This window comes from [Lactobacillus] timonensis, assembly GCF_900240275.1.
In the GTDB taxonomy this organism is placed as follows: Bacteria; Bacillota; Bacilli; order Lactobacillales; family Lactobacillaceae; genus Limosilactobacillus; species Limosilactobacillus timonensis.
Genome location: NZ_LT964761.1, coordinates 584,048 through 641,718, shown reverse-complemented (window position 1 = coordinate 641,718; position 57,671 = coordinate 584,048). Strand labels below are relative to the sequence as shown.

The 57,671-nt window shown below is 45.6% G+C and carries 58 protein-coding genes and 1 pseudogene (2 of these 59 running past the window's edge); 45 read left to right on the top strand and 14 right to left on the bottom strand.

The features are described from left to right. Nucleotides 1-2,107, top strand: the 3' portion of a protein-coding gene (locus C1710_RS03100) for a phosphoketolase family protein (RefSeq protein WP_102279911.1). It extends 305 nt beyond the left edge of the window; the window shows 2,107 of its 2,412 coding nt (coding positions 306-2,412); its start codon lies beyond the left edge, outside the window; it ends in the stop codon at nucleotides 2,105-2,107. Nucleotides 2,108-2,249: 142 nt separating this feature from the next. Here the strand turns inward: C1710_RS03100 and C1710_RS03095 are convergent, their stop codons facing one another. From C1710_RS03095 to C1710_RS03080, 4 genes are all read right to left on the bottom strand, one after another. Continuing rightward, on the bottom strand, nucleotides 2,250-3,614 hold the full coding sequence (locus tag C1710_RS03095; RefSeq protein WP_456243168.1) for an ISL3 family transposase: 1,365 nt from the start codon (nucleotides 3,612-3,614) through the stop codon (nucleotides 2,250-2,252). 306 nt (nucleotides 3,615-3,920) lie between these two features. Next, a complete protein-coding gene (locus C1710_RS03090; RefSeq protein WP_102279907.1) occupies nucleotides 3,921-4,217 on the bottom strand; it encodes a type II toxin-antitoxin system PemK/MazF family toxin in 297 nt (98 codons plus the stop codon). A gap of 47 nt (nucleotides 4,218-4,264) precedes the next feature. Next, nucleotides 4,265-4,531: an AbrB/MazE/SpoVT family DNA-binding domain-containing protein gene (locus C1710_RS03085; RefSeq protein ID WP_102279906.1), complete on the bottom strand. Its 267-nt coding sequence runs from the start codon at nucleotides 4,529-4,531 to the stop codon at nucleotides 4,265-4,267. A gap of 401 nt (nucleotides 4,532-4,932) precedes the next feature. Then, the gene (locus tag C1710_RS03080; protein ID WP_146002361.1) at nucleotides 4,933-6,984 is read right to left on the bottom strand and encodes a BglG family transcription antiterminator; all 2,052 of its coding nucleotides are present in this window, start codon (nucleotides 6,982-6,984) and stop codon (nucleotides 4,933-4,935) included. Nucleotides 6,985-7,129: 145 nt separating this feature from the next. Here C1710_RS03080 and C1710_RS03075 point away from each other — a divergent pair, with 145 nt between their 5' ends. The 18 genes from C1710_RS03075 to C1710_RS02990 all read left to right on the top strand — a co-directional run bounded on the left by C1710_RS03075 (nucleotide 7,130) and on the right by C1710_RS02990 (nucleotide 22,562). Further along, on the top strand, nucleotides 7,130-7,570 hold the full coding sequence (locus tag C1710_RS03075; protein ID WP_102279903.1) for a PTS sugar transporter subunit IIA: 441 nt from the start codon (nucleotides 7,130-7,132) through the stop codon (nucleotides 7,568-7,570). 12 nt (nucleotides 7,571-7,582) lie between these two features. After that, a complete protein-coding gene (locus tag C1710_RS03070) occupies nucleotides 7,583-7,879 on the top strand; it encodes a PTS sugar transporter subunit IIB (RefSeq protein WP_102279901.1) in 297 nt (98 codons plus the stop codon). Between the two features lie 96 nt (nucleotides 7,880-7,975). Continuing rightward, nucleotides 7,976-9,337 carry a PTS ascorbate transporter subunit IIC gene (locus C1710_RS03065; RefSeq protein ID WP_102279900.1) on the top strand — a complete coding sequence of 454 codons (1,362 nt, stop codon included), beginning with the start codon at nucleotides 7,976-7,978 and terminating at the stop codon, nucleotides 9,335-9,337. Nucleotides 9,338-9,551: 214 nt separating this feature from the next. After that, nucleotides 9,552-11,513 (top strand): transketolase, encoded by a 1,962-nt coding sequence (gene tkt, locus C1710_RS03060; RefSeq protein WP_102279898.1) that lies wholly within the window; start codon nucleotides 9,552-9,554, stop codon nucleotides 11,511-11,513. A 124-nt stretch (nucleotides 11,514-11,637) separates the two neighbouring features. Then, nucleotides 11,638-11,916, top strand: coding sequence for a type II toxin-antitoxin system RelB/DinJ family antitoxin (locus tag C1710_RS03055; protein ID WP_180961288.1), 279 nt, complete (start codon nucleotides 11,638-11,640; stop codon nucleotides 11,914-11,916). Next, nucleotides 11,906-12,226, top strand: coding sequence for a MazF family toxin-antitoxin system (locus C1710_RS03050; protein ID WP_102279894.1), 321 nt, complete (start codon nucleotides 11,906-11,908; stop codon nucleotides 12,224-12,226). Before C1710_RS03055 ends, C1710_RS03050 begins: the two co-directional genes overlap by 11 nt. 258 nt (nucleotides 12,227-12,484) lie before the next feature. After that, the gene (locus C1710_RS03045) at nucleotides 12,485-13,981 is read left to right on the top strand and encodes a BglG family transcription antiterminator (protein WP_102279892.1); all 1,497 of its coding nucleotides are present in this window, start codon (nucleotides 12,485-12,487) and stop codon (nucleotides 13,979-13,981) included. Further along, nucleotides 13,978-14,409, top strand: coding sequence for a PTS sugar transporter subunit IIA (locus tag C1710_RS03040; RefSeq protein ID WP_102279890.1), 432 nt, complete (start codon nucleotides 13,978-13,980; stop codon nucleotides 14,407-14,409). The genes C1710_RS03045 and C1710_RS03040 overlap by 4 nt, the downstream gene beginning before the upstream one ends. After that, nucleotides 14,409-14,870: a PTS sugar transporter subunit IIA gene (locus tag C1710_RS03035; RefSeq protein ID WP_102279888.1), complete on the top strand. Its 462-nt coding sequence runs from the start codon at nucleotides 14,409-14,411 to the stop codon at nucleotides 14,868-14,870. Before C1710_RS03040 ends, C1710_RS03035 begins: the two co-directional genes overlap by 1 nt. Before the next feature lie 17 nt (nucleotides 14,871-14,887). Next, nucleotides 14,888-15,199, top strand: a complete 312-nt coding sequence (locus tag C1710_RS03030; protein ID WP_102281729.1) for a PTS fructose transporter subunit IIB — start codon at nucleotides 14,888-14,890, stop codon at nucleotides 15,197-15,199. 18 nt (nucleotides 15,200-15,217) lie between these two features. Continuing rightward, nucleotides 15,218-16,342: a PTS fructose transporter subunit IIC gene (locus tag C1710_RS03025; RefSeq protein ID WP_102279886.1), complete on the top strand. Its 1,125-nt coding sequence runs from the start codon at nucleotides 15,218-15,220 to the stop codon at nucleotides 16,340-16,342. Between the two features lie 10 nt (nucleotides 16,343-16,352). Continuing rightward, nucleotides 16,353-17,066 (top strand): D-allulose 6-phosphate 3-epimerase, encoded by a 714-nt coding sequence (gene alsE, locus C1710_RS03020; protein ID WP_102279884.1) that lies wholly within the window; start codon nucleotides 16,353-16,355, stop codon nucleotides 17,064-17,066. Between the two features lie 244 nt (nucleotides 17,067-17,310). Beyond that, nucleotides 17,311-18,798, top strand: coding sequence for a BglG family transcription antiterminator (locus C1710_RS03015; protein WP_180961287.1), 1,488 nt, complete (start codon nucleotides 17,311-17,313; stop codon nucleotides 18,796-18,798). 163 nt (nucleotides 18,799-18,961) lie between these two features. After that, nucleotides 18,962-19,390, top strand: a complete 429-nt coding sequence (locus C1710_RS03010; protein WP_102279880.1) for a PTS sugar transporter subunit IIA — start codon at nucleotides 18,962-18,964, stop codon at nucleotides 19,388-19,390. A gap of 8 nt (nucleotides 19,391-19,398) precedes the next feature. Continuing rightward, nucleotides 19,399-19,872 (top strand): PTS sugar transporter subunit IIA, encoded by a 474-nt coding sequence (locus tag C1710_RS03005; protein WP_102279878.1) that lies wholly within the window; start codon nucleotides 19,399-19,401, stop codon nucleotides 19,870-19,872. Continuing rightward, nucleotides 19,865-20,935 (top strand): fructose-specific PTS transporter subunit EIIC, encoded by a 1,071-nt coding sequence (locus C1710_RS03000; RefSeq protein ID WP_102279875.1) that lies wholly within the window; start codon nucleotides 19,865-19,867, stop codon nucleotides 20,933-20,935. Before C1710_RS03005 ends, C1710_RS03000 begins: the two co-directional genes overlap by 8 nt. 12 nt (nucleotides 20,936-20,947) lie before the next feature. Beyond that, nucleotides 20,948-21,256, top strand: a complete 309-nt coding sequence (locus C1710_RS02995) for a PTS fructose-like transporter subunit IIB (RefSeq protein ID WP_102279873.1) — start codon at nucleotides 20,948-20,950, stop codon at nucleotides 21,254-21,256. A gap of 25 nt (nucleotides 21,257-21,281) precedes the next feature. After that, entirely contained in the window at nucleotides 21,282-22,562 is a 1,281-nt protein-coding gene (locus C1710_RS02990; protein ID WP_102279871.1) for a class II D-tagatose-bisphosphate aldolase non-catalytic subunit, read from the top strand. 75 nt (nucleotides 22,563-22,637) lie between these two features. Here the strand turns inward: C1710_RS02990 and C1710_RS02985 are convergent, their stop codons facing one another. Continuing rightward, entirely contained in the window at nucleotides 22,638-24,704 is a 2,067-nt protein-coding gene (locus C1710_RS02985) for a BglG family transcription antiterminator (RefSeq protein WP_102279869.1), read from the bottom strand. A 125-nt stretch (nucleotides 24,705-24,829) separates the two neighbouring features. Between C1710_RS02985 and C1710_RS02980 the strand changes: the two genes are divergently transcribed. Then, complete coding sequence (locus C1710_RS02980; protein WP_102279867.1) at nucleotides 24,830-25,261, top strand: PTS sugar transporter subunit IIA; 432 nt, start codon at nucleotides 24,830-24,832, stop codon at nucleotides 25,259-25,261. 60 nt (nucleotides 25,262-25,321) lie between these two features. On the opposite strand, the gene C1710_RS02975 is transcribed toward C1710_RS02980, so the two are convergent. Further along, nucleotides 25,322-26,680 (bottom strand): IS4 family transposase, encoded by a 1,359-nt coding sequence (locus C1710_RS02975; protein ID WP_042513950.1) that lies wholly within the window; start codon nucleotides 26,678-26,680, stop codon nucleotides 25,322-25,324. Nucleotides 26,681-26,851: 171 nt separating this feature from the next. Here C1710_RS02975 and C1710_RS02970 point away from each other — a divergent pair, with 171 nt between their 5' ends. Genes C1710_RS02970 through C1710_RS02960 form a run of 3 tightly spaced genes read left to right on the top strand, consistent with a single transcriptional unit; the run spans nucleotide 26,852 to nucleotide 29,053 of the window. Next, nucleotides 26,852-27,130 (top strand): PTS sugar transporter subunit IIB, encoded by a 279-nt coding sequence (locus tag C1710_RS02970; protein ID WP_102279865.1) that lies wholly within the window; start codon nucleotides 26,852-26,854, stop codon nucleotides 27,128-27,130. Nucleotides 27,131-27,144: 14 nt separating this feature from the next. Then, on the top strand, nucleotides 27,145-28,404 hold the full coding sequence (locus C1710_RS02965; RefSeq protein WP_102279863.1) for a PTS ascorbate transporter subunit IIC: 1,260 nt from the start codon (nucleotides 27,145-27,147) through the stop codon (nucleotides 28,402-28,404). Between the two features lie 16 nt (nucleotides 28,405-28,420). Next, nucleotides 28,421-29,053, top strand: a complete 633-nt coding sequence (locus tag C1710_RS02960) for a beta/alpha barrel domain-containing protein (RefSeq protein ID WP_102279861.1) — start codon at nucleotides 28,421-28,423, stop codon at nucleotides 29,051-29,053. A gap of 124 nt (nucleotides 29,054-29,177) precedes the next feature. Here C1710_RS02960 and deoC read toward each other — a convergent pair whose 3' ends face one another. Beyond that, nucleotides 29,178-29,828 carry a deoxyribose-phosphate aldolase gene (deoC, locus tag C1710_RS02955; RefSeq protein WP_102279859.1) on the bottom strand — a complete coding sequence of 217 codons (651 nt, stop codon included), beginning with the start codon at nucleotides 29,826-29,828 and terminating at the stop codon, nucleotides 29,178-29,180. Between the two features lie 293 nt (nucleotides 29,829-30,121). On the opposite strand from deoC, the gene C1710_RS02950 reads away from it, so the two are divergent. From C1710_RS02950 to ptsP, 17 genes and pseudogenes are all read left to right on the top strand, one after another. Then, a complete protein-coding gene (locus C1710_RS02950; RefSeq protein ID WP_102279857.1) occupies nucleotides 30,122-32,188 on the top strand; it encodes a BglG family transcription antiterminator in 2,067 nt (688 codons plus the stop codon). Nucleotide 32,189: 1 nt separating this feature from the next. Beyond that, entirely contained in the window at nucleotides 32,190-32,480 is a 291-nt protein-coding gene (locus tag C1710_RS02945) for a PTS sugar transporter subunit IIB (RefSeq protein WP_102279855.1), read from the top strand. A 17-nt stretch (nucleotides 32,481-32,497) separates the two neighbouring features. Further along, nucleotides 32,498-33,865 (top strand): PTS ascorbate transporter subunit IIC, encoded by a 1,368-nt coding sequence (locus tag C1710_RS02940; RefSeq protein WP_102279853.1) that lies wholly within the window; start codon nucleotides 32,498-32,500, stop codon nucleotides 33,863-33,865. A gap of 34 nt (nucleotides 33,866-33,899) precedes the next feature. After that, a complete protein-coding gene (gene tkt / locus C1710_RS02935; RefSeq protein ID WP_102279850.1) occupies nucleotides 33,900-35,891 on the top strand; it encodes a transketolase in 1,992 nt (663 codons plus the stop codon). Nucleotides 35,892-35,964: 73 nt separating this feature from the next. Continuing rightward, nucleotides 35,965-36,939 carry a type I phosphomannose isomerase catalytic subunit gene (locus tag C1710_RS02930; RefSeq protein ID WP_102279848.1) on the top strand — a complete coding sequence of 325 codons (975 nt, stop codon included), beginning with the start codon at nucleotides 35,965-35,967 and terminating at the stop codon, nucleotides 36,937-36,939. A 69-nt stretch (nucleotides 36,940-37,008) separates the two neighbouring features. Then, complete coding sequence (locus tag C1710_RS02925) at nucleotides 37,009-37,668, top strand: histidine phosphatase family protein (RefSeq protein WP_102279845.1); 660 nt, start codon at nucleotides 37,009-37,011, stop codon at nucleotides 37,666-37,668. Between the two features lie 192 nt (nucleotides 37,669-37,860). Beyond that, a complete protein-coding gene (locus tag C1710_RS02920) occupies nucleotides 37,861-38,286 on the top strand; it encodes a PTS sugar transporter subunit IIA domain-containing protein (protein WP_102279843.1) in 426 nt (141 codons plus the stop codon). A gap of 18 nt (nucleotides 38,287-38,304) precedes the next feature. Then, nucleotides 38,305-38,805, top strand: coding sequence for a PTS system mannose/fructose/N-acetylgalactosamine-transporter subunit IIB (locus C1710_RS02915; protein ID WP_102279841.1), 501 nt, complete (start codon nucleotides 38,305-38,307; stop codon nucleotides 38,803-38,805). A gap of 13 nt (nucleotides 38,806-38,818) precedes the next feature. After that, nucleotides 38,819-39,640, top strand: coding sequence for a PTS mannose/fructose/sorbose/N-acetylgalactosamine transporter subunit IIC (locus C1710_RS02910; protein ID WP_102279839.1), 822 nt, complete (start codon nucleotides 38,819-38,821; stop codon nucleotides 39,638-39,640). After that, nucleotides 39,637-40,470, top strand: coding sequence for a PTS system mannose/fructose/sorbose family transporter subunit IID (locus tag C1710_RS02905; RefSeq protein WP_102279836.1), 834 nt, complete (start codon nucleotides 39,637-39,639; stop codon nucleotides 40,468-40,470). Before C1710_RS02910 ends, C1710_RS02905 begins: the two co-directional genes overlap by 4 nt. A gap of 135 nt (nucleotides 40,471-40,605) precedes the next feature. Further along, complete coding sequence (locus tag C1710_RS02900) at nucleotides 40,606-41,853, top strand: oxidoreductase (protein ID WP_102279834.1); 1,248 nt, start codon at nucleotides 40,606-40,608, stop codon at nucleotides 41,851-41,853. Nucleotides 41,854-42,161: 308 nt separating this feature from the next. Continuing rightward, nucleotides 42,162-42,617 carry a PTS sugar transporter subunit IIA gene (locus C1710_RS02895; protein WP_235857958.1) on the top strand — a complete coding sequence of 152 codons (456 nt, stop codon included), beginning with the start codon at nucleotides 42,162-42,164 and terminating at the stop codon, nucleotides 42,615-42,617. A 13-nt stretch (nucleotides 42,618-42,630) separates the two neighbouring features. After that, nucleotides 42,631-44,028: a PTS galactitol transporter subunit IIC gene (locus tag C1710_RS02890; RefSeq protein ID WP_102279831.1), complete on the top strand. Its 1,398-nt coding sequence runs from the start codon at nucleotides 42,631-42,633 to the stop codon at nucleotides 44,026-44,028. A gap of 35 nt (nucleotides 44,029-44,063) precedes the next feature. Then, complete coding sequence (locus C1710_RS02885; protein WP_102279828.1) at nucleotides 44,064-44,357, top strand: PTS sugar transporter subunit IIB; 294 nt, start codon at nucleotides 44,064-44,066, stop codon at nucleotides 44,355-44,357. Nucleotides 44,358-44,550: 193 nt separating this feature from the next. Then, nucleotides 44,551-45,030, top strand: a pseudogene (locus C1710_RS02880) (TIM barrel protein); the annotation flags it as partial. Between the two features lie 13 nt (nucleotides 45,031-45,043). Beyond that, entirely contained in the window at nucleotides 45,044-45,775 is a 732-nt protein-coding gene (locus tag C1710_RS02875) for an L-ribulose-5-phosphate 4-epimerase (RefSeq protein WP_102279218.1), read from the top strand. A 96-nt stretch (nucleotides 45,776-45,871) separates the two neighbouring features. Continuing rightward, a complete protein-coding gene (ptsP, locus tag C1710_RS02870; RefSeq protein WP_102279826.1) occupies nucleotides 45,872-47,593 on the top strand; it encodes a phosphoenolpyruvate--protein phosphotransferase in 1,722 nt (573 codons plus the stop codon). Between the two features lie 64 nt (nucleotides 47,594-47,657). On the opposite strand, the gene C1710_RS02865 is transcribed toward ptsP, so the two are convergent. Continuing rightward, nucleotides 47,658-48,107 carry a universal stress protein gene (locus tag C1710_RS02865; RefSeq protein WP_102279824.1) on the bottom strand — a complete coding sequence of 150 codons (450 nt, stop codon included), beginning with the start codon at nucleotides 48,105-48,107 and terminating at the stop codon, nucleotides 47,658-47,660. A gap of 100 nt (nucleotides 48,108-48,207) precedes the next feature. Between C1710_RS02865 and C1710_RS02860 the strand changes: the two genes are divergently transcribed. From C1710_RS02860 to C1710_RS02850, 3 genes are read left to right on the top strand one after another with little or no spacing between them, the layout of a single operon-like run. Next, entirely contained in the window at nucleotides 48,208-49,329 is a 1,122-nt protein-coding gene (locus tag C1710_RS02860; RefSeq protein WP_102279822.1) for a L,D-transpeptidase family protein, read from the top strand. Between the two features lie 11 nt (nucleotides 49,330-49,340). Beyond that, the gene (locus C1710_RS02855; protein ID WP_102279820.1) at nucleotides 49,341-49,754 is read left to right on the top strand and encodes a hypothetical protein; all 414 of its coding nucleotides are present in this window, start codon (nucleotides 49,341-49,343) and stop codon (nucleotides 49,752-49,754) included. After that, nucleotides 49,735-50,283, top strand: a complete 549-nt coding sequence (locus tag C1710_RS02850; RefSeq protein ID WP_102279818.1) for a hypothetical protein — start codon at nucleotides 49,735-49,737, stop codon at nucleotides 50,281-50,283. The genes C1710_RS02855 and C1710_RS02850 overlap by 20 nt, the downstream gene beginning before the upstream one ends. A 262-nt stretch (nucleotides 50,284-50,545) precedes the next feature. Here the strand turns inward: C1710_RS02850 and C1710_RS08430 are convergent, their stop codons facing one another. From C1710_RS08430 to C1710_RS02835, 4 genes are all read right to left on the bottom strand, one after another. Continuing rightward, nucleotides 50,546-50,677 carry a hypothetical protein gene (locus C1710_RS08430; protein ID WP_268874809.1) on the bottom strand — a complete coding sequence of 44 codons (132 nt, stop codon included), beginning with the start codon at nucleotides 50,675-50,677 and terminating at the stop codon, nucleotides 50,546-50,548. Nucleotides 50,678-50,707: 30 nt separating this feature from the next. Beyond that, entirely contained in the window at nucleotides 50,708-51,376 is a 669-nt protein-coding gene (locus C1710_RS02845; RefSeq protein ID WP_180961286.1) for an Rpn family recombination-promoting nuclease/putative transposase, read from the bottom strand. Nucleotides 51,377-51,622: 246 nt separating this feature from the next. Then, nucleotides 51,623-52,477, bottom strand: a complete 855-nt coding sequence (locus C1710_RS02840; protein WP_102279814.1) for an SAM-dependent methyltransferase — start codon at nucleotides 52,475-52,477, stop codon at nucleotides 51,623-51,625. A 2-nt stretch (nucleotides 52,478-52,479) separates the two neighbouring features. Beyond that, nucleotides 52,480-52,896, bottom strand: coding sequence for a helix-turn-helix domain-containing protein (locus C1710_RS02835; protein ID WP_102279812.1), 417 nt, complete (start codon nucleotides 52,894-52,896; stop codon nucleotides 52,480-52,482). Nucleotides 52,897-52,983: 87 nt separating this feature from the next. Here C1710_RS02835 and C1710_RS02830 point away from each other — a divergent pair, with 87 nt between their 5' ends. Beyond that, nucleotides 52,984-53,940, top strand: a complete 957-nt coding sequence (locus C1710_RS02830; protein ID WP_102279810.1) for an alpha/beta hydrolase — start codon at nucleotides 52,984-52,986, stop codon at nucleotides 53,938-53,940. A gap of 53 nt (nucleotides 53,941-53,993) precedes the next feature. Here C1710_RS02830 and C1710_RS02825 read toward each other — a convergent pair whose 3' ends face one another. Beyond that, nucleotides 53,994-55,955 (bottom strand): cation:proton antiporter, encoded by a 1,962-nt coding sequence (locus C1710_RS02825; protein WP_102279807.1) that lies wholly within the window; start codon nucleotides 55,953-55,955, stop codon nucleotides 53,994-53,996. A gap of 117 nt (nucleotides 55,956-56,072) precedes the next feature. Then, on the bottom strand, nucleotides 56,073-57,032 hold the full coding sequence (locus tag C1710_RS02820) for a nucleoside hydrolase (RefSeq protein ID WP_102279805.1): 960 nt from the start codon (nucleotides 57,030-57,032) through the stop codon (nucleotides 56,073-56,075). Nucleotides 57,033-57,231: 199 nt separating this feature from the next. On the opposite strand from C1710_RS02820, the gene C1710_RS02815 reads away from it, so the two are divergent. Beyond that, nucleotides 57,232-57,671: the start of an NAD(P)/FAD-dependent oxidoreductase gene (locus C1710_RS02815; protein ID WP_102279802.1), read on the top strand. It continues 556 nt past the right edge of the window; only the first 440 of its 996 coding nucleotides appear in the window; it begins with the start codon at nucleotides 57,232-57,234; its stop codon lies off the right edge, out of view.

Genomic DNA, 57,671 nt, shown 5'->3' with positions numbered 1-57,671 from the left:
TGACATCTACCCTGAATTCACTCAGGATGAAGCAGGTATGGCTAAGCTGTTCAAGCACTTCTCCTTCCCAGGTGGAACTGCTTCACACGCTGCCCCAGAAACTCCAGGTTCCATCCACGAAGGTGGGGAACTGGGTTACTCACTGTCACACGGTGTTGGTGCAATTCTGGACAACCCTGACGTGATTGCCGCGGTTGAAATCGGTGACGGTGAAGCCGAAACTGGCCCACTGGCAACTTCATGGTTCTCAGACAAGTTCATCAACCCAATCACTGACGGTGCTGTTCTGCCAATTCTGCAGATCAACGGTTTCAAGATTTCTAACCCAACCATCGTTTCCCGGATGAGCGATGAAGACCTGACAAAGTACTTCGAAGGGATGGGCTGGAAGCCACACTTCGTTTCAGCTTACAAGCAAGCTGACCGCGAGGGTGAATTCAACGGCTACAAGGACCACATGCAGGTTCACGAAGAAATGGCCAAGACGCTGGACGCCGTTGTTGAAGAAATCAAGAGCATCCAAAAGAACGCTCGTGAAAACAACGATGACAGCATGCCACAATGGCCAATGATTATCCTGCGTGCACCAAAGGGCTGGACTGGTCCAAAGGCTGACTTGAACGGCAACCCAATTGAAAACTCATTCCGTGCTCACCAGATTCCGATTCCGGTAGACCAAGAACACATGGAACACAAGGACATGCTGGTTGACTGGATGAAGTCATACAAGCCAGAAGAACTGTTTGACGAAAACGGTGCCCCAAAGGCAATCGTTGAAGAAAACGTTCCGGAACCAGACCAACGGATGGCAACCAACCCAATCACTAACGGTGGGATTGATCCTAAGCCGCTGCGCCTGCCAGACTACCGTGACTTCGCCGTAGAAATGGACGGCCATGGTACTGTTGTTAAGCAGGACATGATTGAATGGGCTAAGTGGCTGCAAAAGGTTTCTGAACTGAACCCAACTACTTTCCGTGGTTTCGGTCCAGACGAATCCAAGTCAAATCGTCTGTACGACCTGCTTGATGGTTCCAAGCGTCAATGGATGGAAAACATCCACGAACCAAACGACGAAGATCTGGCACCACACGGTCGTGTTATCGACTCACAACTGTCAGAACACCAAGCTGAAGGCTGGCTTGAAGGTTACGTTCTGACTGGCCGTCATGGTTTCTTCGCAACCTACGAATCATTCGGTCGTGTTGTTGACTCCATGCTGACTCAGCACATGAAGTGGCTGCGGAAGGCTAAGGAACAATACTGGCGTAAGGACTACCCATCACTGAACTTCGTGGACACTTCCACTGTCTTCCAACAAGACCACAACGGGTACACTCACCAGGATCCAGGTCTGCTGACTCACCTGTTCGAAAAGAACCGTCCAGACCTTGTTCACGAATACCTGCCAGCTGACACTAACGAACTATTGGCTGTTGGTGACAAGGCATTCCGTGACACTGAATGCATCAACGTGCTGGTAACTTCCAAGCACCCACGTGCACAGTGGTTCAAGATCGATGAAGCTACTGAAATCGTTAAGAACGGTCTCAAGTACATCGACTGGGCTTCTACTGACCAGGGTCAAGAACCAGATGTTGTCTTCGCCTCAGCTGGTACTGAACCAACTGAAGAATCTCTGGCAGCTATTGACCTGCTGCACAAGAACTTCCCTGACCTGAAGATTCGTTACATCAACGTTGTTGACATCATGAAGCTTCAGAGCCAAAAGATCAACAAGAATGGTCTGTCTGACGCCGAATTCGACTCCTACTTCACGACTGACAAGCCGGTTATCTTCGCATGGCACGGCTTCGACTCCATGATCAAGGACATCTTCTTCGACCGTCACAACAAGAACGTTCACATCCACTGCTACGAAGAAAATGGTGACATCACCACTCCATTCGACATGCGTGTTCTGAACGAACTTGACCGCTTCCACTTGGCTAAGGACGCTATCCAAAGCGTACCTGGCTACGAACAAAGCACGATGGCCTTTGCTCAGAAGATGGACGACATGGTTGCTCGTCACAACCAATTCATCCGTGACGAAGGTAAAGACCTTCCAGAAGTTACTAACTGGAAGTGGAGCGGTTTGAACTAATCAGGCTGACAACTAAATCAGAAAAGCGAGATCGGAATTATCCGGTCCCGCTTTTTTGTGTGTCATGGAGGGTGAGCTGGTTTACGACCCGGTGGCTTTTTTGGGCTCTTTGTCAAATCCTGTTGACAGGTAAGAATCAGGCTTAAGCGGCTTGATTCTTTTTTTGTGCCATTTGACGGAAATGAATGCGATAGACTAAGTGGTCGTAATTTCTGAAACCAAAAGCAGTGCGTTGAATTTGTTTAATCATCCGATTGATCCCCTCAATGGTCCCGTTACTGTAGTCAAATCGTGAGGCGTTAAGGACGTACATGAGATTATGCCTGAGGGTGTGTAAGACAGCGGTTATCTGCGGACTAAGCTCAGCGCGCGGATAGAGGCTTTCGGTCAGTTGATCGAGATTGCGTTGTTTTAGGTTTTGCATAACATTTTGTAGAAACTGGTAGTCGGCTCGTAAGCGATCATCAATAGCCAACCCTAAATCCACGCGCTCACCACTGGTAACCTTCTGACGAAGGTGACGATCATAATATTCATGCTCGTNTTGTTTTAGGTTTTGCATAACATTTTGTAGAAACTGGTAGTCGGCTCGTAAGCGATCATCAATAGCCAACCCTAAATCCACGCGCTCACCACTGGTAACCTTCTGACGAAGGTGACGATCATAATATTCATGCTCGTAAGAAAGATTCGTCGCAGATTTGAGATAAAGTTGCCAGCTAAACTTTAACAGTCGGTACTGGCGACTGGTTTTCGGGAATTGTTTCATGGCTTGGGCCCGATACTGATTGAAAGCACGAGTCATCATGGCAATAATATGAAAACGATCGATGATAATTTCGGCGTGGGGAAAAAAGCGACGGGCAATGTCTTGGTAGTAACTGTTTAAGTCCACTGAAATGGTCTTTACCCGGGATCTTTCCGCAGGAGTGAAGCTTAGAAAATAGTTCTCAATCGTCCGCTTAAAGCGATCCGGCAGGATCGTTTGAATGCGATGGTGATCGTTGTCAATACAGATAAAGTGCAGTTGACGATGAACACCGCGAAATTCGTCCATCGCGAGGTTAGTAGGCAACTGGCGTTGGTATAAGGGAGCGATGGAGCGACTTGCGTCTAAATAACGCAGGACCGTGCTTGGAGAGATCGTATTGTCACGGGCAATACTTTCTAGCGAGCGATCGTCTTGAAAACTCATGGTGACCTTATTAGCGATATGGCAGTATTTACGGACCACATTCGATTGAGCCATAAAAATTCGTCGACAATCTTTACAACGCAGGCGCTGCTTATGGATTCGTAGAAACACCGGATGACTGGCGTCATCGGTGGTAAAAACAGTTTGTACCGTAGAATACCCAAACTTTACCAGGCGGCGGTGATGACAGTTGGGGCAAGAGATTAGCTGATTGCGCAGTTTAAATTCGTAAATCCGACATTTACGAATATCGGGATAAAGCTTTTTGCGAGTACCCTTAGCCAAATTAATAAAGGCATAGAAATAATCCATCCAAATCAGATTGGAGTCTTTCATTCCTAGTGCAAAACAGATAGAATCATTGTTAGGAGTCATCCTGAATCATCCTTTCGATAGAAGCTATTTGGTCGTAGATTTTTCCTGAAGGGAGTCAGTGATGGCTCCCTTTTTGTAAGAAAAAATCCCGTTAACAGATTACCACTTTGGCAATCTATCAACAGGATTTAGTGTAGAGCCCTTTTTGTGTTAACTATTTGTTTGGAGTGTGTTCCAAATAAGCTTTTGTTCTGAGCTTTTTTAATATGTACGACCAATGATCTTCAAAACCTTTGCCATGAACTAGCTGTCTGTATGACAAGCATAGTCATAGCCACGGTAGCTCAAGTCGACAGAACGTTCTTGCTCCAGCTTTACCATGCCATGAATAGGTAAGCCTGCTGGCACCTGAACGTGAAGTGGAAATGGACGCATTGTACTTGTAATCGATGCAATTTTGACCATGCCACCACATAGTTCATTAAAATCATCATTTGAAACAACTAAAACAGGACGTTTGCCTTGTTGCTCATGTCCTTGAGTCGGATTCAAGTTGACCCATAGAATGTCTCCCTGTTTGGGAGCCTGAAACCTATTCACGGCTTTTACCTCATTTCAATATAAAATTACCATTGCTAACTGGGCAATTAGAAGTCTTCTTTTCCTTGAGGTGATTGCCAGTCGTCCTCTTTGTTTGTCGGTTCATCAGAAAAATAAGCTTTGGTATCAAACCCGTCAAACATTTTACGTAAGGGACTTTCCTTTTTGACAGGTTTTAATACAATTTGATCCTTTTCCACTGAATAAGTTAGTTTATCTTGATTGCTTAATTGAAATGTTTCCAATATTTTTTTGGGAATTCTAACAGACAAACTGTTTCCCCACTTCGATAAAGTTAGCATTCCCTTTTCCATATTAGAATCCCCCTTAAAACATATTTGCGTTCATACCTACACTAATTATAGACAATCCGTTTTCGTTTGTCGGTACATTGCTAAAAGTCGATACATAAACTGGAGCATTCTTTCGATATAGTTAATTTGTGAAACCTAACATTATTTATATCAAGATTCACGATATGACTTGCTTTAATCTCAATTGCTGCTAAATAGGACTCTTGATGGCTAGAGCTCTTATCATTCTCGTTCATGAATTGCAATTCTGCCGTATTTAATAACTTTGTCATTGTTTTTCTTTGGACTTCTTATGATAAATTCATTGTTAACAAGCCTCTTACTCTAAAATACGTAAAAAGACAAGTTAGTTATTGCGAAATGATAACTTTTTGTTCCAATCGCCGTAGCGCTTTTATACCCTATTCCAACAACTTTCCCTCCCTTAACAACGCGGTCAGTTCACCAACCTGCTCGACCTTCTTTAACTTGCCCATCCACTGTTCATTTTGAATGCATTGTAACAGGCGGCTGAGGGTCGTCAGGTGTTGACGTTGGTCAACCGGGGCCAGGCCGACAACAAAGCTGATCTCCTTGTCTGAGTGGTCGACACAGAAGGGGTGGCGGAAGAAGGTATAGCTAAAGCCAAGCTCATTGACCCCGGCTTCCGGTGTCGCGTGGGCAAGGAAGACGCCCTTGCCGATGGCCATGTAGTCGCCGTGGGTTTTGGTTAGTTCGATGATCTTGCTGACGTACTGGCCGGTGATGGCGTTAGTTGCCACCAGCTTGTTCATGCTGAAACGGAGTGCTTCTTGCCAGGTAACCGGCTGATTGACCAATGAGACGGTAGTTTGACCATTAGTTGTCAGGTGGGGTTGGCGCTGAGTTTGGTTATTGAGGTAGGCCTTCAGGTCGTTTTCCAGTCCCTGCGGGTCAACAATCCGGGTGTGGGTGGCGATGATGTCCATCAGTGTTGGTAGTTGGATTGCCTGGTGCTGGCTTTCAATCAAGTGGGCGTCCTGGAGGCGGGCACCGATTTGTTGCCAATCGGCCTCGCCGGGGATGACCGGAACCGTCATGACCGGGACCCTTTCCGGCATTTGTGGCAGGCTAATGGTACTGAGAACCAGCTTGATCGACTGGTAGCGGAGGTTTTCAAACTGGAAGGTGTTGTAGGGACCAACAAAGCTTACTCCCGGGTAACGGCTGCGTAGCTGTGAGATGAGCAGTTCTGAAGTTCCAATACCGCTGGAGCAGATTACCATGACACTTTGCTTTTCCTTTTCAGGCAGGTCGGTATTGCGGAGGGCTCCACTAAAGTAGACCGTAATCAGCGCAATTTCGTCATCAGACAGGGCCTCGCCGGTGAACTGGTTGAAAGGTTGGACGGCCTGCTTAACCAGCTCAAATGTTTCCCGGTAGGAGTGCTTAATTTGGTTGACCAGCGGGTTGCGGTAGTTGATGTGGTACTTGACCCGGTAGTAGGTCGATACGAGGTGGACAGTCAGCTTTTTATTGAGGGTGTGGTCGGAAGTCGGCAATTCGACGGCGGCCACCTCGTTGAAGCGTCGGATCATCTGACTGGCGATGGGCCGCAAGAGGGGGATCATCGGGTTGTCAGCGCCAACGTGTTGGAAGGCCTGGGTATTGACGATTTCCGCTAGAAACATGGCTTCAGCGGCCGAGCTAATGTGTAGGTCGTTGAGAAAACTAGCGGCCCAGGTAAAGGTTAGAGAGTAATCGGCGCTCGCTAACTTACGCGGCGGCAACTGGTGAGTCTGTTGACGCTCAATCAGCCAGCGGGTAAAGCGTGCGAGGAGGTTCAGTGAGTCGTCAGTAAAGGCATTGCCGGTAATCCGCTCGAGCAATTTGAGCTGGTCGCGAAAGTGCGCTGAATCGGTAAAGGTTAATTGCTGACCAATGAGTTTGGTTAATTGACGGAAGTTTTCAAAGACCCAGCGACGTTTGATGGCTTCGTCGCCACTGACTTGCTTACCCTTGCTAGAGTTGTGGATGGCCAACCCGGCAGGCAGCTGGCCGGTTAAGTAGTCGAGGTCCTTAATGATGGTGTTTTTGCTGACGGCGAAAAGCTTCATTAGTGCAGTTAAGGAAGATGCCGGACGCGAAAGCAGGCAGAAAAAGGCGAGCAGGCGCCGGTCATCTGGCTCTAAGGAAGCAAAGTGAAAGTTGCCAGCAAAGAGTTCCTGGTAAGTGGTAGCCGTCCTCCTTGCTGGTTGCGCAACCAGCAGGGCTTTTTTAGTTGCAACGGGCAACCGGTAGCCGATGCCGCGGATATTTTCGATCTCGTCCAAACTACTGGCAGTCAGTTCCTCGTTGACCCGGTTAATCGTATAAAAAACGCTCCGCCGCGAAACCCCCAGGTGTTCAATCAGGGTAGTTAACGGCACCGTTGCGTCACTTTTGACTAGTTCATTAACCAGCTGTTCACCATGCCGAATGTTAGTTAAATTCATCAGTATCACCGCCAATATCGTTTTGCTTCCTCACATAGTAGTTCATTTTTTGCACCTTAGCAAGTATCGCCATTGCACTTGTGAGAAAGGGAACATTACTATATCATCAAGACAATCATAAATGATCAAGAAATGAGGTGATTACTTGGCATTGGATTTACTTGATCAACAGACAGTTCAAGTAGTAGACGGTAGTGATTTGACATGGCAAGATGCGATTCGCCAGGCTGCCAAACCGTTAGTCGATAACGGCACGGCCGGTGAAGACTACGTTGACGCAATGATCGACGTGGTTGAAGACAAGGGTCCCTACATTAACATTGGCCCTAACATTGCCCTGGCCCATTCGCGTCCGCGGCCGAGTGTTAAGAAGGTTGGTTTGGCACTGATGAAGACGAACCAGCCGGTGAACTTAGTGAGTGATGAGCACCCGGTGAAGTTGTGGTTTGTTTTGGCCGCAACGGACAGTAACAGCCACTTGAAAGTGATTCAAGAGCTTTCAACAGTCTTGATGGATGCTGACCGGACAAAACAATTGCTGGCCGCCACTTCTGTTGATGATGTGTTAGACATTTTAAAGGACTAGGAGGACTTTATTATGAAGTTTGAAGCTTTATGTCAGTCAGGTTTGGGTAGCAGTTTCATGGTTCAGATGAATATCCAGAACCTGCTCAAGCAGGAAAACGTTAAGGAAGACATCCAAGTTGACCACTCAGACGTTGGTAGTGCAACTGCTGACCAGGCCGACTACTTCTTCCTCGACCCAACGCTGGAAACTTCAGCTGGCAGTCTGCCAAAAGACAAGGTTGTTGTTTTGAAGAGTTTGGTTGACCCGAACGAACTGAAGGAAAAGGTTAACGCCATCCTTGATAAGGAAGGCATTGCCCACGACTAAACCTTAAGAAGGGATTATGCTTAATCTCTTTGTTAGCAATTATTTATTCGTAAATGATCCACTTCTTAAGCAATTATTTGGAGGTTAACGATAGCTATGAATGGACTATTAAATCTATTTGAAAGTATCGCAACCACGCCGGCCCTGCTGGTTGGTCTGATTGCGCTGATTGGTCTTCTTCTGCAAAAGAAGAGTGCCACTGAAACTATCCAGGGGACCATCAAGACCTTTGCTGGGTTCTTGATCCTGACTGGTGGTTCTACTATTTTGAGTAACGCCCTGACACCATTTGCCAAGATGTTCAAGTTTGCCCTTGGTGTTCAAGGGGTTGTTCCAAGTAACGAAGCCGTAGTTGCCATTGCCCTGGTTAAGTACGGTTCAGTTACTGCCCTGATCATGCTGGTCGGGATGATTGTCAACGTTTTGTTGGCTCGTTTCACGAAGTTTAAGTACATCTTCCTGACTGGTCAGGCAATGCTGTACGTTTCCTGTCTGACGGCCGTTGTGCTGATCAGTGCCGGGATGGGCAGCAGCTGGCAGACGATTCTGCTTGGCGGTCTGTTCGAAGGGACACTGCTGACGGTTACTCCGGCTTTCTGTCAGCCATTTATGCGTGAAATCACGCACGGTGACACAGTTGCCATGGGTCACACTGGTAACATTGGTTACGCCATTGCCGGTTTAGTTGGTAAGTGGTTTGGTGACAAGAAGCACAGTACTGAAGACATCGAACTGCCAAAGTCACTTGGTTTCCTGCGTGACTCCACTGTTTCAATTACTATCGTGATGGCCATTGTTTACATCATCCTGGCCATCATCGCTGGCCCCCACTTCGTTGAAAGCAAGCTGAGTGATGGTACGAACTACATTATCTTCGCCATCGTTCAAGCTGGTACTTTCGCTGCCGGATTCGCCGTTGTGCTGCAGGGTGTCCGGATGATCCTTGCTGAAATTGTTCCAGCCTTCCAAGGGATCGCCCAAAAGATCGTGCCAAACTCCAAGCCTGCCCTGGACGTGCCGATCATCTTCCCATTTGCACCAAACGCCGTTCTGCTTGGTTTCATCGTCAGCTTTGCTGTTGGTACGATCAGTATGTTTGCCATGGTTGCAATGCACACCGTTGTTATCATTCCTGGGGTTGTTGGTCACTTCTTCTGTGGTGCCGCAGCTGCGATCTATGGTAACTCAAAGGGTGGTCGTCGTGGTGCGATCATCGGTGCGATTGTTAACAGTCTGATTATCAGCTGGCTGCCACTTTACATTCTGCCAGTACTGGGGAACCTGAAGATGGCTGCTTCAACCTTCGCTGATACTGACTACCTGGTTCCAGGGATTATCCTTGGTAACCTTGGCCACCTTGGTGGTACTGTCTTGGCCTTCAGCATTATTGCCTTCACGGTTATCGTTGTGCTGGTAAGTATGTTCATGAAGTCACCAAAGACTGATGCTGAAAAGTAATAATTAATGTACATGAGGAATAACTACTAGTACCATTCAAATTGTTGGCACAGTAGTTATTTTTTAGTAAAGCTAACCTAACTTCAAGGTGCAAGGATCATTTTTTGATCCTTACAAAAGACATTAATTGGGATTCATTAGCTGCATAGTCCTGTTAATATGGTAGTTGTAAAAGTAGGTTAGTTGTTCATTTTGATAATGGAGGTATTAATTGATGGATAAAAAGGAAATGCAAGCTGTTGACGCGCTGCGCTTCTTGAGCACCGACATGATTGAAAAGGCCAACAGTGGCCACCCGGGTGTGGCAATTGATGCTGCCCCGATGGCTTACGGGCTGTGGGAAAAGGTCATGAACTTCAACCCCGAAGACGCTGACTGGTTGAACCGCGACCGTTTCGTCCTCTCCGCAGGGCACGGTTCCTCACTACTGTACAGTCTGCTGTACTTCAACAACTTTGGTCTGACCCTCGATGACGTGAAGAACTTCCGTCAACTGGGCTCTAAGACGCCAGGTCACCCAGAATATGGCCACACGGCCGGAGTTGACGCAACTACTGGTCCGCTTTCACAGGGGCTGGCAATGTCTGTCGGAATGGCAATGGCCGAAAAGCACCTGGCTGCAATGTACAACAAGCCGGGCTTCCCAGTTGTTGACCACTACACCTACACCATTATTGGTGACGGTGACCTGATGGAAGGCCTTAGTGAAGAATCAATCAACCTGGCTGGTGACAAGGGTCTTTCCAAGCTGATCGTCCTTTACGATTCCAACGACGTTTCACTTGATGGTCCGCTGAGCCTCAGTACCGACGAAAACGTTAAGGAACGTGTTGAAGCTGCTGGTTGGGACTACTTCAAGGTTGACGATGGCAACACCGACGTTGATGCCATTGTTGACGCAATCCACCAGGCACAAAAGACTGACAAGCCATCAATGATCGAAATCAAGACGACGATTGGTTATGGTTCGCCACAGGCCGGCACCAACGCCGTTCACGGTTCCGCACTGGGTGACGAAAACGTTGCCAAGATGCGTGACTTCTTCAACTGGGAACTAGCACCGTTCGAATTCACTGATGAAATTCACCAGTTCTTCGACGATGCTGTTGCTGACAAGCTGCCAGCTTACGATGCATGGCGCAAGATGTTCAAGGAATACGCTGACAAGTACCCTGCAGAAGCTGACCAGCTGACTCGCAAGACGCTGAAGGTTGATGACCTGACGACGTCATACAAGCCTGGTGATGCCATTGCAACGCGTGTTGCTAGTCACGATATTCTCCAGCAAGTAGCTAAGGATAACCCAGAATTCTGGGGTGGGGCCGCTGACCTGGCTTCCTCTAACAAGACCTACTTGGCTGATGATGGTAACTTTACTAAGGACAACCCGGCAGGGCGGAACGTCTTCTTTGGTGTTCGTGAATTCGGGATGGCAACTGCCGTTAACGGGATGAACCTTCACGGCGGCAACCGTGCCTTTGGTTCGACCTTCTTCGTCTTCACTGACTACCTGCGGGCTGCTGTCCGTTTGGCCGCACTGATGAAGCTGCCGTCTGTCTTCATCGGCACTCACGACTCAATTGCCGTTGGTGAAGATGGTCCGACCCACGAACCAATCGAACAGCTGACTAGTTTCCGGGCAATGCCAAACCTGAACGTTATCCGTCCAGCTGACGCTAACGAAACTCTGTCAGCTTGGAAGCTGATCGGTAAGACGACTGACCGGCCAACGATGCTGGTTCTATCACGTCAGAAGTTGCCGGTTCTCTCCGAAACGGTTGACGCCCCGGTTGAAAAGGGTGCCTACATTGTTTCTGACTCCACTAAGGACGTTCCAGACGGAATCATCCTGGCTGCCGGTTCTGAAGTTTCACTGGCGCTGGAAGCTAAGAAGCAACTGGCTGCCAACGGCGAAGATGTCCGGGTCGTTTCTGTCCCATCCATGAACCTCTTTGACGAACAATCAGCTGAATACAAGGAAAGTGTCCTTCCTTCTGCTGTCACGAAGCGGTTGGCCGTTGAAATGGGTGCCACGATGAGCTGGTACAAGTACGTTGGCTTGAATGGTGACGTTATGGGGATTGACCACTTTGGTGAAAGTGGCAAGGGCCCTGAAGTTATCAAGCACCTCGGCTTTACTACTGAAAACGTGGTTAAGGCTTACCAAGCACTGTAATACCAACTAAATAAAGTCAACAAAGCAATGCCCTCGCGGCTGTCACTAATGGTGATGGCGGCGGGGGTTTTTTAGTAGTCCTTATGTTAACAATGGAGTATTATATAATCATGAGGTGATGATAATGGACTCTGTTAAGAGAAAAAGTAAGAAGTTACAGGTTAATATTGACCGTCATTTGGCGGACGATGCTGAAGAAGTTATTAATGAACTAGGGTTGACGCCCACGACAGTTATTAATGCTCTGTACCATGAAATTGCAGCTACTGGCCGCATTCCGTTAAGCTTTACCCTAACTCCAGAACAGCAAACAGAGTTGCATATTCGTCAGTTATCTGCTCGTAAGCCAGTCAAAGAGATTCGCAGCTCAAAGGATTTTGAGGAGTTTTTCGATGAGGACTAGTGATATAGCGATTGCTTTTGTTTCCTGGCCTGGTGACGGAAAACGACGGCCAATTTTCATCATTTCAGACCGTAACGGGATGATCATGTTTTATAAGATTACCAGTAAATACCAAAATAAGTCGCCACGTATTCGGAAACGATATTTTCCGATAGAGCATTGGCGGGATGCTGGGTTAAATAAGCAATCATATATTGACACCATCACGGTTGGCCGTTTGAGCAAACATCAATTTCAGCTAAGAGTGATTGGTCGATTGACTGCGGAAGATGCCAATCAGTTTGAGAGATTTCTTGAAATTCAAAAATAGTATCTTTCAAAATTTGCCCAGCAAGATGAAACAATACCTAGTTACGAACTGAGTTACAGTAGAGCGTAGTTAATGACCAGACATCGAATAAAGTTAGAGCACTAGAAGTTGCCATGACTTTTAGTGCTTTTTGTTATGTCTTCATGTCCTTAGTCAAGAGACCCCTTTTTTGAAAAGTCCCTAATCAACAGACACAGTTATGTAATCGGTTTCTTGACATTTCGATAGAATAAAAAGCGTAGAGGAAGGGGGACAGTGATGAAAGAACAATTTAAGCAATCATTAATTGCGTACCTGTTAAACCACCATGGTTACGTTGCTGGCTCCAAATTGTCGACAATTCTACATGTCTCTACCAAAACAATTGTCAGAAATGTTAAGAAAATTAATGCTGAGTCTCCTGAGACGCCATTAATTGACTCCAGACGGGGCCGCAGTTACCACTTGAATTATCAGAACTATCTGAAGGTTAAGCATGCTTCAGGAGTGCCACACAGTGCTAGCAACCTATCGACGGTTGAGCGGCGTAATGAGGTGATCAAAAAGCTGTTGATTACTTCACCGGAGAAACAACAAGTGAGAGCCGTTTTTAGTAAGTTCTACGTTAGCGACTCGGTTGTCTCTTCTGACTTGAAAATTATTCGCACGATGTTGGCAAAGTACCACCTGACAGTTTACCGAAAAAATGAGTACGTGTGGATTGATGGGAAGGAACTGGACATTCGCAAAGCGATTAATTCGCTGTTAGTTAGTGATGATGTCATTAGTATTAGTCACTTTCTTCAGGAAAACCAGTACATTCGCAAACGTGACGCGTCATTCGTTACCCGCCAGTTGGGATTCATTGAAGAACAAATGGATAGTGATATTCCATATCCCTACAATGTCAACCTGTTTTCACACCTTTACGTCCTGATTGAACGCTATCAGAATGTTGGCTCACTGGTGGAAAGTGATTATCCACTCACAACCGCAGAGAACGAGACCATGCAGGCGCATCCGAAATTGCTAAAGATTAGTGCTCAGGTGGTAGCTAACCTGAGCCGTTACTTGAATACAAACTTGCCGAAGATGGAAATTTATTACTTATACCAGTACTTAACGTCATCGCGAGTTAATGACTCACCAATTACCGTCAATGATGTCTCTGACCGCGTGCGAGCGGTGACAGACTTCCTGATTGATAAGGTGACTCAGGATCCGCAGTACCGGTACCTCAATAGTAATGAATTATTTACTAACCTGGCCAACCATATTAAGCCGTTGCTGAACCGGCTAGCTAATAACATCAAGGTGAAGAACAACTTGTTGGGGCAGATTAGCCTGGAATACCCCCACTTGTTCAAAGTGGTTAAACAGGCAACTGCCGACTTTTCCCGCCGTTATGACTTAAACAAGATTGACGATGAAGAAGTGGGATTTATTACGGTGTACTTTGCTCAGGCTGCTGAGAACAAACGGCCGCCGATTAACGTAGTAGCCGTTTGCACTACCGGCTTTGGGACGGCGCAGTTGTTGAAGGCCAAGCTGGAGAAACGTTTTTCAGAACTGAACATCATTGACGTGGTTTCCAGCCGGGAATTGGCCGACAAAATTGACCAGTACCCGAGTGTTGATCTGATCATCTCGACCATTGAACTGCCCAGAACGATTAAAGCGCCGACGCTGATTGTCAGTGCCATTCTCACCCTGGAAGACCAGGAGCGTTTGGACAAGAAGGTTGATGAAATTCGCAAAAGGATGTTGAACTCATGAAAAGGTTAGTAAAATGGATGACCTCTTTTACGGGTGATGACCAGATGGCGGTGCTGCAATTTGTCGGCAATATGTTACAGCAGCGTGGGTTAATTGGGGATGCGGCAGAAATTCAACAAGAATTTCTGCAACGAGAAGAAAAGGGCAACACGATTTTATCTGATAACCTTGCAATCCCGCATACGCAAAGTCCACTAGTTAACGAAGCAGCACTACTGTACTTACGCCTACCGTTGCCGGTAGTGTGGGATGCTACACAGGAAGTTAGCAGGTTTGTTTTCATCTTGTTGCCAGAAAAAGCTGCCAAAAGTGACTTGCTGGCAATGAAGGACTTCTTTATCCAACTTGCTAATGACCATGTTATGACATTTTTAGCCAGTGGGACCCGCCAAGAGGTAAGCAAAATTATAAATGGAGAGCTAGATTAATGGAGAATTTATCTTTAGACCAAGTTATTGATAAAAGGACAATTATTACTGATCTTCGAGCAGACAATAAGGACCAGGTTATTCGGGCGCTTGCGAAGCGTTTTTACGATGCTGGCTACATTACATCTGTTGATGACTATGTTCAGTCCGTTTATGAACGGGAAAAAGAAGGAGCTACGGGAATTGGTAACCACGTAGCTATTCCTCATGGAAAAAGCGCCACGGTAAAGAAGAACGGGGTGGCAATTGCCATCTTAAATCATGAAGTGGCGTGGGAGTCACTGGATGACACCGGGGCCAAGGTCGTCGTGCTGTTTGACGTTGGCGATGACAGCGAGGGCGCTAAAACCCACCTAAAGATGCTGGCGATGTTTGCCAAGAAATTGGGTAAAGAATCAGTTATTGAAAGCCTGTTGAAGGCGGAAAGCGCTGATGACGTCGTTGCTGCAATGGAAGAATAAATTTGGAGGTCTGCATTATGAAAATTGTTGGTGTATCTGCATGTACTGTCGGCATCGCTCACACTTACTTAGCGCAGCAAAAGCTGGAAGACGCTGCTAAGAAGGCGGGCGATCAGGTAAAGATCGAAACGCAGGGGACGATCGGTGTTGAAAACGAACTGACCCAGCAAGAAATTGACGAAGCGGACATTATCATTTTGGCCGTTGACGTTAAGATTTCTGGCGAAGAACGTTTTGCCGGTAAGAAAAAGGTCAAAGTGTCAACCGAAGTGGCGATCAAGTCGCCAAATAAGTTAATTGCTAAGCTTCACGAATTAGCTGGTAAGTAATATTGGGAGGAAATTGTCATGAACGATAGTTTTTGGAAAAAGGCCAACTTTAAGGGCCACTTATTAACTGCTATTTCATACTTGATTCCAATTGTCTGTGGTGCTGGTTTCATTATCGCCATTGGGATGGCCTTTGGGGGTAAGTCACAAGACGCATTGGTAATGGGCAAGTTTACCTTTACTCAAGCCCTGGCAACGCTCGGTGGCAAGGCGTTAGGGATGCTGCCAATGATCATCGCAACCGGGATTGCCTTCTCAATTGCTGGTAAGCCGGGGATTGCCCCAGGTTTCGTTACCGGGCTGGCTGCTATTTCTATCAGTGCTGGGTTTATTGGCGGGATCATCGGTGGTTACATCGCTGGTTGGCTGTCTGTTGCGGTATTGAAGTACGTTAAGGTTCCTCACTGGGCAAAGGGTTTGATGCCGACGCTGATTGTGCCGTTCTTAGCTTCAATCGTCAGTGGCTTGATCATGGTCTATATCATCGGTGCACCGGTGGCTGTCTTCACAAACTGGCTGACTTCCTTCCTGAAGAGTATGAACGGTGCTTCTAACCTGGTATTTGGTGCCGTTCTGGGTGCACTCAGTATTGTCGACTTTGGGGGCCCGATCAACAAAACCGCCTTTGCCTTTGCACTGACGCTCCAAGCACAAGGAATCAACGGTCCAGTTACCGCTTTGCAACTGACTAACACTGCTACGCCGATTGGCTTCGGATTCGCTTTCCTGGTTGCAAAGATGCTTCACAAGCGGATTTACACTGAAGAAGAAATTGAAACGTTGAAGTCTGCTGTTCCAATGGGTGTTGTAAACATTGTTGAAGGTTCCATTCCGATTGTTATGAATGACATTATCCGGGGGATTGTTGCTGCCGGTCTCGGTGGTCTTTGTGAAGGTGCCATTTTGATGTCATTGAGCAACGGTCAAGGTGCTACCGTCCCATTTGGTGGGTTCCTGATGCTGCCAACGATGGGTAAGTACTGGTGGGTTGGTTTGCTCGCCATTGCTGCGAATGTTTTTGTCACAGGTGTTGTTTACGCCATCATTAAGAAGAATATTCCAGAAGGCGAAACTGGCAACAAGGCTGACGATGCTGAAGAAGAAGCAGATATTGACCTTGACGATATTTCCGTAAGTGATTAGGAGGTAGAAGATGTCTCGGCAAATTCAATTATCACCATCGTTGATGACGATGAACCTTGATAAATTCAAGGAAGAAATTATATTTTTAAACGATAAAGTTAATTCATACCACATTGATATTATGGACGGACACTTTGTTCCTAATATTACTCTGTCACCATGGTTTATCGAACAAGTTCGCAAGATTTCAGACGTACCGATGTCAGCTCACTTGATGGTTACTAACCCAACTTTCTGGGTAGAACAATTAATCAACGTTAAGTGTGACTGGATCTGTATGCCCGCTGAAGTTGTTAACGGGGTGGCCTTTCGGTTGATTGACCAGATTCACGATGCTGGTCTGAAAGCGGGGATGGTACTTAACCCAGAAACCAGTGTTGATGCATTAGCACCGTACCTCGATATTCTGGATAAGGTGACGATCATGACGGTTGATCCAGGTTTTGCTGGCCAACGTTTCCTCACTGAAATGCTCGATAAGATTACTCAGCTTCGCCAGTTGCGCGAAGAAAAGGGCTACCATTACGAAATCGAGATGGACGGGTCGACCAACAAGAAACACTGGAAACTGTTGTCAGATGCTAATCCAGATATCTACATTATTGGTCACAGCGGTCTGTTCGGCCTGACCGATGATATCGCAAGTTCGTGGAATCAAATGGTTGCCGAGTACGAAGAAGAAACAGGCTTCCAGTTTGACAACGGTGTTTATAAGCACAATTAATATGTTTTCTTTAGGATAATAATCAAGTAAGCTCCTCGGGTTCGTTACCTAGAGGAGCTTTTGTTATATGAAGATTAAACTGTAAAGTAGACCAATTTGATATGGTCAAATAGGTTCAAAGAAAGAGAGAGAAACTTCTGAAGGTTCTCCCCCTTTCATTTTAATTTGACTACTGCTATGGTCACACGAGAGTAAGCGCTTTCCAGATTACTTCCTAACATTAAATTAGGGGAGGTTGGCTACTGTGACAAAAAGAACGAATAAAGAACAACAATTGATTAATTACTTGCTTAATAAGCGGAACTATATTCCTTCAAAAGAAATTGCGGATGCCATTCATAGCTCGCCGAAGACAGTTTATCGTCTCATCAAGAAAATAAACGCTGGGAGTTCAGGTGGCAAACTAATTAGTTCTCGTCGTGGAATTGGGTATCGTCTAAGATATACCAATTATCTATCACAAAATATGAATCTAACAGAAGAATCATTGGGAGAATTAACGTCTGTGGAACGGCGTTACCACATTTTAAGACAGCTGTTGGTCACCTCACCAGAAAAACATAAGATTCAAGATATTTTTGGCAGTTTCTATATTAGTGAATCAGTTGTTTCATCTGATATTAGGATTATTAGGCAAATGATTCAAAAATACCACCTTGTGTTGCACCGCCGCAGTGACTATTTGTGGGTCACAGGTAATGAAAAGGATATCCGAACGGTAATAAATGAATTGTTAATTGGTGATGATGATATTAGTATTGGTCACTTTTTGAAGAGTAACGATAACATTCATCAGACTGATGCCTCTTTCATTACTCGACAAATTAACCTTATCGAAAGTCAGCTAAATTCAACTATTCCTTATCCCTATGATGTTAATCTCTTTTCGCACCTCTATATCTTGGTTGAGCGTTATCACCGGGTTGGCTCGCTGGTGTCTAATAGTGATGACACAGAGGACGGATTGAAAAGAGCTGAAAAAGAAAGTCCGCAGATTATTAGGGCTTTACGTCAGGTAATTAACAATATTAGTAATTATTTACATACTGAAATACCACGTTCGGAGATTTTTAATCTCTATCAATACCTGAATTCATCTCGTTTAGAAGGGAAAAATACCGATCATCGTCACGAAATAGGAACTGTTAATGCAAAAGAAATGGCAGTCACCCGTGTATTGATCAATGAAGTGGCTGCTACTCACCGATTACAAATTAATCGTGAGGCGCTGTATAGCAGTTTGGTAAAACGTATGAAGCCGTTACTGAATCGGTTAGCAAACGGGATCAGAATCAAAAATTCCTTGTTGGAACAAATCAAGTTGGAGTGTCCGGCTCTTTTTGAAAGTGTTAGCCAAGTTAGTCAAGAATTTAAGTTACCAACCATAGATGAAGATGAGAGTGGTTTTATTACTGTTTACTTTGCACAAGCCATAGAACAGATGCAGCGGACAATAAACACTGTAATTGTCTGTACTACAGGGCTAGGAACTGCGCAGTTGTTGAAAACTAAGATTAGTAATCGTTTCCCAGAGTTAAATATTATCCAAACAACGGCGGTGACTGACCTCTCTGAGACGATTACTCAAGAGAAAGCTATTCAGCTAATTATTTCAACTTTAAAACTGCCAAAGGTAAACGACATTCCTGTATTGATATGTAGCGCATTATTTTCAGAGGAAGATCAAGACAGGTTGAGCAAACTTATTAGCAAAATTAAAAGTGAATATTAATTAAGTGGCCATTGCAATCGTCAGTCATCTGTAAGCGTTATCAGAAAAGAAAAAATACAATATAGTTGTAAGCAAGAAGAAAACATTAATGACTATCAAATTAGTTGCTGCAGCTGAAGTCTTCTTACTTGCTATTGAGTATTTTTAAAAAGAGGTATTTCGGGTGAAAATCCAAGTTGATTGGGAACGATATAAAACTAATGAGCAGCAAGAGTTGCTCTACCAGTTTGGTAAAAGCCAGCAATTGTCAGGAATCATTACTGATACAGGACGCTTCATCCATGAGATTGTTCAGCGCGAACAATTGGCTTCCACAATTGTTGCCAGCAACTTAGCAATCCCACACGTTCGTTCTTCTAATGTTCTTCATTTCAGAATTGAAGTAGTGAAGTTAACGACACCGCTGAAAGACTGGGAAGGGTATCAGGGAATCGACCGCCTCATTTTTACACTTGTACCGCTAAAAATGTCAATTTGTGATCAACAAGAATGTAAGCAATTCTTTTTAAATCTAGGCAGACAAGAAGTACTCAATTTGTTCAGTCATGGCAGTCAGAAAGATCTAAAAGATTATTTGAGAGAGAAGAGGTGATTCCAATAATGGATCAAGTGGATGTCAAAAATATTGTCAGCATTTTGCCAGTTTTTGGGATCGATGCGAGTGACAAGGACGAAGCTTTAACACAGATGATTAAGGCACTTAAACATCGAGACTATATTACTGATGAAACTGGTTTTAAGGATGATATTTACCATCGTGAGAAAGAAATGGCTACATACATCGGCCACGGAATTGGATTGCCCCATTCTCAAAGCAAGTATGTCATTCATCCTACGGTTGTCGTTGGTCGGCTTAATCAACCAATTGTTTGGAGCGGTGATGACCAAGTAACGTTGGTTTTTATGATTGCTGTTCCTCGTGAGGCACGTGGCAATCTGCATCTGAAGATTTTAGCTAATCTGTCTAGAATGCTGATCCACGACGACTTTCGGGAACAACTTGCAACGGCTTCGCCTGAGCAAGTTATCGCGATGATGGATCGTCATATGGTGAGGAGTAATGTAAATGGCTAAAAAACAGCATAAGTTCTGGGCCGCGATTCAGAAACATTTAATGACTGCGACCGGATACATGATTCCATTCGTTGTTGCCGGTGGGGTAATTTATGCCGTTTCGGTCATGATGACCGGACAGGCAGCTGCACCGAAACCGTCTGATGGATGGATTTATCAAATTAGTTTAATTGGTAGCGCCGGTCTAGCACTGTTTATTCCAGCGCTAGGGGGCTACCTTGCATATAGTATGGCAGGACGGGCCGCTATTGGTCCTGGTTTTATTACCGCTTACCTAGCTGTTCAAGTTCATACAGGATTTATTGGTGGAATTTTAGGTGGTTTACTGGCCGGTTGGACAGTAATGTATCTCAAGAAAATCCCAATTTCTGAACACTATAAGGTTTTAGGTAGTATTTTCCTTTATCCATTAGTGGGGACTTTGATTCCTGCATGTATTGTTCTGTTTGTTATTGGGGACCCGGTTGCTTCGTTCATGGCTTGGTTAACTAACACGCTCAAGTCCATGGGCGGTATGGCAAGAGCTCCACTGGGGGCAATTATGGGTGCCATGATCGGTGTGGATATGGGTGGTCCAATCAACAAGGTTGCATGTACCTTTGCCCAAACTCAGGTGAATACCCTGCCATTCCTTATGGGAATCATGGGCCCATCCGTTGCTACTCCGCCAATTGGTCTTGGTCTTGCCACATTACTGTTTAGAAAGAAGTTCGCTCCTGAAGAACGCAACAGTGGTTTGGCAGCTATTCTGATGGGATGCTGTGGGATTACGGAAGGGGCAATTCCGTTTGCTACAGCTGACCCATTGCGAGTAATTCTAGCTAACACGATTGGTTCATTAGTTGCTGGTGCATTCTCAGCTTACATGGGTGTTGTTAGTCACGCTCCATGGGGTGGACTTATTACCCTGCCAGTTGTTGGAGGACGAATCTGGTATGTTGTGGCGGTTATTCTTGGTTCGCTAGTTACGGCTGTAATTGTTGGTCTGACCAAGAAGGACTACGTTCCAGAAAAGAAATCGGCTGACGATGAGGATATTGATTTGGATATTACGACATTCTAAAAGGTGATTTTTATGAATATTGTAGGAATAACATCATGCCCTAGTGGTGTTGCTCATACCTATATGGCTGCTGAAGCGCTAGAACAAGCGGCTAAGGCACAAGGTATCAACATCAAAGTTGAGACACAGGGTTCCGGTGGAACGGAAAATACACTAAGCACCGATGATATCAAGAAAGCTGACTTTGTAGTTCTGTCAAATGATACTGAACTTTCTGGCACCAATCGGTTTAAGGGTAAAAAAGTAGTTCAACTAAGTACAACGCAAATGATTGCAAAATCTGGTGCACTAATGAAGAAATTGCAATCAATGGCGAAGTAAACACATTAAAGAGGGAAAAAGAACAATGACAGAGACAAATGATTTATCAATTAAGCAAACTGTTACTAATATGCTGAAACTTCAGGATGAGGGACGCCGCTCAACTTTGATTGGTATTGGACCAATGTCACCAAACCTGCTGGAAGCAACGTTTGAACTTGGCCGTGACTATGACTTTCCGTTGATGTTTATTGCTAGCCGTAACCAAGTTGAGAAGGATGATCTGGGCGGTGGCTACGTCAATGGTTGGAATCAAGAGACCTTTACTCGTGACATCAAAGCGGTAGCCGATAAAACTGGTTTTAAAGGTTTGTACTATGTTTGCCGGGACCATGGTGGTCCATGGCAGCGAGATGAAGAGCGTAATGCTCACCTGCCAGTAGATGAGGCAATGGTAAAGGCTAAGGAATCATACTTGTCTGATATTGAAAATGGGTTTGACCTGTTAATGATTGACCCGACCAAGAACCCGTATGAAATGGGTAAAGTCATTGACATGGATAAGAACTTGAAGTGGACCTTTGAGTTGATCCAATATTGTGAAAATGAACGGAAGAAGCGTGGCCTTCCTGAAATTGGTTACGAAGTTGGTACTGAAGAAACTAATGGCGGGTTAACCACGACTGATCGTTATGAGACTTTCGTACAGAAGTTGAAGGCAAAGCTGGATGAGAATGGGCTGCCAATGCCAACCTTCATTGTTGGCCAAACGGGGACATTAACCCGTCTTGGCGAACAGGTTGGTCACTGGAACCTGAAGAACACTCTGGAATTAACCGCGATGGCGAAAAAGTATGGTGTTGGTTTGAAGGAACACAATGCTGATTATTTGAGTGATTATCAATTGCTGCTTCACAATCCAGCTAATATCACGGCTTCTAATGTTGCTCCACAATACGGGACGGCTGAAACCGAAGCTTATGTTACCCTCTATAATGTTGAACAACGTTTACACAAAGATGGCTTAGTTGATGATCCATCTAACCTTAAGCCAGTGCTGATTGATCGTGCCGTACGAACTGAACGTTGGCGCAAGTGGATGGAAGGCGATGATGTTAACCTGAAGGTTGAGGATGTTTTGGCCAATGATAAGTTGAAGGAAGAAATCCTTCACCTTGGTGGACACTATGCCTTTAATAATCCTGATGTTAAGAAGGAAATTGCTAAGATGACGAAGAACTTGGAAGCTAACTACATTGATGTTCATGGCTTTGTAATCGAATCAATTAAGCGGCCAATTCGGCAGTATATCCAAGCATTGAACTTAACGGGATTAACAACTGCTGTTCGGAAGATGGGCAAGTAACTCCCTGTTGAAAATAAGAAATGTACATCAAAGAGGCTGGCGAGAATAGACTCGTCAGCCCTTTCCATTTGTTTGTTAATTAGCTAGTAAATGACTCTGGTGCAAAATGACTTTTAAATCGTCCTTTGTTGGTGAAGCAATCACCTTTTTAAGCCATTTTTTATCAGAAGCAAATTTTAACATAACTTCGAGAAATGGAACTTGCAGCTTGGCATCGACTGGGGCCAGGGTAATAACAATGTGAATGGTTTGACCGCCAATGCTAGTAAATGGCTGCTTGAAGAGATTAAATCCAATCCCTAGTTTGTTAACCCCGTCTGCTGGCCCTCCATGAGCAAGCATAATACCGTTGCCGATAATCATGTAATCGCCGTGATCAATGGTCGATTGAATTATTTTAGTGGTGTAAGAGTGGTCAATGGTACCAGCATCCTCCAATGGTTGAAACGACTGTTGAATTGCTGCTTGCCAGTTAGTTGGGCTCTTAAACAGTTGGAGGTATTGTTGATTAATTCCGAGGAACCGTTCCCTATTAGGATAATTCATATTGACACTTTTAGCAGAAAGGAGAAAGTCCAACAGAGCTTGTTTCAGCTGCTGGGGATGCTCAATTCGCGCGTATTCTGCAATGACGTCGATTAGTGATTCAATGTTAATTCGTGACGCAGTTTCCTTTGATAAAACGTTAGTCTCAATCAGAAAACGCTGAATAGTTTGCCAATCAGCTTTTGAGGGCATTGCTTGAATTTGAATGTGGGGAACTTGTCGATCGTAATTGACGGGAAGAGTACTGATGACACCAGCAACATTGCTCCAGTTGACATTTTCAAGTTCCAAGGTGTTGAATGGGCGCCGAAAGTTGACAGAGGGGTAAACATTCTGGAGTTGACTAAACAAAAGGTGTGAGGTGCCAATACCACTAGAACAAACAACAAGAATTTCATTCTTGAGCTTCTTACGGTGCTGGTTGCGAAGAGCACTGCCAAAATAGATAGAGATCAGAGAAATTTCATCGTCCGAAAGCTTAGTATTGAGATACTTTTCAAGCGGTGAGACAGATAGTCTGGTCAGTTGAAATGTTTCTTGATAATTGGTAGTTATTTCATTAAGCAAAGGATTATGGTATTGGATATGATATTTGCACCGGTAATAAGTCGGAACTAGGTGAACAGTTAAATTCTCAATGAGTTTGTTAATGTTAATTGATAATGATGCATTGGCTGAGAGAACCCAAAGGTGAACTATTTGTTTTGCAATGGGGCGTAATTTATTCATCATCGGGTTATCCCGGTCAATATAGGAAAATTGGTTTGCATTGACAATCTCGCTCAGATAGTTGACTTCAGCAGGATTGTTAATCTTAATGCCTTTTAAAAATCTAGTGGCCCACATATTAGAGAGCGAGTAAGGAAGGGCTGAATCATTATCAGAAACAGGAAGGTGATAGTGTTTAACGGTTATTCTGAACGTATACCAGTCCAGATAATGGAGCAGCGAGTGAAAAGCATTACCAGTCAGTGCACTCCCGGTAATCTTTTCGAATTGTTTGAGTTGCTTTTCGATATAAGAATGATGTTGGTCGAAGTTGGGAACACAGATGAAGTGGAGGACTGTGGATAAGTGTGATAAGACCCAGCTGCGCTTAATCATTTCGGGGCCAGCAATTGCTTTGCCACGAGGAGTATTGACCATGGTAAGTCCCTCGGGCAGGTTGGCTTTAACATAACGAATGTCACTAAGAATCGTATTTTTGCTAACACTATACAGTTGTTGCAGTGAAGAAATGACGGGAAAATAATCACTAATCATTAGGAAGGTATCTATAATTTGCCGTTCGTTATTTCGCGGTGTTTTTTTAAGCTGGATACTTATTTTTGGCAAAAGTTCATTTGTAGGATGACTATTTTGTAAAGCTTGACGAGTTTTATCGGACAGAAAATAACCAGTTGGACGGATATAGGAAATTGGATCAAGGTCAGCAGCGGATAATTCGCTGTTGACCTTTTTAATTGTGTAAAAAAGAGATCGTCGAGAAATTTCCAGTTTATCAGCTAAAGATTGTGAATCAGTAAACTTGGCTGTTGATTCGCAAAGGTTTGTCAGCAAGTCATTGCCATGGCGACTTTTGCTAAAGTTAATCATTTTATTATCCTCTCCAATCGTGCACAATTTTTGCACTCATCCACAAGATATTATTGCGCTTGTGTACTTTTTTGTAAATACCTATACTGCAAGGCGAAAAGACATGGAAATGAGGTGATTGGGAGATGTCTTTAATCGATCCGGAGCTGATCCAAGTCAATGTTGAAGCAAATAGCTGGGAAGAAGCCGTTAATAAGGCTGTCCAACCACTTGTAGAACATAACAAGGTAACGGATCAATATCCAAAGCGGATCATCGAAATTGCAAAGGAAACGGGACCATATATTGTGATTGCCCCCCATGTTGCACTACCACACGCTAGCTCTAAGGACGGTGTGTTGGATGACGCTATTGGATTAACGGTTCTTAAGGAACCAGTTAAGTTTGGCAACAAGGCGAACGATCCAGTAAAGTATCTCTTTACGCTTAGTTCCGTTAAACCTGAGGGCCATCTGGGACAGATGGCGGAACTTGTGAAAGTCTTGCAAAAGAAAGACCTTTACCAGCAGTTAGATCAGGCTAATAGCCCACAGCAAGTAGATGAAACTGAAACTTGAAAGTATGAAGACAGACTGATCCCTTGGTATCACAGGGCATATTTTAATTAATTTAACCATTTAGCTTGCTGTTAACAGCGAAACTAACCGTTTCGGCAAAAATGTGAAGAACTGATTCATCATCTGAATAATTTGGGCTCTTCTTGCATAAACTTCATGATTAATAATCGTTTTTAACGAATTTAGAAGCCATACCAGTGCTTGAGACAACTCAATATCTGGCATGGCTTCGTTCATTATAAAGAATAAATCCCCAATGGTGCGATCATCCTGATTTTGCCGTTCCTGCCAAGCTAATAGGTCATAAGTCATCATGACAATTGCTAAATGGCCACAAAGCCCGTCATAATTTTGAACTTGTGATTTGTCGAGCCGCAAGTATTGCTTGGCAACTTTAAAGTAATTCTCAATTTGCCATCTTCGGGCGTATAGTTGAATGATCGCTTGTGGCTGAAGGCCTAACTGAGTCGTTGCCAGTACTAGGTAGTCATCTTGACGGGCCCGATTAGCCACAAATACCAAGCGAAGCTTGAATTTTTGGTTCCCGACGTGCGCTTCGACAAAGCAGCTGTATTGATAAGCTTGCTTGGGTTGATATTTTGAGGCCTGCAGTCGCTTGTATAATGCTTTAACTGAATATTGCCGTCCGCGATATTGATAGTAAATTTTGCTGGACCGTTTAAGCATGCCCACGCCGTTTAATCCCAACTTGGTTAATTCATAGAACATTTTTGGTGAGCTATACCAGCTATCAAATAACACATAGTCAGCCAGAACGCCATTTGCGAGGGCTTGCTTGACAAGTTGCAATGAAACGAGGTTCATTTTTTGCTGTGCTTGGCGACGTCTCCGGCCAGCAATTGTTCGTTGATCGGTTGTTTTAGCTGATTTTCCAAGGACGTTTTGTGGCTTCTTGGAAGACATTAATGCAAAGTTGATCGGTAAGAATGTATTGGCGTCACTCCAACCCAAAGTTAAAGCCCGGTATCCCTTAATATATAACTGTTTGTCATGGTCAAAGACTCGCGCTAGTAATTCGGTTTGGGTGGCGTACTCACGGGAAAAGAGTGTATCGTCAATGATCAATGCTAACCGCCGCCGGCGGTCAATAAACGGTCGTAAATGCTTGATTAAATGACTCCCAACTTGACAAATCAAGCGTTGCCAATTGATCCGGCCATCGTTCAAATTATTTCTGACGGTGCGACTGGTAAAGTTAGGTGTTTCATGGGCTCGATAAAGCGAGCGTCCCAGGAACTTTGTCGTGAGCAGCCATTCAATGACCTTCATCAAGCTGATTTCTGAATTCCGGCGATAATTCACCAACTTGGTGAGTTTAGATAGACCAATGAGGGAAGTAAATTGATGAACAATATTGTGAAGCTCGTTTTCTGTATTTTTTTGTCTTATAATATTCATGACGTAAGTCTCCTTTGTATCTTGGTTTTGGTCGACTAAAGTATACAACGCAGGAGAGCTTGCGTTTATTTTTTTGCCAAAAAAGCCAATAACCACACGCCTTTGGCGTGATTATTAGCTTTCAAGTTTCAGTAGATGAAATTGTAAACGACTAGAAAGGAAGTTTTTGTTATGGCTAGCGCATTAGTAACTTGTCGGAATGGTATGGGAACGAGCACGATGATGACGGTGCAGGTTCGGAATGTTGCTTCGAAAAATGGTTGGGATCTTGATGTTTCACACTCCAGCTTAGATGGTGTTGGTAGCTTTAACGGCGACGTTGTGATTGCACTGAACGACGTGGCTGACGATCTTAAGAAAGAATACCCTAATAAGAAAGTTATTGGTATTACTAACATGATGGATGCCAATGAAATCGAAGAAAAGCTGAAGCCAATTATGGAAGGCTAGGGGGAGATGTAAACATGAAGTTTGTTGTTGCATTACTTAGCAACCCAGCGATCCTACTAGGACTAGTTGCATGTATCGGTTTGATTGCTCAGAAGGGTAAAACAGCAACTGATGTTGTTAAGGGGACCATCAAGACAATTGTTGGTTTTGCTATTTTTCAGGGTGGGGGTTCGATGATCACCGCCTCGCTTCAGAACTTTAACAAACTATTCCAAAAAGGGTTCCATATTCATGGGGTTATTGCCGCACCTGAAGCTGCAACCGCAGCTGCCCAAACTCATTATGGATTAGTTGTTTCTGTTGTATTGATTCTCGGCTTTGTCTTTAACCTGATTTTTGCACGAATCACACCCTTTAAGAATATCTTCTTTACCGGTGGACACAGCTTGTTCTTTGCTTGTATTTTGGGATTAATTTTGAAATCATACGGAATGAACGACTTCTGGGCTTGTCTTCTAGGTGGAGCTATTTTAGGGTTCTTCTCTGGAGCGCTTCCGGAACTTTGCCAACCATTTATGCGTAAGATCACTGGTGGAGATCAGCAAGCGATTGGTCACTTTAACATGATCGGTTATGCTTTGGCCGGCTGCGTTGGTTTATTGTTCAAGAAACATGCTGACGAAACCACCGAAAACATTCATTTTCCAAAGTTCCTGTCATTATTCAAAGACTTTATTATCGGTGTTGCTGTTTTAATGCTGATCTTGTTCTACGCCGCAACTCTTGCTGCCGGTGAAGCTTACACTATGAAAGTTTCCGGTGGTGTTCAGTGGCTGGTCTTCCCATTATTACAAGCCATTTCATTTACTGCCGGTATGAGTATCCTGATGTACGGTGTTGGGATGTTCCTGGAAGAACTCACAAACGCCTTTGTATCTATTTCAACAAAGTTTATTCCAGGTTCTCGTCCAGCACTGGATGTACCGACGATTTTCCCATACGCACCGACTGCGATCCTAGTTGGGTTCATTAGTTCATACACTGCTGGTTTGATTGCGATTGTCATTATGCTGGCATTGCACTTCTCTACTGTGATTATTCCAGCTGCTCACATTTGCTTCTTCTCAGGTGGTGCTTCTGCTATTTTTGGTAACTCGACTGGTGGTTGGCGGGGAGCTATTGCTGGTTCTTTCGTCATGGGACTGTTGCTTGCATTCTTACCACTTGTTTTGATGCCAACGTTCCAGCACATGGGTATTAATGGTTCAACTTTCCCGAACGTTGACTACAATGTTATCGGTATTTTCCTGAAGGGTGTTTTGAACTTATTCTAATTGAAAGGGTCTTATAATGATTCAAAAAATTAATACTGCAAAGAAAATGGCAGAGTATAACTTGATGTCTGTCGTTCGCGCAACGCCAGAAAGAACATTAGAAATTGCCAAGGCCTGTTATGAAGGCGGGGTAAAGATGATCGAAATCAGCTTTACTGTTCCAACGGCAATTGAATCGATTGAATTGGTAAAAAAAGAATTGCCTGAAGTTATTATCTGTGCAGGGACTGTTCTTGATCCTACTACTGCTCGTTTGGCTATTCTTCATGGTGCAGATGCTATTTTGTCGCCACAATTTGATGCCGAAGTAGACGAACTGGCAAACCTGTACCAGATTCCTTATTGCCCAGGGTGCCATACAGTAACGGAAATGACGACTGCTTTAAAGGCTGGGGCATCTTATATCAAGTTCTTCCCTGGCTCGGCAGTTGACGGTCCTAAGCTGATCAAAACTGCAGTTACACCAACGCCATTTATGCCAGTATTGGCCTCTGGTGGTATCAACTTTGATAATTTCTACGACTTTTTGGATGCTGGTGCAGATATTACCTGTTTTGGTGGGTTGCTTGCCAATGGCAATGCAGCCACTATTAAGGAACATGCTGCTAAGCTGAGTCAAATGCTAGCAGCTTATCGCAATAAGCATTAATTCTTCTGGCACAATCTCGACATTAAATTTCTCTTCCCAAGATAGATTGTGCCAGATTAATTAACGACGAAAGACCTAAGCGGAACTAGTTCCACTTAGGCCTTTTTAATTTAAAATAAATATTTTACTTCCCAATAATCTGCATACTATGGCTCACGCCAAGGCGAGTGGCCCCCGCGTCGATCATCGCTTGGGCTTCGTCGGCAGTATGAATGCCACCGGAAGCTTTTACAGCAGTCGAAGTTCCTTGAACGGCGGCGGCCATCAGCTTGACGGCGTGAACCGTTGCGCCACCAGTCGAGAAACCAGTGGAGGTTTTGACAAAGTCGGCGCCGGTCTTGGCGACGATTTTAGCGGCGCGGGTAATTTCATCATCAGTCAACAGGCAGGTTTCGATGATCACCTTTACCACCTTATCAGCGGCGTGACCAGCACCTACCACGGCCTGAATATCTGCTTCAACCTTGTCTTCATGACCTGATTTCATCTCACCGATGTTCATTACCATATCCAGTTCGTCGACACCATTAGCGATGGCATCTTCAGCTTCGGCAACTTTAATTTTAGTGGTGTTGGCCCCGAGTGGAAAACCAATAACACAGGCTGTTTTGACATCAGTACCAGCTAATAGTTGGTGAACTTTGGCTACCCAGTAAGGGTTAATCATTACCGTGTGGAAATGGTTGTCAATCGCTTGCTGGACAACTGTTTCAACTTGTTGTTCAGTCGCGTCTGGGGCTAATAAAGTGTGGTCAATATATTGATTGAATTGCATATGATTACCTTCTCTTGAATTGCGAAACAACTAAATACATTATCTCATTTATCAATCTAACTTTGTGAGCAGAAGACATTATTTTTAGTATCTTTGCTGCGTCGACTTAATTGTCGGCGTTTTTTTAATTGATAAAAATACAAAAAGAATACTGTACTTTACTTCAAGGCGTATTTACTCTATTGAAGGGTACAACAACGATAGGGTTACTTTTGCATTTTTCAATATATCTTTTTAGTAATTTCTAAGTAAGCGGTTTCCTTGTATGATTATAACCGTAAGGAGGTTTGACAATGATAGATCTATCAGAGAAAGAGAAAACTATCCTTATATTATTGCTAGATGCTGAAGAGCCGCTATCGGTTGATGAATTGACCGAGAAATTAGCTATTTCGAAAAGATCAGTTTATTCGGTGATTGCGAAACTCAACAAAAAGCTACTAGATGATGGTATTACCCCTTTACAAAACGTGAGAGGAGTTGGGTATCACCTAATAGATGATAGTCGTTCCCAACTGGGAAAGTTGAAACTTCAGGACAATTACCGGCCGCGACTTAAGTCAGTTGATCGTGAACAGTTAATGATTTGGGAACTATTTTTACGAGAGCAGTCTATCACAATCAGTTATTTAGAACAAAAGACAGCTCATTCACGTAGCACAATTCTAAAAGACATTAACCATGTTCGGACGCTACTAAAGAGCACGGGAATTGAACTAATCGGTAATCGTAATGGGTACAGCCTAGTTGGTGATGAATTGCAAATTCGGAATTATGTTTTTAAAAACGTAAATTTCCAAAGACTAATTGCAGTTTTTCGTAAAACAAATTATAAATCACCAACTTGGCAACAATACGATAAAACTACTGAGTGGTTGACGCTAGTTCAGAAGTTTCTACATCATTATTTTTCCTACGAAAGTTTTCGCAATATCAGCTTCTTTTATAGCGGGGTGATAAGTAGATTACGACAAGGATTAAGCTTGAGCGTCAATAGTTTTCCAAGTAACGAGTTTATTAAAAACCAAATGCATGACCAACCAGAGTTTGAGTTCGCACGGGATCTTATTCAGAAGATAGTTCCGGGAAGTTTGCCAGAGGAAACATACTATCTTGAAGGATTGTTACTGGAAAGTCCAACTGTATCAACTCGCAAGCAGCTAGGCGAAAATGATATCGAGAGGAAAATTACGCAGGCGACCGTCGAAGTTATTAATACATTCAAAAATCTTGACCAAGTCAAATTCCAAGACGAAAAGAAGCTTCAATCAAAGCTGTTTCAACACCTTATTGCGACATTTTATCGGGTGGCTTATCACCGCCAGTACAAAGATAAAATCGCAGGGAAGCTAAAAAAGCAGTACCGACAGATTTACTTATATACTCAGCTTTCGCTGAAACCTTTTGAAGATCTGCTTGCTGAACCGCTTAATGATGACGAGGTTGGCCTAATTAGTATGTATTTTGGCGCAGAACTTTATCATCAGCATGTCCAAAAGCAATCGGCCTTATTAGTATGCTCTGCGGGGCTAGGCACGTCATACCTATTGAAATCGCAGCTGGAAACGATGATACCAGAATTACTCCAAGTTGGGCCGATAACCAAGAGCGATTATGAAGGACTGACAGAGGTAGAACAAGATATTGTTATCTCAACCGTTCCAGTTTCAACGCTCAATAAACCTGTCATTAAGGTCGATTCTATATTGTCTGACAATGATTTATTAATACTTAAGAAAAAATTGATCCGCAATCATATTATTCCTACAGGCATTAGCCAAAACTTGTCGGCAATACTAGAAGTGGTACAAGCCAATACAAAGATTACTAACTACCGTGACCTGGTGATGGGAATTCAAGACGTTTTGACACCTAGTGTTAACTACAGGCATAAAGGAGAATATGGACCATTGTTAAGTGAATTACTTACAGATAAGACGATTCAAATCGGGGTTCCAAGCTCGGGAATGACTTGGCAACAAGCTATCCAGCGAGCCGCCCAACCGTTGATTGATTTAGGAAAAATTAAGAGCAGTTACGTTGATGACATTATTGCTAACGTTCATAAGAACGGTCCTTACATCAACATTGCTGACAAGATTGCGTTAGCACATGCTCAGCCAAGTTCAGATGTACTTGAAGTAGGAATGTCATTGTTGCTTCTCGACAATACGGTTGATCTAGTTGATGACAAGCATAAGATTCAGCTGATTGTTGTTCTGGCAGCTAAGGATTCTAGTTCTCATCTGAGAGCGTTAGCGGAATTAACACAAATACTTGGGGATGAAGAGAAAGTTAAGCAAGTTCTTAATGCAAAGTCAGTAGATACAATTACTCAATTAATTAGGGATGGTGAATAACATGATTACTATTGGAGCATGTTGCAGTACAGGTGTTGGTTCTTCGTTCATGGTTGATATGAATATGCAGGAAGTTTTACAACAATTAGGCCGTTCTGATGTTAAAACACTTCACATTGACTTGTCTGGTGTTAACCGTGATACTGCCGATCATTTCTTTGTGGGACGGGATATGTACGATGCTGTTGCCCACGTGGTTGGCGAAGAGAATGTCACCGTTTTGAATTCAATTATTGATAAAAAAGAGTTGAAGGATAAGATCAAGGCTTATTTGGATAGCGTTGAAGATTAATGGAGGGGTGATTTCTAATGAACGGTTTTTTAAACTTTCTTGTTAGCATCGCACGGACACCGTCAATTTTAGTGGGCCTGGTAGCGGTACTTGGTCTAGCACTTCAGAAAAAGGAAGGTACTGATATTGCCGAGGGTGGTATTAAGACCTTCGTTGGGTTCCTTGTTCTAACTGGTGGTGCAGGGGTTATCACCAATGCCCTTGATCCTTTCGGAAAGATGTTCATGCATGCCTTTCATGTACAAGGGGTCGTTCCGAATAATGAAGCTTTTACCGCAACGGCACTGGGCAAGTATGGTAGTGCCACAGCGCTAATTCTCTTAGTCGCACTAATTGTTAACGTTATTTTGGCGCGGATGTCGCACTTTAAGTACATCTACCTGTCCGGGCACGTTATGATTAACATGTCTTGTATGTTGGCCGTTCTGCTTGCAGTGGCTGGCTTTACTGAAGTTCCATCAATCGTTATTGGTGGGGTCTTCCTAGGACTGTTTGATACGATTATGCCTGCGTTAATTCAACCGTTTGTTCGGAAAGTTACGAAGACAGACGAAATTGCGATTGCCCACACGGGTGACTTTGGTTACTTGATTTCAGGATTAGTTGCTAAGGTTGTCGGTGATCCTTCTAAGACCACTGAAGATCTTCACGTACCAAAGAAGGTTTCATTCCTTCGTGACAACACCATTGCGGTTACGCTGACAATGGCTGTTGCTTACATCATTGTTGCCATTGCTGCTGGTCCAACCTACGTTGATAAATTTAGCGGTGGGATCAACTACCTCATTTATGCGTTTATTGAATCTGGTTCCTTTGCTGCTGGTGTTTACATCATGCTGGCTGGTGTACGGATGATTCTTAATGAATTGATTCCTGCCTTCAAGGGCATTTCTGCCAAGTTGGTACCTGGTGCTAAGGCCGGGCTGGATATTCCAATCCTGTTCCCATTTGCACCAAATGCCGTAATTGTTGGGTTCTTCTGCAGCTTTATTGGTGGTTTAGTTGCTACTGCTTTGATGGTTGTCTTCCACACTACCATTGTTATTCCAGGGGTCGTTGCTCACTTCATGTGTGGTGCGACTGCTGGGGTTATTGGTAACGCTGTTGGTGGTCGTCGAGGTGCCGTTATTGGTGCGTTTGTTCACGGCTTTATGATTTCGTGGGTTCCAATCATGCTGATTCCAGTTCTGGGTCACCTCGGACTGGGGACTGCTAGCTTTGCCGACTCCGACTTCGGTGTTGTTGGTTCAGTTGTTGGTTACAGTGGTATGTATGCAGGTCGCATGGGAATTATTGGTGCCTTGGTTGCTTGCTTGGTTATCTTCTTCATTATCTCCATCATCCTTGATCACCGTGACAAGGTTAATGCCAACAATAACAAGTAATGATATCTAATTATTGAGCAGAGAGGAGTTCAATATGAAGTATACAAGTAAGGATCAGCAAGCGGTAAATGCAATTCGGGCTTTAAGTATGGATGAAATTACCAATGCTAATTCAGGACACACTGGGGTCACACTAAGTGCTGCGCCACTGCTCTACACTATTTACAGGAATATGAATGTTGATGTTGATGACCCGCAGTGGTTTAACCGTGACCGCTTTGTATTATCAGGTGGACATGGATCGGCAATGATGTATGCCCTTCTTCACTTGATTGGCTATGATATTTCGATTGACGATCTCAAACAATTCCGGACGTTGGGAAGCAAAACACCAGGGCATCCAGAAATTACTACTCCTGGTGTAGACGCAGCAACCGGTCCGTTAGGTCAAGGCTTTGGTATGGCGGTAGGGATGGCAATGGCCGCAAAACACCTTGCGTCAATTTACAACCGTCCAGGCTTTGATATCGTCCATAACCACATCTTTGTTGAGGTTGGTGATGGTGACTTGATGGAAGGGATTAGCCACGAAACTGCTAGTCTAGCTGGACACCTTCACTTGAATAATTTAATCGTCTTGTATGACTCAAACCGTAACACGATGGATTCTGCATTAAGTGCAGAATGCAATGACAATGCGGCCGAGCGCTTTAAGGCATATGGTTGGAACTACCTAAGCGTTGAAGATGGTAATGATCTAAACGCTATGGATAGTGCCATTCAAGTTGCTAAGGATGAACATAGCCGACCAACAATCATTGAAGTTAAGACAGTCTTAGGATATGCTTCGCCATTTGCTGACAGTCACAAAGCGCACGGAGTAGTCTTGACTGAGGAACAAGTTCAAGAAACTAAACAGCAGCTGGGCTACGAATATGGACCATTTGATGTTCCAGACGAAGTATATTCGACCTTTAAGCAAATCAAAGATGATGGTCAAACAGCCCATGCTGTATGGAATGATTTATTGCAAGAATATCGTGAAAAGTATCCTAACCTCTACACTAGTTTGGTAAATAACCTCACTAATAAGGAAAAAATCAATATCGATGACTTCCAGGAAGAATTTTCCGACCAGGAAGCAACTCGGGATGCGATTCACCAAATTTTGCAAACTACCATTCAAAAGACTGACATCAATTTGTGGGGTGGTTCAGCAGACCTCGGCAGTTCTGATAAGACTTACTTTGATAGTGATGAAGGATTTCAACCTGGTCAATATGGCAAACATAATATTGCATTTGGAATTCGAGAATTTGCTGAAGGTGCAGAACTAAACGGAATTACTCTCTATGGTGGCTCACGTGTCTTTGGAAATACGTTCCTGATTTTCTCAGAATATATGCGGAGTGCAATTAGGCAAGCGTCGCTAATGCAGATTCCAACGGTTTACTTATTTGGACACGACTCAATTTCACTTGGCCCTGATGGTCCAACCCACCAGCCAATTGAACAACTGGAAGGTTACCGAGCAATGCCAAATTTGATTGTATTTCGGCCAGCCGATGCATTAGAAACGCTCTATGCTTGGGAATACACGCTAAACGAGCATCATGCCCCAGTAATGCTGGTTCTTGGTAGGCAGAAGTTACCAACGCTAAAGAAGTATCAAACTGTTATTAAAGATTCTGTTGCCAATGGTGGATATATCCTATCTGAAGCGGCAAATGGCAAACCATCAGGGATTTTAATGGGCAGTGGTTCGGAAGTTAGCCTTCTGCTAGATGCACAAAAGAGACTCGCTGAAAAAGGAATTAACGTTCGTGTAATTTCGATGCCAAGTTTTGAACTGTTCCTTAAACAATCAGACAGTTATCGTGAAAATGTATTGCCATCAGAACTACGAAACCGAATGGCCGTTGAAATGGCAACAACTTATGATTGGGCACAATTTACTGGGTTAGATGGCACTATTTTAGGTATCAACCACTTCGGCGAAAGCGGTAATGGGGATGACCTTATTGCCAAGTCAGGATTTACTGTTGACAACATTGTCAAACAATACATTGACCGTTTTGCTAAGTAGTAATGTGTTGAACAGCATTAGGGATTGTTGCATTCCCTAATGCTGTTTTTTTAAGCCAAAAAGGAGATAAAAAATGGATTCAACACCGTTATTTTTAAAACCAGTTTTTCACCGAAAAATTTGGGGTGGTCGTAATTTAGAAAGAGATTTTGGATATCAGATACCTGATGGAAAAATTGGCGAATGCTGGGCTATCTCCGGTCACCCCCATGGGGTAAGCACCATAAAAAATGGCACCTATGCTGGTGAAACGTTGGACGTCCTTTACCGACAACATCCGGAATTGTTTGATCATCCCCAAGAAACCAAATTCCCTATTCTAACAAAGATTCTGGATGCTAATGATAAGCTCTCAATTCAAGTACACCCAGACGATGAGTACGCCAAAAAGAATGAAAATTCGTTGGGTAAAACAGAATGCTGGTATGTTCTTAAGGCTAAGCCAGATGCATATCTTATTTATGGGCATACAGCTAAAAGCCATGATGAATTAGACGAAATGATTGAAGATGGCAAATGGGATAAATTGCTAAAAAGATTACCGGTCAAACAGGGTGACTTTATTTTTACTCCCAGTGGTACTATTCATGCATTAACGGAAGGAATCGAAGTATTAGAAACACAACAGAGTTCTGATATTACTTACCGGCTTTATGATTATGACCGAATTGGACAAAACGGGAAGAAACGGCGATTGGATATTGCTAAATCGGAGGATGTCATTACTGTGCCGTTCGTTGCTCCCCATATTAAACCTCAAGTGGTGCGTGATAAAGAATCAACTGTGACTATTTTGGTAGGAAGTGAGGATTCACCTTACTTTACAGTGCAAAAATTAAGTATTAAAACGCCGCTTACCGAGAAGATGAGAGCACGGCCATTTTTACTTGTTTCAGTTGTGACGGGTTCTGGATCTCTAGTAATTGGCGATTATAGCTATAATGTAATTAAAGGGGACCACTTTATTTTGCCGGTCACGATTAATAAGTGGCAATGGTTAGGCGACATGACGTTGATTACTTCCTGGCCAAACCTGGGTAAATATTAAGCTCTTTAAAAAGGTCGTCGGCGTAACCGCTTGCATGGTATGATGTTCTTATGACTAAGGAGGGACATCATGGCAATTAATGTTTACATGGTACGGCACGGCGAGACTTACTTTAATATGTTTGCCCGGCTTCAGGGGTGGTCAGATACGCCACTAACGGAGAAAGGTGAGGAAGACGCTGCCAAGGTTGGCCGCGAGCTGGCACCGCTTCAGATTGACTACTTATTTTCAAGTGATCTCAAACGGGCAGTAGATACTGCGCGGATTTTGATCAAGAACCACCCAAAATCAACGATAACGGAACCAACCCAAAGCAAGCTTTTCCGGGAAGTTTTCTATGGATCCTTTGAAGGGCACAGCAACGAAGAAGGGGCGATTTGGGCCAGTCACTTAGCAGGTGATCGGATGCGTCGGCTGTCCCAGGTAATCGATAAGTACGGGATGCCGAAACTGCACGATTTGCTGCACGAAGCGGACCCGGCTCACCTGGCTGAAGACAGCCAGCAGTTAAACCAGCGCTGCGATCAAGCGATGGAGTTTTTACGTCAACTAGCGGACAACAGCAACGTTGTCGTTGCCGCACACGGCTCGATTATCCGCTACATTGCTTGCCGTTATGGCGAACGTGACGACTACGAAGGACCGGACAATGGTGCCATCATGAAATTGTCACTGAGTCCTGAACAAGTTAAAGTAGATTTCTATAATCAAAAGACTTTAGAAATTTAGGGAATTTTTCTAAATGAAAGCGCTATAGTAAACAGTACACCTAACTATACCTTTTACCGGGATTAGTTAGATGTATTTTTTTATATTTTAATTTTTTTAATCCTTAATAGCGATATCTGTTGCAGATAGCGCTTTCATTGATCAGATGATTATGGTAGTATTGAACCATACCAGAAAAGAGGAGGATGAAAAATGAAATATTTGATTGCGACGCACGGCAAGCTTGCTAGTGGTTTTCAAAGTTCCATCAATATCTTGACCGGTAAAGGAGACTCCGTGAAGGTCATTGATGCCTACCTTGATAATTCTGACTACACGCCAAAAATTGATGAGTTCATTGATAGTGTTTCTGATGATGAACAAGCGGTGATTTTCACTGACCTGTATGGTGGTTCTGTTAACCAAAAGGTTGTTACACGGCTTGTTCCTAAGGGCAAGGGCAATATCTTCCTGATTGCCAATTCCAATTTAGCTATTATTCTTTCAATTTTACTTCTGCCTGAAGGAACGAAGCTCAGTGACGACAAGATTAAGGAACTGATTGATGAAAGTGCCATTAAGCCGGTTCAGTGGAATACACAAGCTAATGACGATAATGACGATGACTTCTTTGATTAATATTTGGGAGGAATTTGAATGTTAGCACAGCTAAGAGTGGACGACCGGTTAATTCACGGTCAGGTCGCAGTGGTTTGGACCAAGGAATTAAATACTCCCCTGCTGGTAGTGGCTAATGACCATGCCGCTAAGGATAAAGTGATGCAGATGACGCTGAAGATGGCCGTTCCCGATGGAATGAAACTGCTCATCCGTTCCGTGGACGATGCTATTCGGATTTTTAACGACCATCGTGGTAAGAACAAGCGGATTTTTGGTATCTGCAACTGTGTTTCTGACGCTAATAAGATTGCTCAAAACGTGGAAGACATTGAAGCGGTGAACGTTGCGAACGCCGGCCGGTTTGACAAGTCTGACCCGAAGAGCAAGGTTGAAGTGTTCCACAGTGTTCAATTGAACCCTGATGAATTAAAGGCTGCTAAGGAATTAGCTGCCTTAGACCGGGTTGATACTTACAACCAAGTTTTGCCAAGCAATGCCCGCCTCGACCTCGCCGAAGCACTGAAGAAGCTGAACTAAGGGGAGAAATTATATGCTTACACATGCATTATTAGCTGCATTAGCAGTTTTCATTTGTTTCGGTGGGAACTACCTGACCGGACAAAGTATGTTGGAGCGTCCGTTGGTCGTCGGTTTAGTTACCGGTTTGCTGATGGGCGACATGCGCCAGGGGATTTTGATGGGTGCTTCGCTGGAAGCCATCTTCCTGGGGAACGTTAACATTGGTGGTGTTATTTCTGCCGAACCAGTAACTGCCACCGCTATTTCGACTACTTTTGCCATTACGGCCGGGGTTAGCAAGGGTGCTGCCCTGACACTGGCTATTCCAATTGGGATGCTGGCCGCCTTCATGGTTATGTTCTTGAAGAACGTCTTCTTCAACATTTTCGCACCAGTAATGGACAAAGTTACTGCTGAGGGTAGTGAAGCTGGTCTGAACGTCCTTCAGTGGGGGACATGGGTCTTCTACTACTTCATTATTTCATCGGTCACTTTCGCCGGTATTTTAGCCGGGAGTGGCCCAGTAAACGCCTTTGTTAAGAACATTCCACAACCAGTCATGAACGGGTTGAACGCCGCTGGTGGTCTGCTGCCAGCCGTTGGTTTCGCCATGCTGATGAAACTGCTGTGGGACAATAAGCTGGCTGTTTACTACCTGCTGGGCTTTGTACTGACTGCTTATATCAAGCTGCCAGCCGTTGCCGTGGCTGTTATCGGGATCGTTATCTGTGTGGTTGTGGCCCAAAACGAACTGCGTTTGAACAAGATGGCTGCCGAAGGGGTTAACAATGGTGGTCACGCTGCCAACGCTAACGAAAGCAAGGAAGATGAAGAGGAGGACTTCTTCTCATGAAATTAACTAAAAATCTAGAACCTGCTGAAAGAAAAGCAATGCGCCGGGTCTTCTGGCGGTCATACGCGATGAACGCTTCACGGACCGGTGCCACTCAGTACCACGCCTGTGGTTTCCTGTGGAGCATCATGCCGATTATCGACCTATTCTACAAGGACGATCCTGAAGGTCGGAAGAAGGCCATGGTTCGTCACACGGCATGGTTTAACGCTACGTTGCACTTGAACGACTTTATTGTCGGGCTGGTTGCTTCAATGGAAAAGCAAAACAGCCAGAATGAAAACTTTGATGATAGTTCCATCACCGCCGTTAAGGCTTCCCTGATGGGTCCGCTGTCCGGAATTGGTGACTCGTTCTTCTGGGGAATCCTCCGGGTTGTGGCTGCCGGGATTGGTATTTCATTAGCTAGTGCCGGTTCTGCAATGGGTGCGATCGTCTTCTTACTGCTGTACAACATTCCTGCAATGATTATTCAATACTACTCACTGTACGGTGGTTACTCTGTCGGGACGACATTCATTGAACGCTTATACGAATCCGGCGGGATGAAGATCCTGACCAAGGTTTCCAGCTTGCTGGGGCTGATGATGATGGGATCGATGACGGCTTCCAACGTCAAGTTTAAGACGATCCTGCAAGTTACTGTCCAAGGCAGCAAGCAGGTTATGAAGATCCAAACTTACCTGGACCAACTGTTTGTCGGCATCGTGCCGTTGGCGGTTACCCTAGTTGCTTTCTGGCTGCTTTACAAGAAGCATGTCAACATCAACTGGGTCATGCTCGGTATCATGGTACTGGGGATTGTGCTCGGTCTTTGCGGTATTTGCTAATGTTGAACTGTAAATTTTAATCAATGTATATTAACCGCGGTCTATCAAGGGCCGCGGTTTGCGTTTTTCTTGCAAAGAATGCGCTTTCAATTTACGATAAGAAGGTAAGGTCTTTTAACCAATAAGGAGGAGACAATAATGTCAAACTTGAATGAATCCCTAACCTTTCGGCATGGTGCGACGGTAGTCAACCGTTTTGTTCAGGCACCGATGCTGACTAACAGCGGTGAAGACGGTTTTGCTACTCAGGATACGATTGATTATTATCACGCGCGGTCCCACGCTGGTGGAATGATTGTCACTGAGTACATGTACGTTGACGAAAATGGTGGGCCTGCCCTGACTTGGCGTCGCGGTCGTGAACAACTGGCGGTTTATGATGATAAGTTTGTTCCACAACTGACGAAAGTTGCTGCTGCCATTAAGCACTCAGGTAATAAGGCGATTCTGCAGCTATGCCACGTTGGCCGGGAAGCTAATTTCCGGGCAATGAATGGCAAGCCGGTTTACGCGCCAAGTGCCATTGACTTTCCGTTCTTACCATATAAAGTGCACGCCTTTAGCGAAGAACAGATTGAAAAACTGATTAAGGAGTTTGGCGATGCTACTAAGCGGGCAATTGACGCCGGTTTTGACGGAGTCGAAATTCACGGGGCTAACCACTACTTACTCCAGCAGTTCTTCTCGGAATACTCTAACCGGCGAACTGACCACTGGGGCGGTAGCCTAGAAAAACGGATGAACTTCCCACTGGCAGTAGCCAGGGAAGTTACCGAAACGGTTAAGAAGTACGCTCCAGCGGATTTTATCGTTGGCTACCGGATTTCACCTGAAGAAATTCACGGGCAAAATGTTGGCTACACCTGGCATGATTCAACCAAGCTGGTTGATAAATTGACTAAGGATTACGACCTGGACTACCTTCACTTGTCGATGCTGGAATATGATGCTAAGCCAGGAGATGCACTCTTGATGGACCAGGATGGTGAGGCGGCCGCCAAGTATTGTGATTCCGACAAACCATTTGCGATTCTCTTCAAACCATTCTTAAATGGGGCCAAGGAAATTATTGTCGGCGGTATAAATAGTGAGGAAGCAGCAAAAAATGCCGCCACGCTAGCTGACCTGGTTGCCGTTGGGAGGGAAAACTTGATTGACCCGACTTTTGCTGAACGGATCTTAGAAGGCGATGGTGACGAAGTGCTGACTAAGATTACACCAGAACAAGTTGAAAAGACCCGTTGGACACGGGGATTGATCGACGTCTTCTCGTCGGCTAACACCGTCATGCCACTTCCTGGCTCTGATTCGTTACGCCACTTACACGACGGCTTTGGTTCTTGGTCAGAAATGAAATATCCGGACAATCCCGAAATGAAATAAATACTGCTTGAGCAGTACCCGATATCAAACTACCCGGTTCAACTGAACCAGGGTGGTTTTTTAGTTAATTGAAGTATGTTTATCCAAAAATAATGAAACTTACTGAAAAATATTCAACGACTTTGGGCCAATTAGCTCCCTTACCGAGTGATCGTCGAACGCCGCAAAATAACGGGTACAAGCGTTAACTGCAATCCTCGGTGCAATCACTAGTGCAGTCGGTGCAGTTTAGAAAACGGTCTTTTGCACTATTAGCGCTTTCTTTGGTCAGATATCATTTAAATCGTAAGAGAGAGGGGGAATAGAAAGTGAACTACATCGATAGTCAACTGGTCTTTTCACAACTTGACGCCAAGGATTCAACTGATGTCATCAGCCAACTAGCAGACGCCCTGTACAAACACGGCAATGTTAATGCTGACTACAAGCAGGCGGTTCTTGATCGAGAAAAGGTTTATCCAACTGGATTGCCAAGTGGGGAGATTTGCGTCGCCGTGCCACACACGGATGTTAAGTACGTGAAAAAATCAGCGATTGTCTTTGCCTCACTGAAGAAGGCAGTTGATTTCGCCAACATGGCAGATAAGTCGCAGACGGTCAGCGTCCGCTTTGTTGCAATGTTAGCGATGAAGGAACCACACAGTCAGGTCACGCTTTTACAAAACTTAATGCAATTATTCCAAAATCAAGAATATTTAGAAAAGCTGATTAAGATTGATGATTCCGAGAAGTTGTATGGGGAATTGAAGGATTACTTCAAGTAAGGGAGTGTAAACGTTGAAAGCAGTTATTGATGTCATTCAATACATTGTTGATTTGGGGCCAACGGTTATGATTCCGATTATCTTCCTGATTTTCGGACTTGTATTACGAGTACCTTTTGCAAAGGCTCTTCGTGGGGGCCTGATGGTTGGTATTGGTTTCATTGGGTTGAACGCCACCGTGTCGATTCTGACCAGTGTTATGAACCCAGCCGTTAAGGAAATTATTAAGGTTTTGCACATGAACCTGTCAGTTATCGACGTTGGTTGGCCATCAGCTTCAGCCATCGCCTACGGTTCACTGGTTGGGGTTACGATGATTCCACTGGGGATCGCTATTAACGTTATCATGCTGGTTACTAAGACCACGCAAACGATCGACGTCGATATTTGGGACTTCTGGCACTTTGCCTTCACTGGTGGTTTGATTTACGCCTTGACCAGTGACATGTTCCTGAGTCTGTTTGCTGCCAGTGTCATCATGATCGTTATCATGGTCACTGCCGACCGGACCGCACCACTGTCTGAAAAGTACCTGGGTCTGCCAGGGATTTCAATCCCACACGGGTACGCGGGTTCATTCGTTCCGTTTGCCGTTGTTATTAACTGGATTATCGACAAGATTCCGGGTGTCAACAAGATTCACCTGGATGCCAAGGACTTCAACAAGAAGTTTGGTAGCTGGGGTGAGCCAACCCTGTTAGGGTTCATCATCGGTATTCTGGTTGGTTTCTTAGCTTACTGTGCTGTTCCAGGGATGGACTGGCCTACCAAGATCGGTAAGATCCTGCTGATGGCTGTTACCCTGTCAGCGATCATGATTATTACGCCAAAGATGGCCGCATTGCTGCTGCAAGGGGTTGTTCCAGTTTCTAACGCTATTCAAAAGCTGACGCAGAAGCACTTCGGTGGTCGGAAGTTCTACATCGGGATGGATACCGCTGTTGGTATCGGTAACCCAGTTGTTCTGGCTTGTGCTACGTTGATGATTCCACTTTCACTGATCTTCGCGTTCATTCTGCCAGGAAACAAGTTCCTGCCAACGATCGGTCTGACCGGGTTCGTCTTCATGTTCCCATTGATCGTTTCCGTTGTTCACGGTGACTTCTTCCGTTCATTCATCATTGGTGCAATTAATGTCATCTTAGGTCTGTACATCGGGACTAACCTGTCGCCATTCTTCACCAAGGCTGCACGGGCTGCACACTTTGCTATTCCAAAGGGTTCAACGCTGATCGGTTCAATCGACTACGAATCTAACCCTTACCCATGGCTGATGTTCCAGCTGGCCCACAACAAGATGGTTCTGTACATCTTTGGGGTTGTTGTTTGTGCCATCATGCTCTACTGGAACCACCGTTGTATTATTCGCGATGAAAAGAAGAGTGAAGCTGCTCAAGCTGCCAAGAACTAACGTTGTCATTCAAGCTTAGCTAGGAGGCTAAAAAGATGAAGAAGATTATTGTTGCCTGCGGTGCAGGTGTTGTTACTAGTACTACTGCTATGAACAAGCTGAACGAAGAACTGCAAGCTCGTGGTTACGAAGAAGGTCAAGACTACAAACTGATTCAGACTTCTGTTCAATCAGTTGCTTCAATGGCAGACGAAGCTGACATGGCCATCACGACCACTCAGTACGACAACGATGAAATCAAGATTCCGGTAATCAACGGTCTGCCACTGCTGACTGGGATCGGTGCTGATTCAGTAATTGACAAGGTTGAAGAACTGATTAAGGGTTAATCAGCTTACCTAGTTAAGATTTCCACCAATGACGACCATGAACTACTTCATTGGTAGAAAAAAGGGGGCTGTGACATAAGTCCCTAATAAAAAATGGATCTCGATGAAATCTTCGGATTTCATTGAGATCCATTTTCCTTTAAAATAAATAGAAAAGGCATCGACCGGACCGTCGATGCCTCCCAAAATACNCCTGGCCAAGTGTGTCCACATGGCTGCCGAAAAGATGGTTATGTTGTCAATCGAAACGATGGACGACCCCTTCATTAACTCGATGACTAAGATTGCCCACTACAAGACCCAGATTCATAGCCCATGGCTTCAGGCTTACCCAGACCTGGGGAACCTGTCGGCCTGGCCGGATAACGATGTGCCAGCCCAGCTGGAAAAGTTCACTGGTAACATCGCCGCCATTCACTTGAAGGATACCAAGGCTGTCACGCCAACCTTTAAGGGGCAGTTCAAGAACGTTCCGTTCGGTGAGGGCTGTGTTGACTTTGACGGCCTGCTCAAGGAGTTAGTCCGGCTGAACTACAACGGTAGTTACACGATTGAAATGTGGGCTGGCGACAACGGAGACGCGGATCCAACTCGCGAAGTAAAGGCGGCCAAAGCCTATTTTGACGATATCTTTGCCCGCGTCGGCATTCACCAGGAACCAATCGAAAAGTAAGGAGAAGAGAACGATGTTAGAAGAACTGAAAAAAGAAGTATACGATGCCAATATGCAGTTGCCAAAACTCGGCCTGGTAACCTTTACCTGGGGGAATGTCTCCGGGATTGATCGCGAAAAAGGGCTTTACGTAATCAAGCCGTCCGGGGTCCCGTACGACGAACTGACGCCTGACGACATGGTGGTCGTTAACCTGCAGGGGGAAGTGGTGGAAGGCGACCTCAACCCGTCATCTGACACGCCAACCCACACTTACTTGTACAACCACTTCCCCAAGATCGGCGGGATCGTCCACACCCACTCACCGTGGGCGGTGTCCTTTGCCGCTGCCCGGATGGACATCCCGGCTTTGAACACGACGCATGCCGACACCTTCTACACCGACGTACCAGCCGCCGACGCGTTGACCAAGGAAGAAATCGAGGAAGACTACGAAGGCAACACCGGGAAGGTCATCATTCGGTCGTTTAAGGAACGCCATCTGGACTACGAAGCCACTCCGGCAGCATTAGTGATGCAACACGGCCCATTCACCTGGGGTCCGACGCCAGCCAAGGCGGTGTACAACGCGAAGGTGCTGGAAGTCGTCGCTGAAGAAGACTACCACTCCATGATGCTTAACCGCTCTAACATTCACCTGCCACAGTACCTGCTTGATAAGCACTACTACCGCAAGCACGGGAAGAACGCTTACTACGGGCAGAACAACGCCCACAGCAAGGATCACGCTAAGCGGGAAAACTAACAAGAACGATAGTTGGTCAGTCACAAATGGACCAATTCGTTGTATAATAATATCAGCTTTGATGTAAGCGCTCATAAGCTGAAGGGAGAATTTGTAATGTCTAAAGTTGTTAAAGGGATTGCTGCCAGTGATGGTATCGGGATTGCCGAAGCCTACCTGCTGGTTGACCCGGACCTGAGTTTTGATAAGAAGAAGATTGAAGATACTGATGCCGAATACCAGCGGGTTGATAAGGCGTTTGCTGACTCAATCGACGAGTTAAACAAGATTAAGGAAAACGCCAAGGACCGTCTGGGGGACGACGAACTGGCCGTTTTCGATGCACACATTGCGATTTTGTCTGACCCTGAAATGAAGAAGCAGATTCAGCAGGAAATCGAAGGTCAAAAGATTACTGCTGAACAGGCAACGACTGACGTCATGGATATGTTCTCAGACACACTGGCTGCCATGAAGGATAACCAGTACATGCAAGAACGTGCGGCTGACGTGAAGGACGTTGAAAAGCGGGCATTAAGCCACCTGCTGGGCAAGCAACTGCCAAACATTGCTGCTATTGACAAGCCAGTGGTTATCGTTGCCCACGAAATTACTCCGTCTGACACTTCACAGATGGACAAGAAGTTCGTCAAGGGGATGGTTACCGACCTCGGTGGCCGGACTAGCCACGCTGCTATCATGTCACGGACTCTGCGGATTCCGGCAATCGTTGGTTCAGAAAACATTACTTCCAGTGTTAAGTCTGGCCAGCAGATCATCGTTGATGGTTTGAATGGTGATGCCATCGTTGACCCGAGTGATGATGAAGTGGATGAATACCAAAAGAAAGCTGCTGACTTTGAAAAGGAACGGGCTGAGTGGGCTAAGATGGTCGATGCTCCTTCCAAGTCCAAAGACGGCAAGGACTTTGAAATTGCTGCTAACATTGGGACGCCGGATGACGTTGTCGATGCCGTTAAGCAGGGTGCTGACGGTGTTGGACTCTTCCGTTCCGAATTCCTCTACATGGGCAGTGACCACATGCCAACTGAGGATGAACAATTTGAAGCCTACAAGAAGGCCGTTGTCGGCATGAAGGGCAAGCCGGTAGTTGTCCGGACCCTGGACATTGGTGGGGACAAGCCGCTGGACTACCTGCCACTGCCGAAGGAAATGAACCCGTTCTTGGGTTACCGTGCTATCCGGATTAGTCTGCACGACCCAGAAAAGATCTTCAAGCCGCAACTGCGTGCTTTGATCCGTGCTTCTGAATTCGGCCCCATTTCAATCATGTTCCCAATGATCGGGACGCTGGCTGAACTGCGGGCTGCCAAGAAGGTTTACAACGAATGTGTTGAAGAATTACAAAAGGATCACCCGGGCATTGGCAAGAACGTCAAGATTGGAATGATGATTGAAGTGCCACTGGCAGCAATTAACGCTGACAAGATGGCTGAAGAAGTTGACTTCTTCTCCATCGGGACTAACGACCTGATTCAATACAATTTCGCTGCTGACCGTGGTAACGATGCTGTTTCCTACCTTTACCAGCCACTGAACCCGGCTTTCCTTGGTTTAATCAACCATGTTATCAAGGCTGCTCACCGTCACAACACCAAGGCAGCAATGTGTGGCGAAATGGCCGGTGATGAACTGGCCTTGCCATTGCTGATGGGGATGGGCTTGGATGAGTACTCAATGAGTGCAACTTCCATCCTGCGGACCCGGAGCATGATGAGCAAGCTGGACACGAAGGACTGTGCAGCCCTGGTTGAAAAGGCGCTTGATATGGATACCCAGGAGGATGTTGAAAAGTTAGTTAAGGATAGCTTGAACTAATGACATTTTCTCCATGACAAAAGGGTGCTGGCAAAACTGCCAGCACCCTTTTACTGTCTTAACATTAGTGAACAACCATGACGTCACACGGTGAGTAGCGGACGACGTAGGCGGTTGTTGACCCAACGAGGACGCGTTCAACTCGTGATAGACCGGTGGCCCCGATAATGGTGAGGTCGGTCTGGTGGTCATGCGGAAATTCGCGGGCAATGACTTCCTTAGGACTGCCAAAACGCATGTGAATATGCACGTCCGTTAGTCCAGCTTTGACCGCACGCTGCTTGAGGTCATCAAGCCGCTCTTCAATCGTTTTCACCATGACGTACGTCCCGTCCTCATCAATTTCCATCGTGGAGGCGAAACCGTCAGTCATCTGGTCGATTTGAATTACGTTTAAGAGGTCTAACGTTGCGTGGTTTTGCTTAGCCACTTCAATTGCCCGGTCCATCAGGCGCGGGGTGATTTTCGAACCATCAACTGGTACTAAAATTTTTTGGTGCTGACTCTTATTCATCCTAATCCCTCCAAACTTGCTATAGTCTTCAAGTCAATTATACAATGAGACGTGATAAAATAACGTTATCAACACTTAAAAAGTTATTTGTGGAGGAAATATGAAACCCAGTAAGAAATTTGTTGCGGGGTTCGCCGCCATCATTATTGTTGGCGCGATTGGTCTTTACGAAACGCGAACTGCTAAGTACTTTGGGTCAGGCGTAACTATTAACCACGTTAAAGTGGGCGGTTTGACAGTTGCGGAGGCTAAGCAGAAGGTTAATCGTGCGCAGGGTGGTACCTACTTTTTTGAAAACGGGCGAGTAATCAGAAAGGCTGGCGGACAAGCAAAGCTCTTATCCACGGCCGACGTTCAAAAACTGTTTGACCAGCAACGCCATTACTTCCCGCGACCGCACCACGAACACTTTCAAAAGTATAACCAGGGAGCCGACGAAGCGAAGAAAGCTCTGCGCAGTCTTCGCGGGCGGGCAGTGAACTTTTCCCTAAACGGGCATGATTACACTTTTAAGGCCAATGACGTGTTAGACGGTACGACCTATTTGAATGGCCAGTACCAAGTTGACCAAACGGCTATCGCGCGGCGGTTGACGACGATTAACCACCAGCAGATGACGTTATTGAAGAATTACACTGTTACCACGCCTAGCGGTCAGGTTAACGTCCGGGGGAATACTTACGGTTGGCAACTTAACGTTTCGAAAGCTACTGCAGCCGTGATCAATGCGCTGACCGGAAATCAAAAGACGGTTGCTGGTAAGAACTATCTCAAGGGTGTTGGTTTTAATCCCAACGGGACTGGCTATGGGGTCGAAGCTAATGACGGCCTTGGCAAGAATTACATTGCAGTTTCTCTTGGCCAGCAGCATATGTGGGTCTATAAGGATAACAAAGTCGTGGCCAGCGTCGACATCGTCTCGGGGACCAATAACGGCCACGATAATACGCCGACCGGAGTTTTCTACATTGGCTACAAGCAAAGCCCGAGTGTCCTCCGTGGTAAGAATAGTAACGGGAGCGACTACGCCAGCAAGGTGAGCCGCTGGATGCCATTTACCGAGGAGGGTTGCGGTATTCACGACGCCAGTTGGCGAACCAGGTGGGGAGCTCACGAATGGCAGACTAATGGGTCACATGGTTGTCTTAACGTCCGCCCAAGTCAAATCGACTCTGTTTGGGACAATGTCGTTAAAGACGAGCCCATCGCGATTTTTAATTAAGAGGAGTTTTTATGAAAAACGTTTCAAAACTAATTGCCTTTTCGCTAATCTCGATGATTATTGCGGTCATTGTTGACCTCGCAATGTTTCACCAACAAGGAACACCGCTGCTCAGTGGAGAAGTCCTTTGGCGAGTTCTGTTGATCGTTGTTTTGTGGGTGGTAGTCGTTGGGCTCGCCGCCTTACGGATGCGCTTTTGCGGCTACGTTACTATTCTGGTGATGATTTACTACGCCTTTGCCGACTATGGTGGTTTTATTACCGTTCACCCGCGGGCCTCGGCTTACGGTTTGGCGATCGAAGTGCTCTGTGTGATTGGCATATTCGTTAGCATCATCGGAGTGTGGTATGGTATTCAACAGCGACTAGATTATGACCGGAAGAAAGTAAGGGAGAAGTTAGCTCATGAAACTAAGCGTAAGTGATTATCTTGAGCAGTTAGCCAACGCCAAGGTGAAGGAGGTAGCGGCGACCGCGGTTAGTGTGCAACAGCTGGCAAGCCTCCATGATGGTTTGGCATTTATTGCTGAACAACTGGAGAGCGGTTTTTTGGCTGCTTACCAGTGGAACGTTAGTGGTGAAGGCGAGGACGTGGCACTGCGGCTGGAAACTAACCTCATTAATGTTCCGATGGCCGAAGCGGAGCGGCTTGACCCCAAATTAATCAGTGGTGACGAGCCCCAACCAGTCAATGTTTACCTGGTAATGGAGGCGGAGCACGTTAACGCTTCCCACCTGCGGATCGACCTGCTAAACACGGCAGACGAGTTTGCCCAGCAACCAGACCAGTCAGTGATGAAGGCCCAGCAGTGGGTTAGCCAACACCTGGCTGCGATTAAGGAAAACCAAGAGAAGGCGAAGGAAACCGCTAAAAAGCCGAAGAAGACGACTAAGAAAACAACCCGGAAGAAAAAAAACCCCCGTCGGCGGCGGACTACCAAGTCCAGCAAGTAAGTTGCAAGTTAGCGTCAACGGTGTTAAGGTAAAAGTTGCGATGAGCTGAGAGGTCCGCAACCAACCCTAATTGGTTGCATGACATTTCAGAGTGGGGCATGTTAACCCGCCGGATTGCGGGGTGCCCGGAACGGGTCGTATGTGAACTGCGGGATCGTTCCTGAGATAGTATCAAGACACAAAAAAAGCTGTGACGATTCTTCGCCACGGCTTTTTTGGTTTGTTCAAAGGAAAGTTATATTAGTATTTGGTTGCCTTTCAATTAGTAATATTGATCCACCATGTCGTGAAGGGTGTCATCACTTAATCCAGTAGCCAATTTCTTAATGAAGGAATAGGTTGCTTGAGCGTCAAAGCCAGCAGCCTTGAGCTGCTTAATGGTGTTTCTAGTCATTTTAAGCGCTTTTTGTTGGCTTCCTTGCTTTTATCCCAATTGTTCGCGTTCAAGCAATTTTGTTTCATAATCCATGATCTGCGCCCTCCTTTGCGGGTCATCATTAATTGCTCTGATCTTTTGCTGTGCATAATCAAAGTGCTTGCTACCACTGATGGGTTCACCACGTATGAGCTTTATTAGGTTTTGCAAATCCTGGCTATTACCGGCAAGCTGGCCCTTTGCATTAATGATAACTTTCGTCGAATTAGTTGGCAACACTAGTGATTTATCATGATCTTCGTACTCATGGAAAACGTAGCGAATCCGCCCTTGTCCGGGATAATCAAAATCACAGAGAAAAATGATATAGGTTAGCAGAAGTTCATTATAGGATTTACTTTTCTCTAACGTGTAGTGGGCATCAACCTTGGATAAGTAGTAGCGCATTCGTTGACCTAAGTTATCATGGTCGGCAACCTGCATTTCCACATTGTAGACGCGGTTACGTTGGTCGCGGACCAGGATATCCAAGTGGACATCCTTGGCTTGGCGGTCGGTGTTGCGTAATTCCTTTTGCAGGGGCAGGTTCTGGACTTCAATAATATCCAGCTGGGGAAGAATGGTTTGGAGGACAAAGCGACAAAATTCCTGATTCTCCATCACCCAGCCAAAGACCTTGTCTTCAGTAAAGCCATAAGCTGGCCTATTTGCTTTCATAAGGCACCTCCGGAAAGACTTTTCCATTTGTAAATACGCAGAGGTGGCGTGCATTGTATTGCTAAGAAGAAAAAGCTGTTAATTGAAGAATTGACACCCAAGAAATATACAGATAGGTCGTGTCTACTTTGACCACATTGGCAACCTTTATCGGAAAATATTCGATTACAAAATATGCTAAAAAAGCACTGCACAACCATTAGACCATGCCTTCTAATAATTGCAGAGTGCTGATATTACAAAAGCTTACTTAGCCAGATAAACTTGTTCATCAATTAAGTCGAACGATTGCAGACGGTGATTAACCTTGTCCAACCCGTTCTGGCTGAGGCGAGCTTCTCGCCAGAAATGCGCAGAATTAGTCGCCCCGTTTTTTTCGCCCACGACCAGCAGTTGCAAGTGGGGGAAGTCTTGACGGATCAACTGGAGAACCTGCCAGTCAATTTCGACCTTGTCAGGAGACCACGACATGATGACGAACTTGACCTCATTACCATACTTCTTGATGGCAGTCAGGGCATCGAGCTTTGCTACCGTTGTCACTGGGTGGCGGCCAGTCTGGTTTTCGTTGACCCAGGTCTTGCTATCAGTGGTGATTACTCGCTGACTGGCATTATGCTGGCGCAAGCCGCGCGAAATGTAGCCGTTGCCAGCCATGATTTCAAGAACCGGCTGGCCTGCCAGGTAGTCGCTCAAGGCAGCGATAAATGGCGCGCTGGTGTACGACCACATCCCATAGGTATCTTCGAGGTAGTCGCGGTAGTTACGCAGGAGGCGGTCAACTTCGGGGAGGGCGGCTGTGTACTGGTCCCACAGCCGGTCGCCAACCGGATCACCTGCCGGGTACTTACTAGCCAGCCGCTTGTAAATCCGGTCCTGAATATCGTCAGGTAGGAGCAGCTTGGGCAGTTGCTGGGGTAAGAGGCCATTGCTAATGAGGCGGTCGCTTTCCAGGACGTTGTTGATCAAAAACTTAACTTCCGGGATGTCCGTAAATAATTGCCCGTCCTTGGCTAGTTGCTCAATATAGGGGGCCTGTCGACTTTGCTGGTGGAGGTTTCTCAGTCGCTTTTTCAGTTGTTTTTTCTTCTGAAGCTTCATGATTAGTTATTGAAATGCAGGTTCAATTCGCCCTGGCGACCATAGAACTTATCGGTATCTTTCCGGTTTTCGCGGCCCTTCATGTAGCCGTCGATTAACTGGAAAATTTCGTAACGGTCTTCGCTGGTGAGGTTTTTGCCATTAAACGAAAGGTCCTTGCCGGAGAAAAAGAGCTTGCCTAAATCGTAGTCATCACGGTCCGACTTGCCAGTCAGGTAGTCGAGGCTAACGTCAAAGTATTCCGCGAGCTTGCGCGCCTCAATGTAGTTTGGCGTTCGGATACCGCGTTCCCAGTTACCAATCTGGGAGGCCGTGTTTGGTCGTTCACCCGGCCCTAAGTTTTCATTTAAGGCCGTTGCCAGTTCCTTGAGGGTAATTCTCTCGCCACGGCGCAGTGCCCGTAATCTTTCAGGAAACATGTCCTCACCTTCCTTATAATTATTATTTTACCATTTAATTAGACGTGTTAAAATATCAACCATTATGAAGTGAACGGGGTGTTGTGCATGAAGCAGGGGAAGAGGAAACACTTTTGGCGGAAATTATTTCTGTGGGTAGCGGCAATCTTGGTGGTCGCTGATCTTGGTGGTGCCGCCTACTTTTACCACGTGGCGATCGTTCGCAGCCCGAAAACCTTTATTAAAAACCGCCCAATCAGCAAGCGCGACCGGCTGTACCGTGAAGAAAAATGGTTCCAGGATGTTAAGAAACAGCACTGGACAATAATGGCAGCCAATGACCGCGACCAGCTAGTCGCCGATTACGTTCCGGCTGCCCAGCCAACCAACAAAACAGTGTTGATCTGTCACGGTTTTATGAATCGCAAGGAATCGATGGGTGCCTATGCCGCCATGTTCCACCAGCTGGGCTATAATGTTCTCCTACCTGATGCGCGAGCACACGGCCAAAGCGAGGGGCACCTGATTGGCTATGGCTGGCCCGAACGCCGTGATCAGCAACGTTGGATTAACCGGATTATCAAACACAATGGTCAGGACTCACGGATTGTGATGTTTGGGGTCAGCATGGGTGGGGCCACCACGATGATGACGAGCGGCACTAAACTACCTCACCAGGTCAAGGCCTTCATTGAAGACTGCGGGTACGATACCGTCATGAATGAAATCACCCACGAGGCCCGCGACCTCTATCACTTGCCAGTTGCTGTTGCCTGGCCACTGGAGAAGACGATGAGCGTCTACAACCGAATCCTCAATGGCTTTTACCTTGGCGAGGCTAGTGCCGTGGAGTCGCTCCACCACAACCACCGGCCGATGCTCTTTATCCACGGGGCCAAGGATACCTTTGTTCCGACCAGTATGGTTTACCAGAACTACCAGGCGACGCGGGGACCAAAAGAGCTCTGGGTGGTTAAGGGCGCCCAGCACGCTAAGTCTTTCCAGACTCAACCACAGCAGTACCGGCGACATATTCAGCAATTCTTAAATCGCTATGTTCACTAGAAATATAGTAAAGCCCGTTGCGCTCAAATTTTGAACGGTAACGGGCTTCTTTTCTATTCGATTGACTGCATGTAGACGAGTTCATCTGTGGAGATCTGCTTGTTTAAGGCGTTCGCCAAGTCACGGTTAATCGTACCGTTGGCTAGCTGCTTGCTGACATAGTTATGTTCTTCCCGGAACGAATCGAGAAAGAGCTTATTCAGTAAGTCGGTGTTGAGCTTATTTTGCCGGTTAAAGATCTGAATTCGGTTCGCATAAATCATTTTGATGTTATAAATCTCTTCCTGGTTCTTGCTGTTAGCCTGCTGATCAAGGTAGTCATCAACTGCCTGATTCACTTCCCTGACGATCATGCAAAAGGCGTCGCGGTTGTCAAGAATGTGTTTTTGTAATTGCTCAGCGGGAATTTGTTTTTGGATTTCTCGTCGCTTCCGGCGTCGTTGGAAGCCGTGCCAGATGAATGAGAAGTAGTTGCGCATTACATTACGCTGATTGTAAGCTAGCATCTTAGCGAAGAAGCGGCTATACAGTTCAGCTTGCTCATCATCGATTGCCTCCTCATCGTGAAGACGGTCAACGGTTGCTAATTCGATCTTTTGGGCACCATCGAGCAGCTCTTCGAATTCCCGGCGGTCGATGTGAACGTGTTCACGCAACTGGCTGCTGAGGTTGTTTTGGACGATGTTGGCCTCATTACTGTGGTCGTCATCAACACCCTTAAGGTAGTTGATTGCCGCGTAAACGCTGGCTACCAGGTGGTCATTGAAGTCCTGCTGTTCATAGCCCAGTTTCTTTTGTGGCAGCAGCATCGGGAAAAAGATCGTTCCGACAAGCAGGCTGACAAAGATCACCACCGTGGTGATTAAGATGTACTGGTTGCGGTAAGGAAGGGGACTGCCACTGATGGTCGCTGGCATGGAGAAGGCCATCGCCAGGGCAATTGTTCCGTGAACACCACCAATGGCTAACAGGAGGGCTTCTTTTCTGGCGGCACCAGGGTCGGAGCAAAGCTTGACAATGTCAGTGCGGGCCCACAAGTAGCGGAGAATAGTCATGGCTGCGTAAACGAGGGCAGCTATGATTAAGACCCTCATGAAGGAAGCTGCAGACACGCCCTTAAAGATGTTCGGCAATGTCACCCCAAGGAGAGCAAAGACCAGCCCGTTCAAAACATCGGTAATGAGGTGCCAGGTGCTGCGGCTGGAGATCTGCAGTTCCGATGAAGTCAAGTGGAGCCGTTCGTACCAGATACTGTGAGCAATGCCGGCCGCGACAACGGCGATGATCCCCGAAACATGAATTTCTTCGGCTGCCAGGTAAACCACGATTGGCGTTAGGAGGTTAATTGGCAGGTCAATATTAGAGATATCAGCGTGTTCCTGCAACATCCACAACCGCAGATTGACGATTAGCGCCCCGAGGAGGAGACCAACGATGATGCCGCCAAAGAAGACGTAGAGGAAAGTGGCAATCCCGTTGATGAAGGAGAAGTCACCACTAATTAGTGTCGCCACCGCTAGGTTAAAGAGGACCAGCCCGGAAGCGTCGTTAAAGAGCGATTCGTATTCCAGGACTTCGTTGACGTTCTCTGGCATGGACACCATGGTGGTTAGCGACTTAACTGCCACTGCGTCGGTCGGGGTAACGATCGCTGCCAGCATGAAAGCGGCTGGGAGCGAAAACTTATGCGGCATTCCCAGGTGTAAGCCGACACCAATAACGCCAACGGTGACGATGGCTAAGAGGATGGCCATCGACCAAATAGACCGCAGGTGGTAAGTCAGCTTGCGAATCGACTGCTTTTGCCCGTCGTTAAACAGGAGTGGACCGATGATCAGCATCATAAAGATCTCGGGATCCAGCTCAATATGACTAGTGTGAAATGGTGACAAAATCAGCAATGCGCCGGCCGCAATCTGGTACAAGGCCAGGGGTATTTTCGGGTACAGTGCGTGGATAATGTTGGCGCACAGGACGGCGATCAATAAATATAAAATAGTTGTTAGGTTTTCCATGGTATCCTCCGTTATCGCGTCACATTATACCTTATTTCGCGTGTTGGCGGCAATTATGCAGCAACATAAAAGCGCGGGGTGCAATCACCGCATCCCGCGTTTTCCTCTTAATGAAGACTAGTGCTGTTCAAACAGACCAGTCAGGTATTCCATGAACTGCTTGAGGTAACGGTCCTTATCAACGTTAACCGCAACGTTAACGTTCGGGTTCGGGTCGTTCAAGCGGCTGTTGTCACCGATAGTCCGGCCGTAGTTCTTTTCACCGTAATTAACCTTCATGTGGAGGGCAATGGTGGAAACGAATGATGGATCGAGGGCCACACCAACTGCCAGTGGGTCGTGCAGGGCACAACCATTCTTGTCGATGTCAAGGTTGTAGTAGGCATCAATGTAGAAGTCGGTAATGTCAGCGTAAGCTTTTCCGGCCTTGGTACCAAGGTTACGCCACTTTTGCGTTTCCTTCTTGGTCAGCAAGGTCCGCAGGGTAACGTCCAGGCCAACCATCGTCTGTGGCAAGTCACTGGATAAAACAGTGTTGGCAGCCTTAGCATCCTGGTTGATGTTGGCTTCGGCAACGTCAGTAACGTTACCTTCAACCGTCAGGGCACCACCCATGAAGGTGACATTGCCAATCAGGTGGGTGATTTCAGGGTCCTTTTCGATCGCAGCAGCCAGGTTGGTCATCGGACCAGTTGGCACGATGATCAGGTCCTTGCCGTACTTGTGAGCCGCTTCAATAAAGAAGTCCACCCCGGATTCAGTTTCCAACTGACGCTTTGGTTCTGGCAGGTCGACTTCCCCGATCCCGTTGTTACCGTGGATATCCTTTGAAACCTGCATAACGTCAAAGTGGTCGCTCGTACTTGAATGCGGAAGACCCTTGTAAACAGGAACCTGAGTTTGTCCCAGCAATTCCAGCAGCTTCAGGGCGTTCTTGGCACAGACGTCCAGGGTGTTGTTCCCGTATGATGAAACAATCCCGATTAAGTCGACATCTGGAGCAGCAGTAGCGTAGGCGATCGCCAGGGCGTCGTCCACACCAGTGTCGAGATCAAGAATCATTTTCTTCTTTGCCATATGTAATTGCCTCCAATTCGCAATGTCGTTGTTACAATATCCATGATAACCAATTGAAAGCGCAAACACAACTGTTTTACGTAAAACCTTTTAAAATATTTAATTTTGGTCATTGGCGGCCTTTTTACTACGAATTGTTCCAATCGCGATGATATAATTAACCATTATTGAAAATTAATGGAAGAGAGGGACACCTGAGATGCAGAAGAATTACGACGTGACGATCATCGGTGGGGGGCCAGTGGGAATGTTTGCTGCTTTTTACTGCGGACTGCACCAGCTATCTGCCCAGCTGGTGGAAAGTCTGCCGCAGCTCGGCGGGCAATTAACCGCCTTGTACCCGGAAAAGCAGATTTGGGATGTTGCCGGACTGCCGGGGATTACGGCGGCAAAGCTGGTTGACCAGCTTAAGCAGCAGCTCGCAATTGTGGACGTCGACCAGTTTACCGGTGAAAAGGTCACTGACGTCGTTGCCAACGCCGATGGAACTTTTACCATTCACTCGGCCAACCGCACTTCGCAAAGCAAGAGCGTGGTCATTGCCCTTGGCAACGGAGCGTTTCATCCCCGTCAGCTGCGGTTAGCAGGGGCCGAGGATCTAACGGATCAACAAGTTCATTACTTTGTCCGTCATAAGGC

Bases quoted from the DNA above. Each gene is read 5' to 3' on its own strand.
- C1710_RS03085 (WP_102279906.1), bottom strand. From the start codon at position 4,531: ATGGAAAAGGGAATGCTAACTTTATCGAAGTGGGGAAACAGTTTGTCT.
- C1710_RS03080 (WP_146002361.1), bottom strand. From the start codon at position 6,984: ATGAATTTAACTAACATTCGGCATGGTGAACAGCTGGTTAATGAACTA.
- C1710_RS03070 (WP_102279901.1), top strand. From the start codon at position 7,583: ATGAAGTTTGAAGCTTTATGTCAGTCAGGTTTGGGTAGCAGTTTCATG.
- C1710_RS03065 (WP_102279900.1), top strand. From the start codon at position 7,976: ATGAATGGACTATTAAATCTATTTGAAAGTATCGCAACCACGCCGGCC.
- tkt (WP_102279898.1), top strand. From the start codon at position 9,552: ATGGATAAAAAGGAAATGCAAGCTGTTGACGCGCTGCGCTTCTTGAGC.
- C1710_RS03055 (WP_180961288.1), top strand. From the start codon at position 11,638: ATGGACTCTGTTAAGAGAAAAAGTAAGAAGTTACAGGTTAATATTGAC.
- C1710_RS03050 (WP_102279894.1), top strand. From the start codon at position 11,906: ATGAGGACTAGTGATATAGCGATTGCTTTTGTTTCCTGGCCTGGTGAC.
- C1710_RS03045 (WP_102279892.1), top strand. From the start codon at position 12,485: ATGAAAGAACAATTTAAGCAATCATTAATTGCGTACCTGTTAAACCAC.
- C1710_RS03040 (WP_102279890.1), top strand. From the start codon at position 13,978: ATGAAAAGGTTAGTAAAATGGATGACCTCTTTTACGGGTGATGACCAG.
- C1710_RS03035 (WP_102279888.1), top strand. From the start codon at position 14,409: ATGGAGAATTTATCTTTAGACCAAGTTATTGATAAAAGGACAATTATT.
- C1710_RS03030 (WP_102281729.1), top strand. From the start codon at position 14,888: ATGAAAATTGTTGGTGTATCTGCATGTACTGTCGGCATCGCTCACACT.
- C1710_RS03025 (WP_102279886.1), top strand. From the start codon at position 15,218: ATGAACGATAGTTTTTGGAAAAAGGCCAACTTTAAGGGCCACTTATTA.
- alsE (WP_102279884.1), top strand. From the start codon at position 16,353: ATGTCTCGGCAAATTCAATTATCACCATCGTTGATGACGATGAACCTT.
- C1710_RS03005 (WP_102279878.1), top strand. From the start codon at position 19,399: ATGGATCAAGTGGATGTCAAAAATATTGTCAGCATTTTGCCAGTTTTT.
- C1710_RS03000 (WP_102279875.1), top strand. From the start codon at position 19,865: ATGGCTAAAAAACAGCATAAGTTCTGGGCCGCGATTCAGAAACATTTA.
- C1710_RS02995 (WP_102279873.1), top strand. From the start codon at position 20,948: ATGAATATTGTAGGAATAACATCATGCCCTAGTGGTGTTGCTCATACC.
- C1710_RS02990 (WP_102279871.1), top strand. From the start codon at position 21,282: ATGACAGAGACAAATGATTTATCAATTAAGCAAACTGTTACTAATATG.
- C1710_RS02985 (WP_102279869.1), bottom strand. From the start codon at position 24,704: ATGATTAACTTTAGCAAAAGTCGCCATGGCAATGACTTGCTGACAAAC.
- C1710_RS02980 (WP_102279867.1), top strand. From the start codon at position 24,830: ATGTCTTTAATCGATCCGGAGCTGATCCAAGTCAATGTTGAAGCAAAT.
- C1710_RS02975 (WP_042513950.1), bottom strand. From the start codon at position 26,680: ATGAATATTATAAGACAAAAAAATACAGAAAACGAGCTTCACAATATT.
- C1710_RS02970 (WP_102279865.1), top strand. From the start codon at position 26,852: ATGGCTAGCGCATTAGTAACTTGTCGGAATGGTATGGGAACGAGCACG.
- C1710_RS02965 (WP_102279863.1), top strand. From the start codon at position 27,145: ATGAAGTTTGTTGTTGCATTACTTAGCAACCCAGCGATCCTACTAGGA.
- C1710_RS02960 (WP_102279861.1), top strand. From the start codon at position 28,421: ATGATTCAAAAAATTAATACTGCAAAGAAAATGGCAGAGTATAACTTG.
- deoC (WP_102279859.1), bottom strand. From the start codon at position 29,828: ATGCAATTCAATCAATATATTGACCACACTTTATTAGCCCCAGACGCG.
- C1710_RS02950 (WP_102279857.1), top strand. From the start codon at position 30,122: ATGATAGATCTATCAGAGAAAGAGAAAACTATCCTTATATTATTGCTA.
- C1710_RS02945 (WP_102279855.1), top strand. From the start codon at position 32,190: ATGATTACTATTGGAGCATGTTGCAGTACAGGTGTTGGTTCTTCGTTC.
- C1710_RS02940 (WP_102279853.1), top strand. From the start codon at position 32,498: ATGAACGGTTTTTTAAACTTTCTTGTTAGCATCGCACGGACACCGTCA.
- tkt (WP_102279850.1), top strand. From the start codon at position 33,900: ATGAAGTATACAAGTAAGGATCAGCAAGCGGTAAATGCAATTCGGGCT.
- C1710_RS02930 (WP_102279848.1), top strand. From the start codon at position 35,965: ATGGATTCAACACCGTTATTTTTAAAACCAGTTTTTCACCGAAAAATT.
- C1710_RS02925 (WP_102279845.1), top strand. From the start codon at position 37,009: ATGGCAATTAATGTTTACATGGTACGGCACGGCGAGACTTACTTTAAT.
- C1710_RS02920 (WP_102279843.1), top strand. From the start codon at position 37,861: ATGAAATATTTGATTGCGACGCACGGCAAGCTTGCTAGTGGTTTTCAA.
- C1710_RS02915 (WP_102279841.1), top strand. From the start codon at position 38,305: ATGTTAGCACAGCTAAGAGTGGACGACCGGTTAATTCACGGTCAGGTC.
- C1710_RS02910 (WP_102279839.1), top strand. From the start codon at position 38,819: ATGCTTACACATGCATTATTAGCTGCATTAGCAGTTTTCATTTGTTTC.
- C1710_RS02905 (WP_102279836.1), top strand. From the start codon at position 39,637: ATGAAATTAACTAAAAATCTAGAACCTGCTGAAAGAAAAGCAATGCGC.
- C1710_RS02885 (WP_102279828.1), top strand. From the start codon at position 44,064: ATGAAGAAGATTATTGTTGCCTGCGGTGCAGGTGTTGTTACTAGTACT.
- C1710_RS02875 (WP_102279218.1), top strand. From the start codon at position 45,044: ATGTTAGAAGAACTGAAAAAAGAAGTATACGATGCCAATATGCAGTTG.
- ptsP (WP_102279826.1), top strand. From the start codon at position 45,872: ATGTCTAAAGTTGTTAAAGGGATTGCTGCCAGTGATGGTATCGGGATT.
- C1710_RS02865 (WP_102279824.1), bottom strand. From the start codon at position 48,107: ATGAATAAGAGTCAGCACCAAAAAATTTTAGTACCAGTTGATGGTTCG.
- C1710_RS02860 (WP_102279822.1), top strand. From the start codon at position 48,208: ATGAAACCCAGTAAGAAATTTGTTGCGGGGTTCGCCGCCATCATTATT.
- C1710_RS02855 (WP_102279820.1), top strand. From the start codon at position 49,341: ATGAAAAACGTTTCAAAACTAATTGCCTTTTCGCTAATCTCGATGATT.
- C1710_RS02850 (WP_102279818.1), top strand. From the start codon at position 49,735: ATGAAACTAAGCGTAAGTGATTATCTTGAGCAGTTAGCCAACGCCAAG.
- C1710_RS08430 (WP_268874809.1), bottom strand. From the start codon at position 50,677: ATGACTAGAAACACCATTAAGCAGCTCAAGGCTGCTGGCTTTGACGCT.
- C1710_RS02845 (WP_180961286.1), bottom strand. From the start codon at position 51,376: ATGAAAGCAAATAGGCCAGCTTATGGCTTTACTGAAGACAAGGTCTTT.
- C1710_RS02840 (WP_102279814.1), bottom strand. From the start codon at position 52,477: ATGAAGCTTCAGAAGAAAAAACAACTGAAAAAGCGACTGAGAAACCTC.
- C1710_RS02835 (WP_102279812.1), bottom strand. From the start codon at position 52,896: ATGTTTCCTGAAAGATTACGGGCACTGCGCCGTGGCGAGAGAATTACC.
- C1710_RS02830 (WP_102279810.1), top strand. From the start codon at position 52,984: ATGAAGCAGGGGAAGAGGAAACACTTTTGGCGGAAATTATTTCTGTGG.
- C1710_RS02825 (WP_102279807.1), bottom strand. From the start codon at position 55,955: ATGGAAAACCTAACAACTATTTTATATTTATTGATCGCCGTCCTGTGC.
- C1710_RS02820 (WP_102279805.1), bottom strand. From the start codon at position 57,032: ATGGCAAAGAAGAAAATGATTCTTGATCTCGACACTGGTGTGGACGAC.